Source organism: Pseudomonas sp. AN-1, from assembly GCF_034057115.1.
Lineage (GTDB): Bacteria > Pseudomonadota > Gammaproteobacteria > Pseudomonadales > Pseudomonadaceae > Geopseudomonas.
In genome coordinates this window covers 2978907-3033590 of the sequence record NZ_CP139195.1, presented here as the reverse complement: position 1 = coordinate 3033590, position 54684 = coordinate 2978907, and the positions used below count along the sequence as shown (strand labels likewise).

Here is a 54684-nt window from a genome sequence, read left to right as displayed (position 1 = left end):
CAGCGCAGGGCGGCCGGCAGCTCGACCGCCGCCTCGCCGTGGCGCGGGCGGGCGACTTCGGCGAAGGCGTCGAATGCCTCGCTGCGCACCTTGCTGGCGCGCGCGCCGTGCAGCAGGCGGCCGTGGAAGTACAGGTGCACGCCGGGGGCGACGCCCTCGGCCAGCACGGCGAGGGCGCCGAACAGGTTGTCCCAGGCGTCGCTGCCGGGCACTCCGGCCGGCTGCATCGAGCCGGTCAGCACCACCGGAACCCCGAGGCCGAGCAGCAGGAACGACAGCGCCGCGGCGCTGTAGGCCAGGGTGTCGGTGCCGTGCAGCAGCAGCACGGCGTCGCAGCCGTCCTCCGTCACCGCGCCGACGATGGCGTCGCGCATCGCCAGCCAGTGGTCCTGGCTCATGTTGGCGCTGTCGATCGGCGGCGAGAGCTCGCGGAACACCCAGGCCGGCGCCGGGCGCTCGGGGTGGGCGGCCTGCTCGGCGCGCAGGCGCGCCTCGAAGCCGTCGGCCGGCACCAGGCCGTCCGCGCTCGTCTGCATGCCGATGGTGCCGCCGGTGTACAGCACCAGCAGCTTGTGGGGGGCGTTCATGGCTCGGGCTCCTGGACGCACGTCAACGAAAAAGGCCGGCATTGTCGCAGCCGGAGCGGGTGGGTGGCAGCTAGCCATTGGCCGCGGCCGTCCCGGCCCGGGTCTACTGGCACAGCTGCGGCTGCCGGGTGCAGGCGCTCCAGCCTTCGCTGCGCATCTGGTCGAGGGCGCGCTGCAGGCGCTGCACCACCTCGTCGGGGGTGTCCCTGTGCAGGGCCAGGTACAGCGGATCGGTCTGCAGGCGCAGCACCTCGTGCAGGCCGCTGGCGCCGGCCAAGCGGGCGTGGTGCTGCCACACCGGCGCCGAGGTGGCCCACAGGTCGATCTGCCCGCGCTGCAGCTTGCCGATGTTGTCCTGGTCGTTCAGCGCGGCGCTGGCGGCGATGCCGCGGCGCTCCAGCAGCTGGCTGACCGCGGCGCTCTTGTAGGCGCCGATGCGGTAGGCGCGCGCCTGCTCGAGGTCGCTGAGGGCGAACTCGCGGCCGGGCGCGGCGACCAGCACGCTGTGGTACTCGGCGATCGGCCCGACCCATTTGAACTGCGCCTCGCGCTCGGGCAGGCGGGCGGTGGAGAACAGCCCGCTGCCGGGATTTTCCAGGGTGTGGCGGTAGACGCGGTCCCAGGGGAAGCGCAGGGTCAGGCTGTAGGCGATGCCGGCGCGGGCGAACAGTTCGCGCACCAGCGCGGCGCTGAGGCCCTGCACCTGGTCGTCGCGGGCGAAGTTGCGGCCGTCGGCGGCCATGTTGAACGGCGGGAAGTTCTCGGTCAGCAGGTGCACGCGGTAGTCGGCGGGCAGCGCGGCGCGGGTGACGCCGGGCACCAGCAGGAGGGCGAGCAGCAGCAGCCGGCCCAGGGTGTCGGACATGGTGGATTCTCCGGGCTGCGGGGGAGGGGTGCAGGCGCCGCCGGTCGAGGCCGACAAAGGCACCGACGGCGCCTGCAGGGGGTACGGCCGGCGGAGGACTCCGCCGGCCGCAGCACTCAGGCGCGGCTGGCGGCGCCGCCCTTGGCCGGGCTGGCCGCGGCGGCCTTGGCGGCTTCGCCGGCCTGCGGCCAGGCGGCCGGGTCGAGGTCGAGGTCGGCGAACTGGCTGCGGTCGAGCTGCGGCTGCTCGATGCCGTCGTCGATCTGCTGGTCGTAGTCGCGCATCAGGCGCAGCACGGTCTTGTACAGCAGGGCCAGGGCCACCAGGTTGACCAGCGCCAGCAGGCCCATGGTCACGTCGGCGAAGGCGAACACGGTGGACAGGTCCTGCACCGAGCCCCACAGCACCAGGGCGATCACCAGGGCGCGGTAGACCTTGACCAGCGCCGGCTTCTGGCTGAAGAAGCCGAGGGCGTTCTCGCCGAGGTAGTAGTTGTAGACCAGGGTGGTGAACACGAACAGCAGCAGCGCCAGGCTGACGAAGATGCGGCCCCACTCGCCGACCAGGGCGGCCAGGGCAGTCTGGGTCAGCACCACGCCGGCCATCTCGGTGCCCGGCTGGTAGACGCCGGAGAGCAGGATGATCAGCGCGGTGCTGGTGCACACCAGGATGGTGTCGATGAACACGCTGAGCGACTGCACGATGCCCTGGGCGGCCGGGTGCGGCACCTCGGCCACCGCGGCGACGTTGGGCGCGCTACCGAGGCCCGCCTCGTTGGAGAACAGGCCCCGCTTGACGCCCATCAGGATCGCCGCGCCGACGCTGCCGGCGAAGGCTTCCTCGAGGCCGAAGGCGCTCTTGACGATCAGCGCCAGGGTGGCCGGCACTTCGCTGATGTTGCTGCCGACCACGAACAGCGCCATGCCGATGTAGGACACCGCCATGATCGGCACCAGCACGTCGGCCATGCTGGCGATGCGCTTGATGCCGCCGAAGACGATCAGCGCCATGATCGCGGCGAGCACCACGCCGCTGGCGATGGTCGGCACGCCGAAGGCGTCCTGCAGCGAGCTGGCGACGGTGAAGGACTGCAGGGCGTTGAAGCCGAAGCCGAAGGTCACCAGCAGCAGCACCGAGAACAGCACCGCCATCCAGCGCTGGCCGAGGCCGTGGAGGATGTAGTAGGCCGGGCCGCCGCGGTAGGTGCCGTCGGCGTTGCGGCGCTTGTACAGCTGGGCCAGCGAGCACTCGAAGTAGCTGGTGGCCATGCCGAGCAGCGCCACTACCCACATCCAGAACACCGCGCCCGGGCCGCCGAGCATGATGGCCACCGCCACGCCGGCGATGTTGCCGGCGCCGACGCGGCCGGCGACCGACAGCATCAGCGCCTGGAACGAGCTGAGCTGGCCTTCCTTGCGCTTGGTGGCGCTGGCGAAGATCTTGAACATGTCGCCGAAGTAGCGCAGCTGCACCACCGACGAGCGCAGGGTGAAGAACAGGCCGAGACCGACCAGGGTGACGATGAGGACCTTGCTCCAGAGCAGGTCGTTGAGGAGATCGAGCATGTGGGGGTGCCTCTCTTGTTGTTCTAGTCAGAGTGTTGCCGGGTGTTGCTGTTGCCCGCCGCGAAGGGGCTATGGTTGGCCAACTCCGCTGGTCAGACAATTTCGCGGGTAGCGGCGAGTTGGCGCGACCTGATGCTATATTCGCGTCAGTCGCACCATGGGAGCAGCGCCATGTCCGAACACCTCGGCCACAACCTCAAGCTGCTCTGCAGCCACTACCGTTCCATCGCCGAGGTCTGCCGCAAGCTGGGCCTCAACCGCGCCCAGTTCAACAAGTACCTCGGCGGGCAGAGCCGCCCGACCCCCTACAACCTCAAGCGCATCTGCGACTTCTTCGGTGTCGAGGAATACGAGCTGGGCCTGCCGGCCGACCAGTTCGCCCGCCTGATCGGCGCGCGTACCGACGGCCCTGCGCAGTCCGTGCAGGATCCCCTGCTCGAGCTGCTGCAGCCGTTGCGCGAGCACGCCACCAGCCTGGCGCGCTACTGCGGTTACTACTTCGAATACGCCAACTGCATGTCGGTCCCCGGGCAGATCCTGCTGTCGCTGGTGCACCTGCGCGAGGAGCGCGGCAACTTCCTGTTCGAGCGCCAGGAACGCCAGGAGCGGGCCGCCGGCGGCAGCGCCGAGGACTGGGTGCGCTGTCGCTACCTGGGCGCCGCCTTCTACCTGCAGGACCGCCTGTTCCTCATCGACTACGAGTCGCTGACCGGCAACGAGATGAGCCAGACCATCCTCATCCCCAGCTTCAAGAGCCGCATCAGCCGCCTCAACGGCCTGAAGACCGGCGTCTCCAGCGGCGACCGCCGCACCCCGGCCTGCACCCGGGTGGTGTGGGACTACCTCGGCAGCGAGATCAACCGCGTCGCCGCCTACCGCCAGGTGATGCTGTACAGCCCGGACGACCCGCGCATCGACGCCAACATCCGCGAGCGCCTGTCCGGTGCGCACATCCGCGACGGCCTGTTCGAGATCGAGTGAGCCGCGGCCGGCACGGGCGATGGAAAAAAAGCCCCCGGAAAGGCTCCGGGGGTGGAGGGAAGAAAAAAGGGACGAGCCATGAGCGTCCCAAGGACACCGGGATGGGACCTCTCCATGCCGGTTGTCGGGTGGCGCGCATCGCGCGCCGCAAGGATGTCAGGCGCCGCCGGCGCGTTCTGTTGTGCCGACAAAAAGGACACCGGCGGCGCCTGGAACAGGATGGCGATCAGCCCTTCAGCGGCACCAGGCGCGGGGCGATCATGTTCTCCGGGCGCAGGATGTCGGCCAGCATCTCCTCGTCGAGCAGACCTTCCTCGCGTACCAGTTCCAGCACGCCGCGGCCGCTGTCCAGCGCCAGCTTGGCGATGCGCGTGGCGTTCTCGTAGCCGATGTACGGGTTGAGCGCGGTGACCAGGCCGATGCTGTGCTCGACCAGGTGCTGGCAGTGCGCGGCGTTGGCGGTGATGCCGACGATGCAGTGCTCGCGCAGCATGTCCATGGCGCGCTGCAGCAGGCGCATCGAGTCGAACATCTTGTAGGCGATCAGCGGCTCCATCACGTTGAGCTGCAGCTGGCCGGCCTCGGCGGCGAGGGTCACCGCCAGGTCGTTGCCGATCACCTCGAAGGCGACCTGGTTGACCGCCTCGGGGATCACCGGGTTGACCTTGCCCGGCATGATCGAACTGCCCGGCTGGCGCGGCGGCAGGTTGATCTCGTTGATGCCGGTGCGCGGGCCGCTGGACAGCAGGCGCAGGTCGTTGCAGATCTTCGACAGCTTGACCGCGGTGCGCTTGAGCATGGCCGACAGCAGCACGAAGGCGCCCATGTCCGAGCTGGCCTCGATCAGGTCGGCGGCCGCCACCAGCGGCTGGCCGCTGATCGCGGCGAGGCGGGTGACCGCCAGCTTCTGGTAGCGCGGGTCGGCGTTGATGCCGGTGCCGATGGCGGTGCCGCCGAGGTTGACCTCGGTGAGCATCTCCGGCACCAGGCGCTTGAGGCGGTCGAGGTCCTCGCCGAGGGTGGTGGCGAAGCCGCGGAACTCCTGGCCGAGGGTCATCGGCACGGCGTCCTGCAGCTGGGTGCGGCCCATCTTGATGATCCCGGCGAACTCCTCGCCCTTGGCGGCGAACGCCTGGATCAGGCTGTCCAGGCTGGCCAGCAGGGTGTTGTGGCCGAGCAGCAGGCCGAGGCGGATGGCGGTCGGGTAGGCGTCGTTGGTCGACTGCGCCATGTTCACGTCGTTGTTCGGGTGCAGCGCCTTGTAGTCGCCCTTCGGCCGGCCCATGACCTCCAGCGCCAGGTTGGCGATCACCTCGTTGGCGTTCATGTTGGTCGAGGTGCCGGCGCCGCCCTGGATCACGTCGACCACGAACTGGTCGTGGTGCTCGCCGCGGATCAGCTGCGCGCAGGCCTTGCTGATCGCTGCATGCTTGTCGCCGTCGAGGTGTCCCAGCTGGTGGTTGGCGTCGGCCGCCGCCTGCTTGACCATCGCCAGGGCGATCACCAGCTTCGGGTAGTGCGCCAGCGGCACCCCGGACAGGCGGAAGTTCTGCACCGCGCGCAGGGTCTGGATGCCGTAGTAGGCATCGGCGGGGACTTCGAGGGTGCCGAGCAGGTCTTTTTCGATACGGAAGGATGCAGCAGCGGACATGATGGCGTGAGGTTCCGAAGGATGGCGGTGAGCACCGCGACGCCCATAGGTTAGGGGCTGTGGCGGAGCGGCGGCCAATGCTGTTGCTTGCTGGGTCATGCCGAATCGGCATAATGAAGCTGTAACGGCGGCTTGACGCCGGCGATCCGACTGCGGCCGACGGAGGCGCGATGAACCTGGAAACCAAGTGGCTGGAAGACTTCGTCGCCCTGGCCGCCACCCGCAGCTTCTCCCAGGCGGCGCTCAAGCGCTTCGTCACCCAGCCGGCGTTCAGCCGGCGCATCCGCGCCCTGGAGGAGGCCCTCGGCCTGACCCTGGTCAACCGCGCGCGCACCCCGGTGGAACTGACCGAGGCCGGCCAGCTGTTCCTGGTCACCGCACGCAACGTGGTCGGCCAGCTCGGCGAGGCGGTGCGCCACCTGCACGACCTGGAGGGCGAGCAGGGCGACATGCTGCAGTTCGCCGCCGCCCACTCGCTGACCCTCGGCTTCTTCCCGACCTGGATCGCCGGCCTGCGCCGCGCCGGCCTGACGATCAAGAGCCGGCTGGTCGCCACCAACGTCGGCGAGGCGATGCACGCCCTGCGCGACGGCACCTGCGACCTGATCCTCGCCTACTACGACCCGGAAGCCTCGCTGCAGCTCGACCCCGAGCTGTTCCCCTCGCTGCACCTGGGCGCCACCGCCATGCTGCCGGTGTGCGCGGTGGACGAGGCCGGCCGCCCGCTGTTCGACCTCGACGGCGGGCAGAGCGTGCCGCTGCTGGCCTACACCGCCGGCGCCTTCCTCGGCCGCTCGGTCAACCTGCTGCTGCGCCAGCGCGGCCTGCGCTCGACCACCGTGTACGAGACGGCGATGGCCGACAGCCTGAAGAGTATGGCCCTGCAGGGCCTCGGCGTGGCCTGGGTGCCGCGCCTGTCGGTGGAGCACGAACTGGCGCGCGGCGAGCTGGCGGTGTGCGGCGGCGAGCAGTGGCAGGTGCCGCTGGAGATCCGCCTGTACCGCTGCGCGCTGCTGCACAAGCCGGCGGTGAGGCGGTTGTGGAAGGTGCTGGAGGAGGGCGCCGGTGTTCTTGCCGGCGCCGGGAGCGATGCCGGCCCGGTCCGGCAGGGCGGGTAACTCGCGCAGCGATTGCCCGCCGCTGGGATCGGTAGAAAAAATCGCGCCGTTGGTTACCCTATTTGCTTCGTTATATACATCAGGAAGAGGTTCGACAGGAATGTCATTCAAGAAATTATTGCTTGTTTCTGTTTCGCTGCTGGTGGCTTTTTTCGCCTATGCGAATCTGAAGGTGATCCGATATCAGGATTTTTCCGGCAATGTTGTGGACGAGCTTCCCACGGAAAAAGCGTGCCTGGTGCTTGGAACTTCAAAATATCTGAAGAGTGGTGGCGAGAACCTGTTCTACAAGTTCAGGATCGAGGCGGCCAAGCAGGTGTATGCGGCAGGCAAATGCTCCAGGATCGTGGTTTCTGGAGACAATCGGCATCATGACTACAACGAGCCGGAGGATATGCGGCAGAGCCTGGTGGAGCAGGGGGTGCCGATAGCGGATATCTACTGTGACTATGCCGGGGGCAGAACCCTGGACTCGGTAGTGAGATTCAGGCATGTCTTTGGCCAGGCTTCAGGCATCGTGATTTCTCAGGAGTTCCACAATGCGAGGGCCATCTACATAGGCAAGGCCAATGGTGTCAATCTCACAGGCTTCAATGCCGGGGAAGTTGGTGCTTATAGCGGATTGCGTACCAAGGTGCGAGAGGTTTTTTCAAGAGTCAGGGCGGTAGTTGATGTAGAGGTCCTGCATTCGGAGCCGAGACATTATGGGGAGCCGATAAAACTATGAGTGCACTTCCCATGTTCCATATGGGCTTTCCCACAGGTGGCAAGTGAGGCCGCTCCCTACCCCCCCAACCCCCGCATCGACGACCGCAGCTTGTACCTGTCCCCCGGATGGATCAGCCGCGCGTAGCTGATCAGGTTCTCCCCCGACCAGGTGCGGCGGATCACCGAGAGGCAGGGCGCGGTGGTGTCGATGCCCAGCGCGTCGGCGGTGGGCTGGTCGACCAGCACCGCCTCGACCACGTGCTCGACGTCGGAGATCGGGCAGGCGGCGACCAGCACCTCGTTGGGGGTGTGCCGGGAGAAATCGGTGGTCAGGTAATCGGGCACCCAGCGCGGGTTGACGAAGCGTTCCTCGAGCTGGATCGGCAGTTCGTCCTCGCGGTGCACGAGGACGGTGTGGAATACCTGGCTGCCCAGGCGCACGCCCAGGCGCAGGGCCACCTCGTCGTCGGCGGCGATGGCCTCGCAGCGCAGCACGTCGTTGGAGTAGCGGTGGCCGCGGCCGCGCACCTCGGCGGCGATGTTGAGCACTTCCTGCAGCGAGGACTCGGCCTTGCGGTCGGTGACGAAGGTGCCGAGGCCGGCCTGGCGTACCAGGTAGCCCTTCTGCACCAGGTCGCGGATCGCCTTGTTGGCGGTCATCCGGCTGACGCCGAAGTCGCGGGCCAGCTGTTCCTCGGGGGGTATCTGGTGGTGCGCCGGGTAGGCGCCGCTGTCGATCCGCTCGAGCAGGAAGTCCTCGATCTGCTTGTAGCGCGGTGTGCTGGTCACGGCTGATTCCTTCATGTTCGCGGCTGGCGGGATGATACCCGGCTCGTCGGGGCAATCGCAGGGGGCCGGAAAGCCGTAGGGGCGAATTCATTCGCCTGACGGGGTCGCGCCGGCGAATGAATTCGCCCCTACAGGGTCATGCGTTGACCCGGGCGAGCGTGCCCTCCCTTACAGCACCATCGCCGCCACCCAGCCGAAGGCCAGCAGCGGCAGGTTGAAGTGCAGGAAGGTCGGCACCACGGTGTCCCAGATGTGGTCGTGCTGGCCGTCGGCGTTGAGGCCGGCGGTCGGGCCGAGGGTGGAGTCGGAGGCCGGCGATCCGGCATCGCCCAGCGCGGCGGCGGTGCCGACCAGCGCGACGATGGCCAGCGGCGAGAAGCCGAAGCCCAGCGCCAGCGGCACGTAGATCGCGGTGATGATCGGCACGGTGGAGAACGACGAGCCGATGCCCATGGTGATGAACAGCCCCACCAGCAGCATGACCAGCGCGGCCATGGCGCGGTTGTCGCCGATCAGCTGCACCGAGTCCTCGACCATCTGCGGGATGCCGCCGGTGGCCTTCATCACCGCGGCGAAGCCGGCGGCGGCGATCATGATGAAGCCGACCTGGGCCATCAGGCGCATGCCCTGGACCACCACGTCGTCCTGCTCGCGCCAGGCGATCACCCCGCTCAGCGAGATCACCGCGAAGCCGACCAGGCCGCCGAAGATCATCGAGTCGGTCCACAGCTGCACCACCAGCGCCAGCAGCAGGGCCAGGCCGATCATCCCCACCTGGCGGCGACTCAGCGAGCCGCTGGCGTGTTCCACCGGCTCGCCGCTGGCCGCGACGCTCTGGTAGCTGCGCTTGCGGCGGTAGCTGAAGGCGGCGATGGCCAGGCCGGCGACCATGCCCAGCGCCGGCAGCAGCATGGCCTGCGGGGCGATGTCGCGGGTGACGCTGAAGCCCTGGGCGGCGCCGGCCTGGTTGATGTTGGCGATCAGGATGTCGTTGAGGAAGATCGCGCCGAAGCCCACCGGCACCGCCATGTACAGGGTGGTGATGGCGAAGGTGATGGCGCAGGCCACCAGGCGGCGGTCGAGGTGCATGCGGTTCATCACGTACAGCAGCGGCGGCACCAGCAGCGGGATGAAGGCGATGTGCACCGGGATCAGCGTCTCGGCCAGGGCGCCGGCGACGATCAGCGCGGCGAGGATGCCCCACTTGATCAGCACCAGGTTGCCGCTGGCCTGCTCGCCGTGGCCCAGATGGGCGACCACGCGCGCCGACAGGCGCTGGGCGATGCCGGTGCGCGACAGCGCCACGGCGAAGGCGCCGAGGGCGGCGTAGGCCAGCGCCACCGGGGCGCCGCCACCCAGGCCGTCACCGAAGGCGGCGACGATCCTGTCCATCGGCATGCCGGCGGCCAGGCCGCCGACCACCGCGGCGATGATCAGGGCGAACACCACCGAGACGCGCAGCATGGCCAGCACGACCATCACCAGCACGGCCAGAACGATTGCATTCATGTCGTTTTCCACTCGCTAGTTGTTGTTGTCGGGGAAAAGCAGGACGCAGCGGCCCGTACCCGCGGCGCAGGGCCGCGGGCAGGGCACGTTGGCGTCGGTCAGCCCAGGGAGGGCAGCAACCCGGCTGGCATCAGCGCGTTGAGGCCGCGCGCGGCGAGCAGCGCGCTGGCCGCCTCGATGTCCGGGGCGAAGAAGCGGTCTTCCTGGTAGTAGGGCACCCGGTCGCGCAGCAGGCTGCGCGCCTGTTCCAGCTTCGCCGAGGTCTTCAGGCCGGTGCGGAAGTCGAGGCCCTGGCAGGCGCCCAGCCATTCGATGGCGAGGATGCCGCGCACGTTGTCGGCCATGCTCCACAGGCGCTTGCCGGCGTTCGGCGCCATGGACACGTGGTCCTCCTGGTTGGCCGAGGTCGGTAGGCTGTCGACGCTGTGCGGGTGGGCGAGGGCCTTGTTGTCGCTGGCCAGCGCCGCGGCGGTGACCTGGGCGATCATAAAGCCGGAATTCACCCCACCATTGGCGACCAGGAATGGCGGCAGCTGCGACATGTGCATGTCCATCATCAGCGAGATGCGCCGCTCGGACAGCGAGCCGATCTCGGCGATGGCCAGCGCCAGGTTGTCGGCGGCCATGGCCACCGGCTCGGCGTGGAAGTTGCCGCCGGAGATCACGTCGCCCTCGGCGGCGAACACCAGCGGGTTGTCCGACACCGCGTTGGCCTCGATCTGCAGCACCTCGGCGGCCTGGCGCAGCTGGGTCAGGCAGGCGCCCATCACCTGCGGCTGGCAGCGCAGCGAGTAGGGGTCCTGGACCTTGTCGCATTTTTCATGAGAGCGAGCCACTTCGCTGCTGGCGCCGAGCAGGTCGCGGTAGGCGCTGGCCACGTCGATCTGCCCGCGCTGGCCGCGGGCGGCGTGGATGCGCGCATCGAACGGGGCGCGCGAGCCGAGCATGGCCTCGACGCTGAGGCCGCCGCAGACGGTGGCGGCGGCGAACAGGTCCTCGCCCTCGAACAGGCCACGCAGGGCGTAGGCGGTGGAGGCCTGGGTGCCGTTGAGCAGGGCCAGGCCCTCCTTGGCGGCCAGGGTCAGCGGCTCGAGGCCGGCCACCGCCAGTGCCTCGCGGCCGTCGATCCACTGGCCCTGGTAGCGCGCGCGGCTCTCGCCGAGCAGCACCAGCGACATGTGCGCCAGCGGGGCGAGGTCGCCGGAGGCGCCCACCGAGCCCTTCAGCGGGATGTGCGGGTAGACCTCGGCGTTGATCAGGGAGACCAGCGCGTCGATCACCTTGCGGCGGATGCCGGAGAAGCCGCGGGCCAGGCTGTTGACCTTGAGCAGCATGATCAGGCGGACCATGGCGTCGTCCAGCGGCTCGCCGACGCCGGCGGCGTGCGACAGCACCAGCGAGCGCTGCAGCTTCTCGAGGTCGGCCGGGGCGATGCGGGTCGAAGCCAGCAGGCCGAAGCCGGTGTTGATGCCGTAGGCGGTGCGGCCCTCGGCGATGATGCTCTCGACGCAGGCCACGCTGGCGTCGATGGCGGCGTGGCAGCTGTTATCGAGGGTGACGCGCAGCGGCTGCTGGTAGGCGGCGCGCAGCTGGGCCAGGGTCAGCTGGCCGGGGACGAGATGCAGGTTGTGGGTCATGGCTCAGGCTCCCTTGACCGGATTGATCATCGGCAGGTCGAGACCCTGCTCATGGGCGCAGTCGATGGCGATCTGGTAGCCGGCATCGGCGTGGCGCATCACCCCGGTGCCCGGGTCGTTGCGCAGCACGCGGCCGAGGCGGGCGTGGGCGCCCGGGCTGCCGTCGGCGACGATCACCACCCCGGAGTGTTGCGAATAACCCATGCCCACGCCACCGCCGTGGTGCAGCGACACCCAGGTGGCGCCGCCCGCGGTATTCAGCAGGGCGTTGAGCAGCGGCCAGTCGGACACGGCGTCGGAGCCGTCGAGCATGGCCTCGGTCTCGCGGTTGGGGCTGGCCACCGAGCCGGAATCCAGGTGGTCGCGGCCGATGACGATCGGCGCCTTCAGCTCGCCGTTGGCGACCATCTGGTTGAACGCCTGGGCGAGGCGCGCGCGGTCCTTGAGGCCGACCCAGCAGATGCGTGCCGGCAGGCCCTGGAAGCTGATGCGCTCGCGGGCCATGTCCAGCCAGCGGTGCAGGTGCGGGTTGTCCGGGATCAGTTCCTTGACCTTGGCGTCGGTCTTGTAGATGTCCTCCGGATCGCCGGACAGCGCCACCCAGCGGAACGGGCCGATGCCCTGGCAGAACAGCGGGCGGATGTAGGCCGGGACGAAGCCGGGGAAGTCGAAGGCGTTCTTGACGCCCTCTTCCAGGGCCATCTGGCGGATGTTGTTGCCGTAGTCGAAGGTCGGCACGCCCATCTTCTGGAAGTCGAGCATGGCCTGCACGTGCACGGCCATCGAGCGCTTGGCGGCCTTGGCCACCGCTTCCGGCTCGACCTTGCCGCGCGCCACGTACTCGTCCCAGCTCATGCCCAGCGGCAGGTAGCCGTGCAGCGGGTCGTGGGCGCTGGTCTGGTCGGTGACCAGGTCCGGGCGCACGCCGCGGCGCACCAGCTCGGGGAGGATCTCGGCGGCGTTGCCGCACAGGGCGATGGACACCGCCTTGCCGGCGCTGGTGTAGCGGTCGATGCGCGCCAGGGCATCGTCGAGATCGGTGGCCTGCTCGTCGACGTAGCGGGTGCGCAGGCGGAAGTCGATGCGCGACTGCTGGCACTCGATGTTCAGCGAGCAGGCGCCGGCCAGGCTCGCGGCCAGCGGCTGGGCGCCGCCCATACCGCCCAATCCGGCAGTCAATACCCAGCGGCCGGTCAGGTCGCCGTTGTAGTGCTGGCGGCCGGCCTCGACGAAGGTTTCGTAGGTGCCCTGGACGATGCCCTGGCTGCCGATGTAGATCCAGCTGCCGGCGGTCATCTGCCCGTACATGGCCAGGCCCTTGCGGTCCAGCTCGTTGAAGTGCTCCCAGGTGGCCCAGTGCGGCACCAGGTTGGAGTTGGCCAGCAGCACGCGCGGGGCGTCCTTGTGGGTCTCGAACACGCCGACCGGCTTGCCGGACTGGATCAGCAGGGTCTGGTTGTCCTCCAGACGCTCGAGCACCTCGACGATCTTGTCGTAGCACTGCCAGTTGCGCGCGGCGCGGCCGATGCCGCCGTAGACCACCAGATCCTCAGGTTTTTCCGCCACGTCCGGGTGCAGGTTGTTCATCAGCATGCGCAGCGGCGCTTCGGTCAGCCAGCTCTTGCAACGCAGGGTGGTGCCGGTCGGTGCGGCGATCTTGCGGCTCGGGTCGTGGCGCGGATCGATGGTGCTCATCGGGGTTCCTCTTTCGCTTGTTGTTGTCATGGGTTCAGCCGTGCAGGGACAGCCGGTGGATCAGGCGCGCCGCCACCCGGGCGGTGCGGTTGTCCTGGTCGTGCTCGGGATTCAGTTCGGCCAGCTCGGCGAGCAGCAGCTTGCCGCTGGCCTGCAGGCGCTCGATCAGGGGTTCGAGCAGGGCGATGGACACGCCGTGGGCGGCCGGCGCGCTGACGCCGGGACCTTCCCAGGCCGGCAGCACGTCGAGGTCGACGGTCAGGTACACGGCGTCGGCATCGGCGATGAAGGCGTCCAGCTCGGCGCCGATGCTTTCCAGGGTGCTTTCGCAGATCTCGAAGTCCTCACGCACCAGCACGCCCAGCTCGCTGGCACGCTGGAACAGCGCGCGGGTGTTGGCGGCGCGGCTGACGCCGAGGCAGGCATAGCGGAACGGCCAGCCGCGCGCGGCGCAGGCCTCGGCGATCTGCGCGAAGGGCGTGCCGGAGGAGTGCACGTGGGCCGGGTCGCGCAGGTCGAAGTGGGCGTCGAAGTTGACGATGGCCAGCCGCGGTGCGCGGCCGAGCTTCTCCGCCAGATGCGCGGCGACGCCCTGCCAGCTGCCGTAGGCCACTTCGTGGCCGCCGCCGAGGACCACCGGCAGGTGGCCGGCGCCGAGCAGTTCGGCGACGCTGGCGCCGAGGCGCTGCTGAGCGGCATCCAGATCGCCATCGGCGCAGCAGATGTCGCCGGCGTCGTAGGCCGGGCCGCGGCGGTGCCAGGCCAGGTTGGCGAGCATCTTGCGGATCGCCTGCGGGGCGCCGGCGGCGCCGACCCGGCCGTGGTTGCGACGCACGCCCTCGTCGCAGGCGAAGCCGAGCAGGGCCAGACCCGGCTGGCTGTCCGCGCCCAGCGGTTGGATGCGCTGGTGCCAGCGCGGGCTGTCGGCCTCGGGGTCGACGCGGCCGCTCCAGGCGTCCATGTTCTGGCGATCAACGTTCATTGGTTACGGCTCCTTTTGGACCGCTGAGGGCTCCATTGAAGATGCGCTGGCGCAGGCGACCGGCCTGCACCGCATAGGCCAGCTCGGCGGCGCGCTCGACGTCCCACAGGCACAGGTCGGCGGGCAGGCCGACGGCGATGCGGCCGAGCTGCGTCTGGCCGAGGGCGCGGGCGCCGTGGGCGGTCATCCCGGCCAGCGCCTCGCGCGGGGTAAGGCGGAACAGGCTGCAGGCCAGGTTGAGCAGCAGGGTGGGCAGGAACAGCGGCGAAGTGCCGGGGTTGGCGTCGCTGGCCAGGGCCATCGGCACGCCGTACTGGCGCAGCAGCTCGATCGGCGGGCGCTGGGTCTCGCCGAGCACCAGGAAGGCGCCGGGCAGCAGGGTGGCGACGGTGCCGGCCTCGGCCATGGCGGCGACGCCGGCTTCGTCGAGGTATTCGATATGGTCGGCGGACAGGCCGTGGTGGCGCGCCACCAGCGCGCTGGCGCCCTGGTTGGACAGTTGCTCGGCATGCGCCTTGACCGGAAGGTTGTGGCGTTCGGCGGCGGCGAATACCCGCTCGCACTGTGCCGGGCTGAAGGCGATGTTCTCGCAGAACACGTCCACCGCATCGGCCAGGCCCTCGGCGGCGGCCGCCGGGATCATCTCTGCACAGATCAGCTCGATATAGGCATCGCTGTTGCCGGCGTACTCGGGCGGCAGGGCGTGGGCGCCGAGCAGGCTGGTCAGCACCCGCACCGGCAACTCTGCGCCCAGACGGCGGGCGACGCGCAGCAGCTTCAGCTCGTCCTCGACCGACAGGCCGTAGCCGGACTTGATCTCCACGGTGGTCACGCCGTCGGCGATCAGCGCTTCGAGGCGCTGACGGGCCAGGGCGAACAGCTCGTCCTCGCTGGCCGCGCGGGTGGCGCGCACGGTGCCGAGGATGCCGCCGCCGGCGCGGGTGATCTCCGCGTAGCTGGCGCCTTCCAGGCGCTGTTCGAACTCGCCGGCGCGGTTGCCGGCGTACACCAGGTGGGTGTGGCAGTCGACCAACCCGGGGGTCAGCAGCCCGCCGCGACCGGCCAGAGTGGCGCCGGCGACGCGCGCCTCGTCCAGCTCGGCCATCGGGCAGAGCAGGGCGACGCGGCCGTTCTCGACCAGCACGGCCATCGGCTCGGGCAGCTCCTGCAGGCCGTCGAAGACGCTGACGTCGCGCCACAGCAGGCGGGGGGTGGAGGTTGCGGGCATGGGCTGGATGACCTTCGGTTGGCGTTATTTGTATATACAATAGGGGCGAGGACGAAGGTCGTCAACAGTTGCGACTGCCGTTGGTCCGGCCAGGGGCTGCCGGGCGTGGCGAGAAAGTCGTGCAAAGGCTGGTGTGGCAAGGGTTGCAGGCGCAGGAAGGCTTCTGGTCCGGCGGGCCGGCGGGGGGCGGAAAAAGCCGGGCGGGCGGCGGTGCGCGGTGGCGGTGCTTGCGACTCCGGCATTTATGTATATACATTTGCCGCCGGCCGATGGGGCCCGCCCGTACAGAGGAGCACAGCAGCATGCGCAAGATCAGCCTAGCCGCCGCGCCGCGCCGGCCGTGGAAGAACGGCGGCGGCGAAACCCGCGAGCTGGCCGTGGCGCCGCCCGGCGCCGGCCTCGACGACTTCGACTGGCGCATCAGCTGCGCGCAGGTGGCCAGCGGCGGACCGTTCTCGGCCTTTGCCGGCGTCGACCGCAGCCTGCTGGTGCTGGAGGGCGCCGGTCTGCGCCTGGACTTCGCCTGTGGCGCGCCCGTGGAGCTGGGCAAGGATTGCGCGCCGCTGCAGTTCGCCGGCGAGCAGGCGGTGAGCGCCGCGCTGCTCGCCGGTCCGGTCGGCGATTTCAACGTGATGACCCGCCGCGCGCGCTGGCGCCACCGCCTGCAGGTGCTGACCCTGCACGGCCGCCAGTTTCTGCGCCGCGAAGCCGAACTGGAGCTGTTCTACTGCGCCGCCGGCCGCCTCGACGGCTGGCTGGCCGACGCCCGGCCGTTCGCCCTGGCCGCCGGCGAGGGGCTGTTGTTCGGTGCGAGCGCAGCAGCGAGCGCAGCAGCAGATGCCGCAGCGGACGCAGCTATGCTCGCAACCGGGGGCACCGCTGTGCCCGCCGACGCTGGCGGCCTGCTGCTGTTCGAGGCTTCGGCGCCGACCCGCCTGCTGCGGGTGCAGCTGTGGCGGCGCTGAGCGCAGGGGCTGCCGGCGCGGCCGCCCTGACGGGTGGTCGCGGCCCGGGCTTGCCGTGCTACCATTTTGTACAAATACTGTACCTGCAGTTTTTCTTGTACAAATAGATGCGAGGTGAGCGCCATGAACCTGCACGACCTGTCCACCCACGCCCTGGCCGGGCGCATCGACAGCCTCGACCTGATCTCCCTGGAAGGCGGCATCTACGTGCTGGAGGCGCAGATGGATGGCCGCCCGCACAGCCTGGTCGACGCGCAGGGTCGCGTCTGCCACCTGCGTTCGGTGGAGCACGCCCGCGACCTGCTGCAGGAGGTGCCGCTGCTGCCCTTCCACCTGGTGCACCAGTCGCCCTACGACGAGATGTGCGGCCTCGCCGAGGGGCGCCGCGAACCGCTGCGCGTGCCGATCGGCATGCGTTCGCACTGGTGATGTCGCGGGGCCGCGGCGGGCGCCTCAGGGCTCGGGCGGCTCGTGCTGGTCGAGGGCTTCCTGCAGGGCGGCATGCAGGCGCGCATGCAGGCGCACGAACCAGCGCCACAGCAGGGCGAGCAGGGCCACGGCGAGCAGGCCGATGATCAGCAGCCACTCGGTCGGCGGCAGGATGCTCGAGCTGAGGGTGGCGAGCAGCGGCAGGAAGCTGCCGAGGGTCAGCAGCGGGATCAGCTCGGAGAGCACCCGGCGCACCCGGCGGGAGCGGCTGCCGCGCGTGCCCAGCTCGGCGAGCAGCAGCGACAGGGCCTTGAGGCGGTGGTAGGCGGCGATCAGCAGCGGCAGCGAGAGCAGCAGGGCGGCGCCCCAGATCAGCGCCTTGTGCAGGGGCAGCGGCAGCTGCTGGCGGCCGAGCCAGGCGCCGATGGGCTCGGCGAAGTAGCCGGCGCCGAGGAAGATCGCCGCCACCAGCGCCAGGTTGATCACCGCGTGCAGCACGCTGCGGCGGATCAGGCTGGCCAGCAGGGCGTGCTGGCCGGGCAGGCGCAGGTTGCGCAGCCAGATGCCGTAGGCGCCGAACACCCGCGCCACGCCGGGCGGCATGGCCCTGGCGAGGCGCTGGGCCAGCGGGTCGGCGGCGCGGATCAGGTAGGGCGTGGTCAGGGTGGTGATCGCCGACACCGCCACCGCCACCGGATAGAGGAAGTCGCTGGTGACGCCGAGCTGCACGCCGAGGGCGGCGATGATGAAGGAGAACTCGCCGATCTGCGACAGGCCCATGCCGACGCGCAGCGAGGTGCGTCCGTCGTTGCCGGTGACGAAGGCGCCGATGCTGCAGCTGAGGATCTTGCCGAGCACCACGGCGAGGCTGATCACGGCGATCGGCCAGGCATGCTCGCGCAGCACCGCCGGGTCGATCAGCAGGCCGATGGCGACGAAGAAGATCGCGCTGAACAGGTAGCGCACCGGCTCGACCAGTCGCTCGATCTGCGCCAGCTGGCGCGACTCGGCCATGACCGCGCCGATCAGGAAGGCGCCGAGCACCAGGCTGTAGCCGAGCTTGGTGACCAGCAGGCAGAAGCCGAAGCACAGGCCGAGCACGGCGACCAGCAGGGTCTCGTCGCTGCCGAAGCGCGCCACGTAGGCGAGGACGCGCGGCACCAGCAGCAGGCCGACCAGCAGCGACACCAGGATGAACAGCAGCAGCTTGGCGAGGGTGGCGAACACTTCGCCGGCGGCCACGCTGCCGCTGGCGGCGATGCCGGAGAGCAGGGCGACGATGGCGATGCCGAGGATGTCCTCGACGATCAGCACGCCGAAGATCAGCTGGGCGAAGCGCTCGTGCTTCATCTTCAGGTCGCCCAGGGCCTTGACGATGATGGTGGTCGAGGAGATCGCCAGGATCGCGCCGAGGAACAGCGCATCCATCGCGCTCCAGGCGAACAGGCGGCCGATCTGGTAGCCGAGCCAGACCATCAGCACGATCTCGAAGAAGGCGGCGAGGATGGCGGTGGGGCCGACGCGCAGCAGCTTGCGCAGGCTGAACTCGAGGCCGAGGCCGAACATCAGGAAGATCACCCCCAGCTCGGCGAGGATGCGGATGCTCCGTTCGTCGCTGATCAGGGCGAACGGCGGGGTGTGCGGGCCGATCAGGAAGCCCGCGACTATGTAGCCGAGCACCACCGGCTGCCTGAGGCGGTGGAAGAGTACCGTCACCAGTCCGGCCGCCAGCATCAGCACGGCGAGGTCCTGGATGAAGGCGATGGCATGCATGGCCGGCTCCTCGGGAGCGGCCCCGCCGGCCGCCCCCGTTCGATGATAGGCGGGTCTGCCCGTCAACAGAACCTTTGCGATATACTCCGCAGCTTTCTTTGGCCGAGCACGCTGTCCGGCCCGCATTTGTCATTCGCAGACAAGCCACGCGCGGTTGCCCGGCGTGGCTTGTTGGTTTTTGTCGCGCCAGGCTGGCGCAGAACTAGAGGCACGACGATGAGCGCACTGGTAGGCGTGATCATGGGCTCCAAATCCGACTGGAGCACCCTCAGCCACACCGTCGACATGCTGGACAAGCTGGGCATCCCCCACGAGGTGAGGGTGGTGTCCGCCCACCGCACACCGGACCTGCTGTTCCAGTATGCCGAACAAGCCGAAGGCCGCGGCCTGGAAGTGATCATCGCCGGTGCCGGCGGTGCCGCCCACCTGCCGGGCATGTGCGCGGCCAAGACCCACCTGCCGGTGCTCGGCGTGCCGGTGCAGTCGTCGATGCTGTCCGGCGTCGACTCGCTGCTGTCCATCGTGCAGATGCCCGGCGGCGTGCCGGTCGCCACCTTGGCCATCGGCAAGGCCGGCGCGGTCAACGCCGCGCTGCTCGCCGCCAGCATCCTCGGCGGCAAGCACCCGCAGTTCCACGAGGCGCTCAAGGCCTTCCGCGCCCAGCAGACCGAGTCGGTACTGGAAAACCCGGACCCCCGCGAAATCTGAGGCAAGCACCCATGAAGATCGGCGTAATCGGTGGCGGCCAGCTGGGCCGCATGCTGGCTCTGGCGGGTACCCCGCTGGGGATGAACTTTGCCTTCCTCGACCCGGCGCCGGACGCCTGCGCCGCCGCCCTCGGCGAGCACCTGCGCGCCGACTACGACGACAAGGATCACCTGCGCCGCCTCGCCGACGAGGTCGACCTGGTGACCTTCGAGTTCGAGAGCGTGCCGGCCGAGACGGTGGCCTTCCTCGCCCACTTCGTGCCGGTGTACCCGAGCGCCGAGTCCCTGCGCATCGCCCGCGACCGCTGGTTCGAGAAGTCGATGTTCAAGGACCTCGGCATCCCCACCCCGGAGTTCGCCGACATCCAGTCGCAGGCCGACCTGGACGCCGCGGCGGCCGCCATCGGCCTGCCGGCGGTGCTCAAGACCCGCACCCTGGGCTACGACGGCAAGGGCCAGAAGGTCCTGCGTTCGCCGGCCGACGTCGCCGGCGCCTTCGCCGAGCTGGGCAGCGTGCCGTGCATCCTCGAGGGCTTCGTGCCCTTCACCGGCGAGGTGTCGCTGGTGGCGGTGCGCGGCCGCGACGGCGAGACACGCTTCTACCCGCTGGTGCACAACACCCACGTCGACGGCATCCTGCGCCTGTCGGTGGCCAGCAGCGCGCACCCGCTGCAGGCGCTGGCCGAGGACTACGTCGGCCGCGTGCTGGAGAAGCTCGACTACGTCGGCGTGCTGGCCTTCGAGTTCTTCGAGGTCGACGGCGGCCTCAAGGCCAACGAGATCGCCCCGCGCGTGCACAACTCCGGGCACTGGACCATCGAAGGCGCCGAGTGCAGCCAGTTCGAGAACCACCTGCGCGCCGTCGCCGGCCTGCCGCTGGGCTCGACCGCCAAGGTCGGCGAGAGCGCCATGCTCAATTTCATCGGCGAAGTGCCGCCGGTGGACCAGGTGGTGGCCGTCGCCGACTGCCATCTGCACCACTACGGCAAGGCCTTCAAGGCCGGGCGCAAGGTCGGCCACGCCACCCTGCGCTGTGCCGACCGCGCCACCCTCGACGCGCGCATCAAGGACGTCGAGGCGCTGATCGAGGGCTGAGGCCTTCGTCCTGCGTAGGGTGGGTCAGGCCGCAGGCCGTAACCCACCAACCGGCCGCCAGGCCGGCAAGCGGGATGCCTGGCGGCATCCTTGGTGGGTTACGCCGCTGTGCGGCTAACCCACCCTACACTTCCACGATTCCGGCAACGAGCGCTCGCGCAGGCTAGGCTGAAGGCAACTTCACTCCCTGCGGAGACTCTGCCATGGGCATCCTCGGCACCATCCTCATCGGCCTGCTGGTCGGTGTGGTCGCGCGCTTTCTCAAGCCCGGGCACCAGCCGATGGGCTGGGTCATGACCATCCTGCTCGGCATCGGTGGCTCGGTCATCGCCACCTACGGCGGCCAGGCGCTGGGCATCTACCGCGCCGGCCAGGCGGCCGGCTTCGCCGGCGCGGTGGTGGGCGCGGTCATCTTGCTGGTAGTGTTCGGCTATCTGAAGAAATCCTGAGGCGCCCGTGCGGCGCCGCGAGACCCGCATGCGCCTGCTGTCCGCCCTCTGCCTGACCCTGATCGCCACCCTGAGCCACGCGGCCGAGCCGCCGGAAACCGACTGGCTGGAGCTGCTGCCGCCCGAGGACCTGGCGGCGCTGGAGGCGATGCCGGAGATCGACCACCAGGGCGCCGAGGGCGACAGCCCGTTCTACGGCCAGGGCGGCCTCAGGCAGCAGGCCGATCTGCCGGCGGTGATGTACTCGACGCGCACCGTGGCGGCCTTCGACGGCCGCGAGGTGCGCCTCGGCGGCTATCCGGTGCCGCTGGAGAGCGATGCCGACGGCCGCTTCCACACCTTCTTCCTGGTGCCCTATCCCGGCGCCTGCATCCACGTGCCGCCGCCGCCGCCGAACCAGATCGTGCTGGTGCGCTACCCCGAGGGGATGGCGCTGGACGACATCTACGCGCCGCTGTGGGTCAGCGGCACCCTGCGCATCGAGAAGGTCGGCAACCAGCTGGCCGACGCCGCCTACGCCCTCGACGCCGAGGGCGTGCGGCTGGTCGAGGAGGCCGACCTCTAGCTCTGCCCGGCCAGGCGCAGCTGCTGGATGCGCTGCTGCTTGTAGGAGCGCGCCGCCGCCGGGACCGGCGTGCTCTTGCCGGTCTCCAGCCACTGGCGCACGCGGCTGGCGTCGCCGATGTGGGAGCGCTTGCCGAAGGTACCGAGCAGCACCATGGCCACCGGACGCTGCCCCACGTGGGCGAGCATCGCCAGGCAGTGGCCGGCCTCGTTGATGAAGCCGGTCTTGGTCACCTCGATGTTCCAGGCCGGGTTGCGCACCAGCGGGTTGGTGTTGAAGAAGCTCTGCGCGTAGTTCGGCTTCTGGAAGTGCGCGTCGCGGTTGGGGGTGGTGCTCAGCTCGCGGATCAGCGCGTACTGCCGCGCGGCCTTGAGCAGGCGTACCAGGTCGCGGGCGGTGGAGACGTTGCGCTCGGACAGGCCGGTGGGCTCGACAAAATGGGTGCGGCTCATGCCCAGCGCCCGGGCCTTGGCGTTCATCGCCGCGACGAAGCGCGCGTGGCCGCCCGGGTAGTTGTGCGCCAGGGCCGCGGCGGCACGGTTCTCCGAGGACATCAGCGCCAGGCGCAGCATCTCCTTGCGGCTGATCCGGCTGTTGACCCGCACCCGCGAGTACACGCCGCGCAGCTCGCGGGTGTCGTGGATGGCCACCGGAATCACCTCGTCGAGGGGCTGGCGGGCATCCAGGGTGACGATGGCGGTCATCAGCTTGCTGATCGAGGCGATCGGTACCACCGCATCCGGGTGGCTGGCGAACAGGACCTGGTCGGTGCTCAGGTCGACCACCATGGCGCTGCTGGAGGCCAGCTCCAGGCGGGCCGGGTCGCGTACCGCCCGGCCCGGCTCGGCGGCGAGCAGGGGCTGGGCGAGGCCGGTGAATGAGAGCAGCAGACCGAGAATGAGGGTGCGGAATTTCGGGCGCATGGCGGAGGACTTCGCAAGCAGGGGGAGGAACGGCGCGGCGGGCGCCACGGGGGGCAAGTATAGTTGGCCGATGGGTATTGCGGTGGTGGCCGACGCGCGTTGTCGCACGTTTTTGCCCCGCATTGACTTTTCCCGACCGGCCCGCCAACCATGTGCGAAATAAGCAACGAGGTGTTCAAGATGAATTCCAGCGGAATCGCCGAACACGCGGTGGAAGCCCTCAGCGCCCGCGAGCGCCAGCGCTTCCTCGAGCGCAATCCCCAATCCGTGGCGCTCGCCGCGCGTGCGCGCCACTCGCTGTTCGGCGGCGTGCCGATGCACTGGATGAGCGACTGGTCGACGCCGGTGCCGCTGTTCGTCGAGCGCGCCCGCGGCGCGCGCTTCTTCGACGTCGACGGCCACGAGTACCTCGACTTCTGCCTGGGCGACACCGGCAGCATGTTCGGCCACTCGCCGGCGCCGGTCGCCGCGGCGCTGGCCGAGCAGGCCGGCAACGGCCTGACCACCATGCTGCCCGGCGAGGATGCGGTGGTCTGCGGCGAGCTGCTCGCCGAGCGCTTCGGCCTGCCCTACTGGCAGGTGGCGACCACCGCCACCGACGCCAACCGCTTCGTGCTGCGCTGGGCGCGGGCGATCACCGGGCGCAAGGTGATCCTGGTGTTCGACGGCTGCTATCACGGCACCGTCGACGAGGCCATGGTGCGCGCCAAGGGCGGCCACACCGTGCACCGTCCGGGGCTGATCGGCCAGGCGCGCAACCTGACCCAGCACAGCCGCGTGGTGCCGTTCAACGATCTCGCCGCGCTGGAAGCGGCGCTGGCCCCCGGCGACGTCGCCGCGGTGCTGTGCGAGCCGGCGCTGACCAACATCGGCATGGTGCTGCCGCAGCCGGGCTTCATGGCGCGCCTGCGCGAGCTGACCCGCCAGGCCGGCACCCTGCTGATCGTCGACGAGACCCACACCATCTCCACCGGTCCCGGCGGCTGCACCCGCGCCTGGAGCCTCGAGCCGGACTTCCTCACCCTCGGCAAGCCGGTGGCCGGCGGGGTGCCCTGCTCGGTGTACGGCTGCAGCGCGGAGATGGCCCGGGCGATGCAGCTGGCCCGCCAGCACGCCAGCGAGCTGAGCCACGGCCACGGCCACAGCGGCATGGGCACCACCCTGTCGGCCAACGCCCTGGCCATGCACTGCATGCGCGCCAACCTGGAGCAGGTGATGACCCCGGCGGCCTACGAGCACATGCTCTGGCTGGCGGCGCGCCTGGCCGAGGGCTTCCGTGGGCTGATCGAACGGCACCGGCTGCCCTGGTCGGTGACCGGGCTGGGCGCGCGCTGCGAGTTCCAGTTCTGCGCCGCACCGCCGCAGACCGGCGCCGAGGCCGAGGCGGCGTTCCACGACAGCCTGCAGATGGCCCTGCACCTGTACCTGATCAACCGCGGCATCCTGATCACCCCGTTCCACAACATGACCCTGTGCTGCCCGGAGACCACCGCCGGCGACGTCGACCGGCTGCTCGCCACCCTCGACGAGGGGCTGAGCGAGCTGCTGGCCATGCCCGGCGCGCGGGAGTCCTGAGCCGTGGCCCTGTATCCTTCCGGCATCGCGCCCGGGCGCGGCTGACCTCCGGCGCGGCCCATGGCCGCCCGTAGGGTGCGCCGCGCGCACCGCCACGCCCCGGGTGCGCACGGCGCACCCTACGCACCGCCGCCATACAAGGACTCCCCCATGCGCTTCGCCGAACTCGCGGAAGCCGACGCCTTCCTCGCCGCCCACCCCGACGTCAACGCCATCGAGCTGTTCATCATCGACCCCTGCGGCGTGCCGCGCGGCAAGCTGCTGCGCCGCGAGGAGCTGCGCGCCATCTACCAGAACGGCCGGCCGCTGCCGAGCAGCATCCTCGGCCTGACCATCCGCGGCGAGGATGTCGACGCCACCGGCCTGGTCTGGGAGGTCGCCGACGCCGACTGCTGGGCCTGGCCGCTGCCCGGCAGCCTCAGGCTGCAGACCTGGCGCGCCCAGCCGACCGCCCAGGTGCAGGTGTCCATGCACCCCGAGCAGGGCCGCCCGGCCAGCGTCGCCGACCCGCGCCACGTGCTGGCGCGGCAGATCGCCCGGCTCCAGGCCGACGGCTACCACCCGGTGATGGCCGCCGAGCTGGAGTTCTACCTGCTCGACCAGGCCCGCGACGCCGCCGGCCGCCCGCAGCCGGCGCGCCAGGCCAATGGCGTGCGCCCGCAGGCGCCGCAGGTCTACGGCGTGCTCGAGCTGGAGCAACTGGCGTCGTTCCTCGACGACCTCTACGCCGCCTGCGCCGCCCAGGGCCTGCCGGCGCGCACGGCGATCTCCGAGTACGCCCCGGGGCAGGTGGAGATCACCCTCGAGCACCGCGCGGACGCCCTGCAGGCGATGGACGAGGCGGTGCGCTACAAGCGCCTGGTCAGGGGCGTGGCCCACAAGCACGGCTTCCAGGCCTGCTTCATGGCCAAGCCGTTCGGCGAGCTGGCCGGCAGCGGCCTGCACATGCACGTCAGCCTGGCCGACGAAGACGGCAACAACCTGTTCGCCAGCGAGGATCCGACGGGAACGCCGCTGCTGCGCCAGGCCATCGGCGGCCTGCTGGACACTCTCGAGGACGGCCTGGCGGTGTTCTGCCCCAACGCCAACTCGTTCCGCCGCTTCCAGGCCAACAGCTACGCGCCGCTGGCCAGGAGCTGGGGGGTGAACAACCGCACCGTGTCGCTGCGCGTGCCGGGCGGGCCGGCGGCCAGCCGCCACGTCGAGCACCGCATCTGCGGCGCCGACGCCAACCCGTATCTGGCCGCCGCGCTGCTGCTGGCCGGCATCCACCGCGGCCTGCGCGAAGGGCTCGACCCCGGCGCGCCGATCGAGGGCAACGGCTACGAGCAGGCGCGCGAGACCCTGCCCACCGACTGGCTGACCGCCCTGCGCAGCCTGGAGCGCTCGGCCTGGGCGCGCGAGGCGCTCGGCGAGGACTTCCATCGCGTCTACCTGGCGATCAAGCAGGAGGAATACCGCCAGTTCATGGGCGAGGTCGGCGAGCAGGACTGGCGCTGGTACCTGGGCCACGCCTGAGGCGTCGGTGCAGGATTGTTGCGCCGACGGAAAATGTCCTTGCCGTCAGTCGGGGCGATCGTCGACCATGGTCGCCCCTCGTACCTGGCAAAATGCGTCGAACGCGACATTTCGCCGCAGGTCGCGGCACGATGACCGGCGGATCGCCGCGCGACCGTTCGGAGCTGCGCAAAGCCGCGCCGCGTGCGGGTTCGGCGGGTTTCGGCGCAGGGCGAAATTGCTCCACACAGAAGGGGTGCATTCGACTAAAGTAGCGTCCTCTTCACCCGTAATAGAGCCTGGAACACCCATGCAATCCGGCAATTCGCAGCTGACCATGACCGTCCTGATGACTCCGGACAAGGCCAACTTCTCCGGCAACGTGCACGGCGGCACGCTGCTCAAATACCTCGACGAAGTCGCCTATGCCTGCGCCAGCCGCTACGCCGGTCGCTACGTGGTGACCCTGTCGGTGGACCAGGTGATCTTCCGCCAGCCGATCCACGTCGGCGAGCTGGTCACCTTCCTCGCCTCGGTCAACTACACCGGCAGCACCTCGATGGAAATCGGCATCAAGGTGGTCACCGAGGACATCCGCAACCAGACGGTGCGCCACACCAACAGCTGCTTCTTCACCATGGTGGCGGTCGACGGTCACGGCAAGACCGTGCCGGTGCCGCCGCTCAATCCGCAGACCGCCGAGCAGAAGCGCCGCTTCGCCCAGGCCGAACAGCGCCGCGCGATCCGCCGCGAGCTGGAAGAGCGCTACAAGGCGCTGATGAACCACGACTGAGGGTCGTCCATGCCGCACCGCCACCCGCTTCGCCCGCAGTCCGCCCGGAGGCGCGCATGCTGACGCTCGGCGAACTGGCGGTGCTGCTGCTGGTGGGCGGCGTCTGTGCCTGGCTGTGGCACGCCCACGGCGTTCACGAGCACGCCCTGCGCCTGGTGCGCCAGGCCTGCCTGCGCGAGGACGTGCTGCTGCTCGACGACAACGTGGCGTTCCGCCGCCTGCGCCTGCTGCGCGACCGCAGCGGCCGCCTGCGCCTGGCCCGCGAGTACGCCTTCGAGTTCACCGTCACCGGCGAGCAGCGCCACCCGGGACGGCTGCTGCTGCTCGGTCGCACCCCGGCGCAGATCGAGCTGGCGCCGCACCCCTTCCGCGAGCCGGCGACCGACGACGACCACGACGCCGAGCGGGTGGTCAACCTCGACGACTGGCGCCGCCGCCAGCGCTGAGTCCGCCGCTCAGTCGGCGCTCGCCAGCAGGAAGGCGCGCACCCGCTGCGCCGTCTCCTGCGCATCCTCCTGCATGAAGCAGTGGCCGCCGGCCACCCGCTGCGCGCTGACCCGGTGGTTGAGCGCGCACCAGCGCGCCACGCCCTGGGCGACGAAGGGGTAGGTATCCGCACCCTGCAGCACCAGGGTCGGCGTGCTCACCCTGGCCAGCGCGCGCCACAGGCCGCGCGGGTAGGAGGCGAAGATCTCCGCCTCGCGGCTCGGCCGGCACTTGAGCGCCACCCCGCCCTCGACGCTGCGCAGTGCGTGCTCGACGTAGGCGTGCAGCGCCGCGTCGCTCCAGCCGCGGAAGATCCCCCGGCCATGCAGGCCCGCCCGGGCCGCGGCGCGGTCCGGCCAGCGCTCGCGGCGGCCGCGCGCCTGGCGCACCAGCGCGCGGCGCTCGTGCAGGCCGAGCAGCTCGGACAGCGCCATCACCCCGATCATCGCCGGCGGAAACAGCACCGGGTCGAGCAGCACCGCGCGCTGGAACAGCGCCGGCTCGCCGGCGAGGATCAGGCCGCTCAGCACGCCGCCGAAGCTGTGCCCGCAGGCCAGGCGCGGCACCGCGCCGAAGCGGCCGAGGCCGGCGCGCAAGGCTTCCACCGCCAGCTCGGCGCTGCGGTTCCAGCCGTGGAAGCGTCCGCCGTGGTCGCTGTCGCCGTGGCCTTGGGCGTCGCACAGCCAGAGGTCGAAGTCGCGCGCCAGCAGGGCCAGCAGCGGCTCGTAGGCGCGGCAGCAGAAGCCGTTGCCGTGCAGGAAGTGCAGCAGCGGCTTGCCCGAGGGCTCGCTGTGCCAGCCGCGCAGGGTGAAGCCGGCCGAGCTGAGGTGGGACCAGGGATGCAGGTGCATGGCGAAGCTCCGGTCAGGCCAGCGTCGCCAGCAGCAGCGGCAGGCTGACGGCGGCGAGCAGGGTCTGCAGGGTGATGATGCCGGCCATCAGGTGGCCGTCGCCGCCGAGCTGGCGGGTCAGCGTGTAGGCGGTGGGCGCGGTGGGCAGGGCGAAGAACAGCACCAGCAGGCTGCTCTCCAGCGCCGGCAGGGCCAGCAGCTGCGCCACGGCGAAGGCCAGCAGCGGCATCAGCAGCAGGCGCGCGGCGCAGTTGCCGAGCAGCGCCGGCGCCTCGCCGCGCAGCTCCTGCGGGCGCAGCGCGGCGCCGACGCAGAGCAGGCCGAGCGGCAGGCTGGCGGCGGCGAGCAGGCCGAGCAGGCGCTCCGTGCCGCCGGGCAGGCCGATGCCGCCCAGGTTGAGCAGGGCGCCGCCCAGACAGGCGAGGATCAGCGGGTTCCGGGTGATCGGCAGCAGCAGGCTGCGCGCGCTGACGCCGCGCTCGGCGCTCAGCGCCCACACCGACAGCACGTTCACCGCCGGCACCATCAGCGCCAGCATCAGCGCCGCCAGGGTCAGTCCTTCCGCGCCGTACAGGCTGCCCACCGTGGCCAGGCCCAGGTAGGTGTTGAAGCGCAGTGTGCCCTGGACGATGGCTCCGAAGCGCGCCGCCGGCCAGCCGCGCCAGCGGCGCAGGGCGAGCAGGCCGAGCCAGCCGGCGGCCAGGCCGAGCAGCACCGCCAGCGCCAGGCGCGGCAGCGCCGGGTTGTCCAGCGGCGCGCGGGCCAGGCTGCCGAGCAGCAGGGCGGGGAACAGCACGAAGTAGTTGAGGCGCTCGGCGCCGGGCCAGAAGGCCTCGCCGGGGAAGTCGGCACGGCGCAGCAGGTGGCCGGCGACGATCAGGGCGAACAGCGGCCAGAGGGCGAGCAGCAGGGGCGACATGGCAGCTCCGTTGCAGGGCGGCGCACGCCGCAGGTCCGACGGGAGGAGTCGGCAGTCTAGCGGCAAACGCCGCCGTCAGGGCAGCTGCAGGCCGCCGCCGGCCCTGTGCAGCGCGCGCAGCTGCGCGCCGATCTGGCGCACGTTGGCCTCGCCGTCGTCCAGTTCGCGGCGCCGCTCGCTGCCGAGCAGGGCCAGCAGCTGCGCGTCGAGCCGGTCGCTGAGCTGGCGCAGCTCGGCCTGGCGCGCCCCGCTTTCCTGCTCCAGGCGCTGCCACTCGCCGGGCTGCGGCAGGCCGTAGCCGCCGTCGAGCAGCTCGGCCGGGCGGCTGAGGAAGCCGCTGCCGGCCAGCAGCCGCTCGAGGGTGCGGTCGGCGGCGGCGTTGCTCTGCCCGCGGGCGCGGCGGCCGAGGTAGGCCTGCTTGAGGTCGTCCTGGGCCAGCTGCAGCTGGCGGCGCCGCGCGGCCTGTTCGAGCAGCAGCAGGGCGGCGCTGGCGCGCAGGTCGGCGCCGGCGAAGTGGCGGCGGCGCTCGCCGGCCGGCAGCGCCAGCCAGTCCTCCACCGTGGCCTGCGGCAGGGCCAGGCGCGCGCGGGCGACGGCGAACATCGCCTGGTAGCGCTCGCGGAAGGAGTCGAAGCGGTAGCCCAGGCGCAGCGCCTCGCGCGGATCGGCGAGCACGCTGCGCTCAAGCAGACCGCGCGCCTCGAGCAGTTCGAGCAGGCCGCTCGGCGTGATGCTGTCGAGGTCGGTCAGGCGCGGGTCGGCGCTGCCGCTCCTGAGCAGCTTGAGGGTCTCCACCGCGCAGTTGTTGCTGAGGAACCAGTAGTCGCCGTCGTGGCTCCAGTGCAGCTCGGCGGCGCGCTCGGCCAGCGTGCGGATCTGCACGCGGGTCAGCCCGAGCGGCAGCGAGGCGAGGCTGCGCAGTTCGGTCTTGGTGTATTCGTCGATCACCTGGCCGAGCGGCAGGACGAACAGCCGCGAGGGATAGGCGCCGGTCAGGCCGTCCCAGCTGGACAGCTGCACGTCGCCGACGAAGGCGCGGAACGACAGCACCAGGTGCCGGTCGAGGTCGAGCCGGCAGTCCGGGCCGCGCGGCCGGCCGGGGGCGCATACCACCAGGCGCAGCATGCTGTGGCCCCAGCGGCTGACCCAGTTGTCGTTGGCCTCGGCGAACAGGTAGTCGACCGCGTAGATGCGCTCGGGGTCGAGGCGTGCCAGCGGCTGGCGGGCGAAGTCGCTGCCGGCGTTGAGGTAGGCCAGCTCGCCGGCGCAGTCGGCTGCCGGCGGCGCCCAGGCGAAGTGGCTGCGCAGGTGGCGGTACAGACCCGGTCGCCGGCAGGCGTACTGCGGGTCGAGGAGGAAGTACTCCATGTTCACCGCGACGAACTCGCGCGGGTTGCTCAGCTCGTAGGCGTCGGGGCTGCGCAGCTCCTGCGGGTTGTCGGCCTCGCGCGCGCCGCGGCGGCCGACGCGCTGCGCCCAGCCGGCCAGGTCGAGCAGGTGCGGGTCGTCGGAGAGGGTGAAGCGTCGCTCGCTCTGCCCGCGGCACTCGCCCGGCAGGCCGACCGCGCCCTCGCTCGCCGCCTGCTGCCGGCAGCGGCGGATCAGCCGCACCTCGTCGGCCGGCCAGGCGCGCGCGCGGTCGTAGAGGTGGGTCAGCTCGTGGAGCAGGGTGGCCAGCAGTTCGCGGCGCAGGGTGCCGTGCGGGCGGCCGGTCGCCGTGCGCGCGGCGCTGCCGTCGGCCAGCGCCGGCAGCAGGCGGGCGTTGAGCTCGAAGGCGTCGAGGCGGCTCAGGCGGCCGTACGCCGCGGCCGGCAGCGCGTCGCTCCAGCGCACCGCGACGCGGCGGTCGAGCTGCTGGCGCAGGCGCGGCGGCAGGGCGGCCAGCGCCTCGTCGAGCAGCGCCTGGCTGGCCTGGCGCTCGGCGGCGGACAGGCCGGCGCCCTGCAGTTCGAGGCGCAGGCCGGCCGGTGCGGCGGCGTGGGCGGGCGGCGCCAGGCAGCCCAGCAGCAGGACGAGGCCGCCCAGCAGCGCCCGCCAGCTCCTCACAGGGCGAGCAGGGCCTGAGCCAGTTCGGCGTCGCTGGCTGCCTGGGCCTCGGGCACGCGCGCGCGCAGCAGTTGCAGGGCGGCCTCCAGGCGGGCGCCGCGGATCGCGCCTTCGCTGGCGACGAAGCTGGCGGCGTCGTCGCGGGCGGCCTGCACCACCTTCATGTCGCGCACCGAGGTGGTGGTGTCGGAGGTGAAGTCGAGGCTGCGTTCGAGGGCGCGCACCAGGATGTTGCTGGTGGCGACCAGGGTCTGGGCCTGGGCGCTGCCGGCGGCGAGCAGGACGAGGGTGGCGGCGAGCAGGGTGCTTCGCATCGGGGGTACTCCGGTGGTTCTGGACGAGGCGCGTACTGTATTGATTCGCAGGGCCGCATGCCAGCCGCGCGCTGCCGCGCTGCGACCGGCGTGGCATCTGCGTGGCGGGTCGCGGCCCGGAAACGACTGCGCCGCCCGAAGGCGGCGCAGTTATGCGGCGGTCAGCCGATCAGGCGATCAGAGCAGGCCGCAGTGACCCGGCTGGCGCAGCATGTGGCCGGTCTGCTGCATGTTGATGTGCCAGGAGAAGGCCTCGGCGAGGATGTGCGGGGTCTGGCCGCCGACGGTGGCGCAGGCGCGGTCGAAGTAGTCCTGCATGGCCGGGCGGAAGTCCGGGTGCACGCAGTTGTCGATGATCACCTGGGCGCGCTCGCGCGGGGCCAGGCCGCGCAGGTCGGCCAGGCCCTGCTCGGTGACGATGATGTCGACGTCGTGCTCGTTGTGGTCGACGTGCGGGATCATCGGCACGGCGGAGGAGATGGCGCCGCCCTTGGCGATGGACTTGGTGACGAAGATGGCCAGGTGGGCGTTGCGGGTGAAGTCGCCCGAGCCGCCGAGGCCGTTCATCATGTGGGTGCCGTTGACGTGGGTGGAGTTGACGTTGCCGTAGATGTCGAACTCCAGCGCGGTGTTGATGCCGATGATGCCGATGCGACGGACGATCTCCGGATGGTTGGAGATTTCCTGCGGGCGCAGCACCAGCTTGTCCTTGTACTTGTCGAGGTTGGCCAGCACGTGGTGGCACATCTTCTCGGACAGGGTGAAGGAGCAGCCGGAGGCGGCGACCAGCTTGCCGGCGTCGAACAGCTCGAAGGTGGAGTCCTGCAGCACCTCGGAGTACATGGTCAGGCCGCTGAAGTTGGACTTCAGCAGACCGCTCATCACGGCGTTGGCGATGGTGCCGACGCCGGCCTGCAGCGGCAGCAGGCTGGGGCTCAGGTTGCCGCGCTCGACTTCCTTCTCGAAGAAGGCGATCAGGTGGTCGGCGATGGCCTGGGTCTCGTCGTCGGACGGCAGGACGCTGGAGTAGGAGTCTTCCTGGTCGGTGATGACGATGGCGGCGATCTTCGCCGGGTCGCAGGGGATGTACGGGGTGCCGATGCGATCCTGGCCGTTGACCAGCGGGATCGGGCCGCGCTCCGGGCGCTTGGCCGGCAGGTAGATGTCGTGCAGGCCTTCCAGGGCGGCCGGGTGGGCCAGGTTCAGCTCGACGATCACCACGTCGGCTTCGGTGAAGCTGGCGGAGTTGCCCACCGAGGTGGTCGGCACGATGCCGCCGTTCTCGGTGATGGCGCAGGCCTCGATGATGGCCACGTCGACCTTCGGCAGGCTGCCGGCACGCAGCTGCTCGGCGGTGTCGGACAGGTGCTGGTCGATGAACATCACCTCGCCCTTGTTGATCGCCTTGCGCAGGCCGGCGTCGGACTGGAACGGCATGCGGCGGGCCAGCAGACCGGATTCGGCCATCAGCTTGTCCATGTCGTTGCCCAGGCTGGCGCCGGTGATCAGGGTGATCTTCAGCTCTTCGTGGCGGGCGCGCTCGGCCATGGCGATCGGCAGCTTCTTGGCTTCGCCGGCGCGGGTGAAGCCGCTCATGCCGACGGTGTTGCCGTTCTTGACCAGCTTGGCCGCTTCTTCGGCGGTGGTGATTTTGTCGGTCAGGGACTGCAGGCGAATACGATCAGGGTACAGGGACATTGAGCGGTTCCTTTGGATACGGCCTATGGCGAACACAGTGCGCCGAGTCTAAGGATTCGCTATCGTCACGCCTTTAATACTAAGGTCGTAATGCGCTGGACGGTTTTTGCAAGGCATCGCGACCTTTTGCCGCAGAAACAACCACTTCCGCGTGGCGGAAGTGGTTGTTTCACCGTGCATTTCGTCGGGTTACTCGACGGCCTTGACCATGTCCTCGACCACCTTCTTGGCGTCGCCGAACACCATCATGGTCTTGTCCATGTAGAACAGCTCGTTGTCGAGACCGGCGTAGCCGCTGGCCATCGAGCGCTTGTTGACGATCACGGTGCGCGCCTTGTACGCGTCGAGGATCGGCATGCCGGCGATCGGCGACTTCGGATCGGTCTTCGCCGCCGGGTTGACCACGTCGTTGGCGCCGAGCACCAGCACCACGTCGGCCTGGCCGAACTCGGGGTTGATGTCCTCCATTTCGTGCACCTGCTCGTAGGGCACCTCGGCCTCGGCCAGCAGCACGTTCATGTGCCCCGGCATCCGCCCGGCGACCGGGTGGATCGCGTACTTCACGGTCACGCCGCGGTGGGTCAGCTTCTCGGTCAGCTCCATCAGCGCGTGCTGGGCACGGGCCACCGCCAGGCCGTAGCCGGGGACGATGATCACGCTGTCGGCGTTGCCCAGCAGGAACGCGGCATCGTCGGCCGAGCCGCTCTTCACCGGGCGCTGCTCCTGGGAGCCGGCCACGGCAGCGCCGGCTTCGGCGCCGAAGCCGCCGAGGATCACGTTGAAGAACGAGCGGTTCATCGCCTTGCACATGATGTAGGAGAGGATCGCGCCGCTCGAACCGACCAGCGAACCGGCGACGATCAGCATCGAGTTGTTCAGCGAGAAGCCGATGCCGGCCGCCGCCCAGCCCGAGTAGCTGTTGAGCATCGACACCACCACCGGCATGTCGGCGCCGCCGATCGGGATGATGATCAGCACGCCGATCACGAAGGCCAGCGCCACCAGCACGGCGAAGGCGGTCAGGTCACCGCTGAAGGTGAAGGCCAGGCCCAGACCGAGGATGGCGAGGCCCATGGCCAGGTTCAGCCAGTGCTGGCCGGCGAAGGTCACCGGGGCGCCCTGGAACAGGCGGAACTTGTACTTGCCGGACAGCTTGCCGAAGGCGATCACTGAACCGGAGAAGGTGATGGCGCCGATGGCCGCGCCGAGGAACAGCTCCAGGCGGTTGCCGGCCGGGATGGCGTCGCCTAGCGCAGCGACTATGCCCAGCGACTGCGGCTCGACCACGGCGGCCACGGCGATGAACACCGCGGCCAGGCCGATCATGCTGTGCATGAAGGCGACCAGCTCGGGCATCTTGGTCATCTCGACGCGCTTGGCCATGATGGTGCCGGCGGTGCCGCCGAGCAGCAGGCCGAGGACCACGTAGCCGATGCCGGCGCCTTCGCCCATCTGCGCGCCGAGCTTGTAGATCAGGCCGACGGTGGTGAGCACGGCGATGGCCATGCCGACCATGCCGAACAGGTTGCCCCGGCGCGAGCTGGTCGGGTGCGAGAGGCCCTTGAGCGCCTGGATGAAGCACACGGACGCCACGAGGTAGAGGGCGGTGATCAGGTTCATGCTCATCTCAGTGCGCCTCCGCCTTGGCCGGCTTGTCTTTCTTCTTGAACATTTCCAGCATGCGCCGGGTGACCAGGAAGCCACCGAACACGTTGACCGCGGCCAGCGCCACGGCCAGGGTGCCCATGGTCTTGCCCAGGCCGGTTTCGGTCAGCGCGGCGGCCAGCATGGCGCCGACGATGACGATGGCGGAGATGGCGTTGGTCACCGCCATCAGCGGGGTGTGCAGCGCGGGAGTGACGTTCCATACCACGTGGTAGCCGACGTAGATCGCCAGCACGAAGATGATCAGGTTGTAGAGACCGTCGGAGATCGGGTCCATGGTTGTTGTCCTTGTAATCTGGGGAGCAATCAGGCGGCGTTGCGACGGACCAGCTGGCCGCCCTCGCACATCAGGCAGGCGGCGACGATGTCGTCTTCGCGGTTGAGCTGGAACTTGCCTTCGCCGTCGATGACCAGCTTGAGGAAGTCCAGCAGGTTGCGCGCGTACAGGGCCGAGGCGTCGGCCGGCACCAGCGCCGGCAGGTTGCTGTGGCCGACGATGGTCACGCCGTGGCGCATCACCACCTGGTCGGCGACGGTCAGCGGGCAGTTGCCGCCCTGCGCCGCGGCCAGGTCGATGACCACCGAGCCGGGCTTCATCGCCGCCACGGTGTCCTCGTGCAGCAGGATCGGCGCCGGACGGCCGGGGATCAGCGCGGTGGTGATGACGATGTCGGCCTGTTTGGCCTTCTCGTGCACCGCCCTGGCCTGGCGCTCCATCCAGGATTTGGGCATCGGCCGCGCGTAGCCGCCGACGCCCTGGGCGCATTCGCGCTCCTCGTCGGTCTCGAACGGCACGTCGACGAACTTGGCGCCGAGGGACTCGATCTGCTCCTTCACCGCCGGCCGCACGTCCGAGGCCTCGATCACCGCGCCGAGGCGCTTGGCGGTGGCGATCGCCTGCAGGCCGGCGACGCCGGCGCCGAGCACCAGCACGCGGGCGGCCTTCACCGTGCCGGCGGCGGTCATCAGCATCGGCATGAAGCGCGGGTAGTGGTTGGCGGCGAGCATCACCGCCTTGTAGCCGGCGATGTTGGCCTGCGACGACAGCACGTCGAGGCTCTGCGCGCGCGAGGTGCGCGGCGCCGCCTCGAGGGCGAAGGCGGTGATGCCGCGCTCGGTCATGCGCGCCAGGTTGGCGTTGTCGAACGGGTTGAGCATGCCGACCAGCACGGCGCCGGGCTGCATCAGTTGCAGCTCGTCGGCGTCGGGCGCGGCGACCTTGAGCACCAGGCCGGCGCCGAGGGCCTCGGCGGCCGAGCCGATGCGCGCGCCGGCGGCGACATAGGCGTCGTCCGGGACGCTGGCGGCAACGCCGGCTCCCGACTGGACGACGACCTGGTGGCCCTGGGCGACGAGTTTCTTGACCGTTTCCGGCGTGGCGGCCACGCGGGTTTCCCCGGCGTGGGTTTCGAGCGGTATACCGATTTGCATGAGCAAATCTCTCCATTGGCAAGCGAAATTGTTGTTGTTCGTTGCTCCCGCAGGACGCCAGATCCGCTGGCTAGAGGGGTCGACGCGCGCTGCGCGGACCTCTGGCGGGGCTATATGGCGCCGGATTGTGCCGGGGTGGCGGTTGTCGTTCAACTGTTTTGGAGTGAGTTGAGACGAAAATTGCAAGTCGACTTTGGCCGAAATGATGGGTTTTTCAGCCGAAGGTAGTAGGCGGGCGGACGGTTTGCTTTACAGTTTATATTGATATATATTGTTTTTCGGCTAACTGTATGGAGCCGCCATGCCCCTCGCCGCGACCGATTTCGCCCGCCTGCGCGCCAATGCCGATGCCGCCAGCCAGCTGCTCAAGGTGCTGGCCAACCCGGATCGCCTGCTGCTGCTGTGCCAGCTGGCCGAAGGCGAGCGCAATGTCGGCGAGCTGCAGGATGCGCTGGGCATCGTCCAGCCGACCCTGTCGCAGCAGCTCGGCGTGCTGCGCCGCGAGGGGCTGGTGGCCACCCGCCGCGACGGCAAGCAGATCCACTACCGCATCGCCAGTCCCGCCGCCCTGGCGCTGATCCACACCCTGTACCTGCAGTTCTGCTCGGAGGAACGACAATGACCATCGACTGGGCCCACTTCACCCCCTGGAGCGCCCTCGCCGGCGGCATCCTGCTCGGCCTGGCGACCGGCCTGTTCGTGCTGGCCAACGGCCGCATCGCCGGGATCAGCGGCCTGCTCGGCAGCCTGCTCAACCCGAAGGCCAGCGGCCGGCTGGACAGCCTGCTGTTCGTCGCCGGCCTGCTGCTCGCCCCCTGGCTGTGGCAGGCGTTCGCCGCGCTGCCGGCCATCGAGATGCAGGCCGGCGTGCCGGGTCTGCTGCTGGCCGGCCTGCTGGTCGGCTTCGGCGCGCGGCTGGGCTCCGGCTGCACCAGTGGCCACGGCATCTGCGGGCTGTCGCGGCTGTCGCCGCGCTCGCTGATCGCCACCCTGTGCTTCATGGGCACCGGCTTCGCCACCGTCTTCGTCGTCCGCCACCTGATCGGAGCCTGAGCATGAACCGTCTGACCGCCTTCCTCGCCGGCCTGCTGTTCGGCCTCGGCCTGCTGCTGGCCGGCATGGCCAGTCCGGCCAAGGTGCTGGCCTTCCTCGACCTGGCCGGCAGCTGGGATCCGTCGCTGGCCTTCGTCATGGGCGGCGGCATCGCTGCCGCGCTGATCCCCTTCACCCTGGCGCGCCGCCGCCAGCAGTCGCTGACCGGCTGCCCGATGCAGTTGCCGAGCAAGCGCGAGCCGGACCGCCAGCTGGTGATCGGCAGCCTGATCTTCGGCATCGGCTGGGGCATCGCCGGCATCTGCCCGGGGCCGGCGGTGGTGGTGCTGGGCAGCGGCAACGCCGCCATCCTGCCGTTCGTCATCGCCATGCTGGCGGGCATGGGCCTGTATCGCTGGTACGAAAGTCGCCGGGTGTGAACCCGGCGGGGCTGCCTGTTGCCCCCGCAGCGGCTACTCTAGAGCCTCTGCCGGCCCGGGGCCGGCTCTTCGTGATCATGCTGCAAGGAAAGGGAGAACACCGATGATGAACAAACTGATGGCCTGCACCGCCGGTCTGCTGCTGGCGGGGACCGCCAGCCTGGCCGTGGCCCAGGTCAGCCCGGAAGACCAGATCGAGTTCCGCAAGGCCGGCTACAGCTTCATGTCGTGGAACATGGGCAAGATCAAGGCGCAGGTCGTCGAGGGCTCGGTGCCCTACGACCAGGCGCAGGTCGCCGCCGCCGCCAACGCCATCGCCGGCATCGCCAACTCGGGCATGGGTGCGCTGTACGGTCCGGGCACCGAGCAGTCGGTGGGCGCGCAGAAGACCCGCGTCAAGCCGGAGTTCTTCACCCAGAAGGAGGAGGTCGCCAAGGTGGCCATCGCCTTCAACCAGGCCGCCAACAACCTGGCCAAGGTCGCCGCCGGCGGCGACAAGGCTGCCATCGCCCAGGCTTTCGGCGAGGTGGGCAAGAGCTGCAAGGGCTGCCACGACAAGTTCCGCATGGACGAATGACCGACGCACGGCTGACATGAAAAGGGCGACCCGCGGGTCGCCCTTTTCGTTACCAGGCCGGAGTGCTCTGCGCCGGTGGCGGCGGAGGCGTCGGAATCCAGCTGCCGTTGGCAGCCCAGATCGCGCCGCCGGCGAAGGCCAGGGCGACCACCAGCGCCGGCAGGCTGCCGCCGCTGGCCGGCTTGACCGGCCGCGCGGCCGGCACCCGGCGCTTGCCGTGGAGCATGGCCTCGACCAGGTTCTCGCCGCGCACCAGGCGGTAGAACAGCAGCGCCGCCAGATGCAGGACGATCAGCGCGACCACCAGCCACAGGCCCTGGCGGTGCAGGCCGGTCAGCCTGCTGCTGGTGGCGCTGTCGACCAGGCGGTACAGCGGGCCGGTGAAGGCGATGTCGTCGTTGGCCACCAGGCCGCTGGCGACCTGGAAGCCGAGGGCGGCGAGCATGGCCAGCACCGACAGCCAGCCCAGCGGGTTGTGGCCGCCGCCGTGCCACTCGCCGCGCAGGTAGGCCGGCAGGCTCTGCGGCAGGTGCAGCACCTGGCCGAAGCGCACGTAGGTGGAGCCGAGCACGCCCCAGGCCAGGCGGAAGGCCAGCAGGCCGGCGATGAGCAGGCCCAGGCGGCCGTGCCAGACCATCCAGTTGCCGCCGACCCAGCCGGTGGCGAGGGCGGCGGCGACGGACAGCGCCAGACTCCAGTGGAAGACGCGGGTGGGCAGGTCCCAGATGCGGATATGCAGGGTCATCAGCGGTTCCTTGCTGGTGAAAGAAAGCGGCGCCCGCTGGGCGCCGCCGGATGCTGCTTCAGACTACCTCAGACTGCACGAGTTCAGGTCGCGGCGCGGCGCCGACGGCTCTGCAGCAGCCAGACCAGGCCGAACAGGGCGAAGCCCGGCAGCCAGATCAGCTCCTTGGGCCAGCGCTGGGTGGGCGCGCGCACGTCGAGGATCTGCTGGTCGAACTCCAGGCCGAGGTCGGCGGCCGGGCTGCCGAAGGCGACGTTGTCGATCAGGGTCTTGCCGTCCTGCTCGTAGAGCTGGATGCCCAGCTTGCCGAGGCGTTCCTCGCCACTGGCACCGTCCGGCACCGGCAGCAGCACGGTGAAGACGCGCGGGTCGCCGATCGCGTCCTCGCCCTGGATGCGCAGGCGCAGGCTGCTGTCCGCCTCGACCTCGCCGAGCGCGCTGGCCAGCTGGGCCGGCGGCACCTCGCGGTAGGGGTCGTGCAGCATGTCCATCCAGAAGCCCGGGCGGAACAGGCTGAAGGCGACCAAGAGGAGCAGCAGGCTCTCGTACCAGCGGCTCTTCACCAGGAAGAAGCCCATGGTGGCGGCGGCGAAGACCAGCATGGCCACGGTGGCGACGATGAAGATCAGCACGCCGTGCCAGAAGCCGACGTCGATCAGCAGCAGGTCGGTGTTGAAGATGAACAGGAACGGCAGCGCCGCGGTGCGCAGGCTGTAGAAGAACGCCACCAGGCCGGTCTTGATCGGATCGCCCTTGGACACCGCGGCGGCGGCGAACGAGGCGAGGCCCACCGGCGGGGTGACGTCGGCCATGATGCCGAAGTAGAAGACGAACAGGTGCACGGCGATCAGCGGCACGATCAGACCGTTCTGCTGGCCGAGGGTGACGATCACCGGCGCCAGCAGGCTGGACACCACGATGTAGTTGGCGGTGGTCGGCAGGCCCATGCCGAGGATCAGGCTGAACACCCCGGTGAGCAGCAGCATCAACAGCAGGTTGCCCATCGACAGCAGCTCGACCAGGTCGGCGAGCACCAGGCCGACGCCGGTCTGCGACACCGCGCCGACGATGATGCCGGCGGCGGCGGTGGCGATGCCGATGCCGATCATGTTGCGCGCGCCGGCGATCAGGCCCTCGCGCAGGTCGACGCAGCCGTCGATGAAGCTGCCGTGGGTCTTGCCGCCGTCACCGCGCAGCCAGCCGAGCAGCGGGCGCTGGGTGAGCAGGATGACCATCAGCATCACGCTGCCCCAGAACGCCGACAGGCCGGGCGACAGGCGCTCGATCATCAGGCACCAGACCAGCACCACCACCGGCAGCAGGAAGTGCAGGCCGGAAAGCAGCACGGCGCGGGTCTCGGGCAGCACCTCCAGCGGCTTGTCCGGGTCCTCGGCGGGCAGCGGCGGGTTGCTGGCGGCGATCTTCAGCAGGCCCAGGTAGGCCACCGCAAGCAGCAGGCTGATGCCCGGCAGGGCGTAGTCGCCGAGCGCCGGCTTGAGCCAGCCGAGGCCGTAGTAGACCGCCAGCGACAGGCCGGAGATCAGCGCGACGCCGAAGGCGAAACCGGTCAGGCGGCGCAGCCAGGGTTTCGGCTGGCGCGCGCCGATCGGCTGCATGCCGAGCTTCAGCGCCTCGAGGTGGACGATGTAGAACAGCGCGATGTAGGAGATCGCCGCCGGCAGGAAGGCGTGCTTGATGATCTCCACGTAGGGCATACCGACGTACTCGACCATCAGGAAGGCGGCGGCGCCCATCACCGGCGGCATGATCTGGCCGTTGACCGAGGAGGCCACTTCCACCGCGCCGGCCTTCTCCTTGGAGAAGCCGACCTTCTTCATCATCGGGATGGTGAAGGTGCCGGTGGTGACCACGTTGGCGATCGACGAGCCGGAGATCACCCCGGTCAGCGCCGAGGACACCACCGCCGCCTTGGCCGGGCCGCCGCGCAGATGGCCGAGCAGGCTGAAGGCCAGCTGGATGAAGTAGTGGCCGGCGCCGGCGCGCTCGAGCAGGGCGCCGAACAGCACGAAGAGGAACACGAAGCTGGTCGACACGCCGAGGGCGATGCCGAACACGCCTTCGGTGGTGATCCACTGGTGGTTGGCCAGCGCGGTGAAGCTCACCCCGCGGTGCGCCAGCAGGTCCGGCATCCACGGGCCGGCGACGCTGTAGACCAGGAACAGCAGGGCGATCACCGCCAGCGCCGGGCCGAGGGCGCGGCGGGTGGCCTCCAGCAGCAGCGGAATGCCGACGCAGGCGGTGACCAGGTCGAGGGTGGTCAGGTTGCCTGGGCGCTGCGCCAGTTGCTCGTAGGCGATGAACAGGTAGGCGGCGCTGGCCGCCGCCGCCAGGCCCATGGCCAGGTCGGTGAGCGGCACGCGGTCGCGCGGCGAGCGGCGGAACGCCGGGTAGACGAGGAAGGCCAGCAGCAGGGCGAAGGCCAGGTGGATGGAGCGGGTTTCGGTGTCGTTGAACACGCCGATACCGAACACGAACGGCAGCGGCGAGGCGATCCACAGCTGGAACAGCGACCAGGCCAGGGCCAGGCCGGTGATCACCGCGGCCATCGCGCCCGGCGGGGTGCGCGCACCGACGTCCTGGGCGATCAGCTCCTCGGTGGAGAGTTGCTTGTCATGCATGGGATGAACCTGCAGCGGAAAACGGATAACGCCGGAACCCGCGGCCTCGCGGCACGCGGGTTCCGGGTGGAAGCGGCATGGCGGGCGCTACTAGCAGAGTAGCAGCGCCCGGCAAAGGGAATGGTGGCGAGGAGCCGGTTCACGATCTCGCGAGCTAGCGCCAGGCAAGGCGAAATCGGCTGAGGACGCGGAGTTTACGAACTGTAAATGAGCAGTCCGAAGCCGATTTCAACGCAGCATGGCCGACGCGCAGCAGATCGTGGACGGTTCCTTACAGCCAGCCGCGCTCCTTGTAGTACCGCGCGGCGCCCTCGTGCAGCGGGGCGGACAGGCCGACCTTGATCATGTCCTCGGCCTTGAGGCCCTGGAACGCCGGGTGCAGGCGCTGGAAGCGCTCGAGGTTGTCGAACACCGACTTGACCAGCTGGTAGACCACCTCGGGATCGGTCTTGGCGCTGGTGGACAGCACCGCCTTACCGCCGATCGACGGGGTCGCGGCGTCGTTGCCCTTGTACAGGCCACCGGGGATCTCGGCCTTGGTGTAGTAGCTCTTCTCGGCCAGCAGCTTGTCGATGTCCGGGCCGGTGACCGGCACCAGTACCGCGTCGACCGTGGTGGTGGCTTCCTGGATCGCGCCGTTGGGGTGGCCGACGAAGTAGGTCATGGCGTCGATGTTGTTGTCGCTCAGCGCGGCGGCCTGCTCGGCCGGCTTGAGCTCGGCGGCGAGGGCGAAGGCCGACTTGTCCCAGCCCTTCACGCGCAGGATCTCGTCGAGGGTGTCGCGCTGGCCGGAGCCGGGGTTGCCGATGTTGACGCGCTTGCCCTTGAGGTCGTCGAAGCCGGCGATCCTGGCGTCGCGGCGGGCGAGGATGGTGAACACCTCGCTCTGCAGGGAGAACACCGCGCGGATGTCCTCCATCGGGCCTTCGGCCTGGAACGGCGCTTCGCCCTTCATCGCCTTGTACTGGTGATCGGACTGCATGATGCCGAAGTTGAATTCGCCGCTGCGGATGCCGTTGACGTTGGCCACGCCGCCGCCGCTGGCCGGGGCGTTGCACTTGATCTGGTGCTCGGCCGCGCCGCGGTTGAGGAACCGGCAGATCGACTGGCCGGCCACGTAGTAGACGCCGGTCTGGCCGCCGGTGCCGATGGTGACGAACTTGTCCTGTGCCTGAACGGTCCCGCCCAGAGAGAGGCCTGCCAGGGTTGCGGACAGGGCCCATGCCAAGGTTTTGCCTTTCATGGAGGTGCTTCCTTCTTCTGTTTGTTGGATCTGCCGGCGTGCTTGTGGATCGGCGGCAGACCGGCAAGTTTACCTGCAAACGCGAGCGCTTCCGCCGAACGCGGCGGAAAACCCTGCGCAGAGTGTAGAAGGTCGCGGCGCTCCGGGAGGCTACAGCGCCAGCAGCAGCGCGGCGCTGTGCAGGTCGGGCTGGCCGTCGTGGCGCTCGGGGCGGTACTTCATCTGGAAGGCGGCGAGCACGTTGCGGGTGGCCTCGTCCAGCTGGCCATGCTGCGGCACCGCGTAGCCGATGCGTTCGAGCTGGTGCTGGAACCAGGCCACCTCGGGCACCCGGCCGTCCAGCTGGCGCAGCTTCCCCTGCACCACGGCGGCCTCGGGCCAGGGGATCAGTCCGGCGGCGGCGAGCTGGCGCCAGGGGAACAGCGGGCCGGGGTCGACCTTGCGCTGCGGAGCGATGTCGCTGTGGCCGACGATGTTGACCGGCGCCACGCCGTGGCGGGCCTGGATGTCCCTGAGCAGGGCGATCAGGCGGTCGATCTGCGCCTGCGGGTAGGGATGCCAGGTGCGCCCGTCCGGGCCATCGGTATAGCCGGGGTTGACGATCTCGATGCCGATCGAGCTGGCGTTGAGCCAGGTGCGCCCGCGCCACTGGCTGTCGCCGGCGTGCCAGGCGCGGCGGCTCTCGTCGACCATGCGGTAGATCTTCCTGCCGTCGGCCGGCAGCAGGTAGTGGGCGCTGACGCCGCCGTGGCTGAGGGTCTTCAGCGAGCGCGGCAGGTCGCTGGAGGTGTAGTGGATGACGATGAATTCGACCCGGCTGCTGTGGTCGACCGAGCGCTGGCTGTCGTCGAAGCGCAGGCCGCCGGCGCAGCCGGCGAGCAGCAGGGTGAGGGCGAGGGGGAGCAGGATCTTCATGGCGCGGTGCCGGGTGCGGTGGAGCGGATGCCCAGCATAGCCTGCCGGCGCGCCGGGGCGGACGCTCGAGATGTGAGCGGGTTTATCCGGGCGCCACCACCAGCGGCTGCTGGCGCAGGCCGGCGGGCAGGCGGATGTCCACCGCCACCGGCAGGTGGTCGGAGATCGGCGCATCCAGCACGGCCATGCGCTCCAGGGTCAGCTGCGGGCTGAGCAGGATGTGGTCGATGCAGCGCTGCGGCTGCCAGCTGGGGTAGGTGGCGCAGGTCTGCGGGGCGACCAGGCCGAGGCCGCGCAGCGGCGAGTGCTCGAGCAGTTCGGCGGCGTGGGTGTTCATGTCGCCCATCAGCACGCAGTGGCGGTAGCCGTGGATCAGTTCGCGGATGTAGGCCAGCTGGCGGGTGCGCACGCGCGCGCCGAGGGCCAGGTGCATCATCACCACCGCCAGCGCCTCCGACCCTTCGCCGAAGCGCAGCAGGATGGCGCCGCGGCCGGGCGGGCCAGGCAGCGGGTGGTCCTCCAGCTGCTGCGGGCGCAGGCGGCTGAGCAGGCCGTTGCTGTGCTGGGCCAGCGCGCCGAGGTTGCGGTTGAGCTGCTGGTACCAGTAGGGGAAGTTGCCGAGCTGGGCGAGGTGCTCGACCTGGTTGACGTAGTCGGAGCGCAGGCTGCCGCCGTCGACCTCCTGCAGGGCGACCAGGTCGAAGTCGCCGAGCAGCGCACCGATCTGCTGCAGGTTGACCGCCCGCTCGCGGTGCGGCAGCAGGTGCTGCCAGCTGCGGGTCAGGTAGTGATGGTAGCGGCGGGTGCTGATGCCGACCTGGATGTTGAAGCTGAGCAGGCGCAGGGTTTCGCCGACAGCGACTTCGCCGGCCTGCGGATTGTGTCGCGCGGCCCGGATGCCGGGCGCGCGCGGGGTGGTCCAGCGCCTGAGCATGGCCGCCGCCGTTACTGGGCGGGGGCTTGCTGGGTCGCGCGTTCCTTGGCGATCAGGTGGTCGGCGACCTGGAGGGCGCCGTTCGGGCCGCCGGCGGTGCCGAGGTCGAAGCGGTACTTGCCGTTGACCACCAGCACCGGCACGCCGGTGATCTGGTAGGCCATGGCCAGCTTCTTGGCCTTCTCCATCTGGCCCTTCACGGCGAAGGAGTTGAAGGTCTTGAGGAAGGCGTCCTTGTCCACGCCCTGGCCGGCGAGGAACTCGGCCATCTCCTCCGGGGTGGCGAGCTTCTTGCCTTCGCGGTGGATGGCGGCGAACACCGCGTCGTGCACCTTGGCCTCGACGCCCATGGCCTCGAGGGTCAGGAACATCTGGCCGTGGACGTTCCACAGGCCGCCGAACAGCGCCGGGATGCGCACGAAGTTGACGTCTTCCGGCAGCTTCTCGGCCCACGGCTGGATGGTCGGCTCGAGCTGGTAGCAGTGCGGGCAGCCGTACCAGAACAGCTCGACCACCTCGATCTTGCCGGGCTGGGCGACCGGCACCGGGCTGCTCAGCTGGACGTACTGCTTGCCGGCCTGGATCTCCTCGGCTGAAACGGTGGCGCCGAACAGGCTGAGGCCGGCCAGAACGGCCGAGAGAATCAGGTTACGCATGCTTGACTCCTGGACAGGATGACGTGGGGCGGCTGGCGGTTGGACACCGGCGGCCGCTGGCGAATTCCACGCGATTGTAGGCGAGACGGGCAAAAAAAAGGGCGGCCATGGCCGCCCTTTTTATGTTGCAGGCTACTGCGGGATCGCTCAGTGCAGACCCTGGATGTAGCTGGACACCGCTTCGATGTCCTTGTTGCTCAGCTTGGCGGCGATGGAGCGCATGATCATGGCGTCGCCGTCGTTGGTGCGGTTGCCTTCGCGGAAGTCGGTCAGCTGCTTGGTCACGTACTGGGCGTGCTGGCCGTTGAGCTGCGGGAAGCCGGCCAGGTCGTTGCCGCGGCCGTCCGGAGCGTGGCAGCCGGTGCAGGCCGGCATGCCCAGTTCCAGGTTGCCGCCGCGGAACAGCGCTTCGCCGCGCGCCACCAGCTTGGGATCGGCCTGGCCGATGCTGCCCTTCTGGCTGGAGAAGTAGGCGGCGATGTCGGCCAGATCCTGGTCGCTCAGGTTGTTGAGCAGGCCGGTCATCTCGATCACGGTACGCTTACCACCCTTGATGTCCTGCATCTGCTTGAGCAGATAGCGCTCGCCCTGGCCAGCCAGTTTCGGGAAATTGGGCGCTGCGCTGTTGCCGTCCGGGCCGTGGCAGGCGCCGCAGACGGCTGCCTTGGTCTGTCCAGCGGTGGCATCGCCGGCGGCATGGGCCACACCGGTCACGCCCAGGGTCAACAGCAGACTCACGAGTAGTTTGTTCATCAGCTAATCCAGCTACGGCTAAAGGTAAGGGGGGTATCGGGATTACTTGGAGGCACTCATCCACTCGATGACGGCCTTGTAGTCCTCGGCGGTGCAGTCCATGCACATGCCGCGCGGCGGCATGGCATTGAAGCCGTTGGTGACGCTTGCGACCAGTGCATCCATACCCTTGGCCAGACGCGGTTCCCAGGCGGCCTTGTCGCCCTTCAGCGGTGCCATGGGCAGTGCGCCGTTGTGGCAGGCGGCACAGGCACGATTGAACACCGCTTCCGGATCCTGGGCGGCCTGCGCGGAGGCGGCGGCAGCAACGAGCGACACAGCAAGCAACAGTTTCTTCATGGTCGACCTCTTCTACATCAGGGGAAAACGGCCCGTCGCTCTGCCGGCGGGGTCCGTCCGCGTGGACACTGAACTTGGGAATAAAGCGCACACAAAATCCGTGGCATTATATACAGGCGACGTCAAAACGGAAACGGAACCGCCGTCAGCGACACTTTGTCGCAGCACCTACCAGCCCCAGCCTGCAACGCGTTGTTGCGCAGGCGCAGAACAGGCCCTCGCCATGTCCGTCAAGAATCCCATCCTCGGTCTGTGTCAGCAGGCCGCCTTCATCAAGAGCGCCGCCCAGGTCGACCAGTGTCCGCCGGACGAGGGCTTCGAGGTGGCCTTCGCCGGGCGCTCCAACGCCGGCAAGTCCAGCGCGCTGAACACCCTGACCCATGCCCGCCTGGCGCGCACCTCGAAGACCCCGGGGCGTACCCAGCTGATCAACTTCTTCCGCCTCGACGACCAGCGCCGCCTGGTCGACCTGCCCGGCTACGGCTACGCCAAGGTGCCGATCCCGCTCAAGCAGCACTGGCAGCGCCACCTCGAGGCCTACCTGGGCAGCCGCCACAGCCTGGTCGGCGTGGTGCTGCTCATGGACATCCGCCATCCGCTCACCGAGTTCGACCTGCTGATGCTCGACTGGGCCAAGGCCAGCTGCCTGCCCATGCACATCCTGCTGACCAAGGCCGACAAGCTGACCTTCGGCGCGGCGAAGAACACCCTGCTCAAGGTGCAGAAGGAGATCCGCCAGGGCTGGGGCGAGGTGGCCAGCGTGCAGCTGTTCTCCGCGCCCAAGCGCCAGGGCATCGAGGATGCGCAGGCCGTGCTGGCCGGCTGGATGGGCCTGCTGGAGGAAGACGAGGCGGTCGCCGAGCAGGCCTGAGGTTTCGCGCAGGCAAAAAAAACCGACCTTCCGTTGGGGGGATGGAAGGTCGGTCATCGAGCCCGGCTGCCAGGGCGGGGCAGGCGGGCGTTCTGCCAACACAGGGTTCTGCAAGGAAACCCATGAGGGGTCTGCCAACCACTCAGAACAATTGACCGCGGCCTGCGCGACAAAGTTCAGCCGTTGGTCGGCTCGGCTCAGTGGGCCTCGTCCCAGTTGCTGCCCACCCCGGCCTCGACCAGCAGCGGCACATCCAGCTGCGCGGCGCCGCTCATGCGCGGCAGCAGGCCGGCCTCGAGTTCCTCCACCTGGTCCTCGCGCACTTCCAGCACCAGTTCGTCGTGCACCTGGAGGATCATCCGCGCATCCAGCCCGGACTCCTGCAGCCAGGCGTCCACCGCCACCATGGCGCGCTTGATGATGTCCGCCGCGGTGCCCTGCATCGGCGCGTTGATCGCCGTGCGCTCGGCGGCCTTGCGCATGGCGCCGTTCTTCGAGTGGATCTCCGGCAGGTACAGGCGGCGGCCGAACAGGGTCTCGACGTAGCCCTGCGCCGCGGCCTGCTCGCGGGTGCGTTCCATATAGGCCAGCACGCCGGGATAGCGGGCGAAGTAGCGGTCGATGTAGGCCTGCGCCTGCTTGCGCTCGACGCCGATCTGTTTGGCCAGGCCGAAGGCGCTCATGCCGTAGATCAGGCCGAAGTTGATCGCCTTGGCGCTGCGCCGCTGCTCGGAGCTGACCTGCTCCAGCTCGACGCCGAACACCTCGGCGGCGGTGGCGCGGTGCACGTCGCGGCCGTGGCGGAAGGCGTCCAGCAGGCCCGCGTCCTGGGCCAGGTGGGCCATGATGCGCAGCTCGATCTGCGAGTAGTCGGCGGCCACCAGCCGGTAGCCCGGCGCGGCGACGAAGGCCTGGCGGATGCGCCGCCCTTCGGCGGTGCGGATCGGGATGTTCTGCAGGTTCGGGTCGCTGGAGGACAGCCGGCCGGTGGCGGTCACCGCCTGGTGGTAGCTGGTGTGGATGCGCCCGGTGCGCGGGTTGATCTGCTCGGGCAGCTTGTCGGTGTAGGTGCTCTTCAGCTTGCTGACGCTGCGGTAGTCCATCAGCACCTGCGGCAGTTCGAAACCCTGCTCGGCCAGCTCGGCGAGCACGCTCTCGGCGGTGGAGGCCTGGCCCTTGGCGGTCTTCGACAGCACCGGCAGGCCGAGCTTGTCGTAGAGGATGGCGCCGAGCTGCTTGGGCGAGGCGAGGTTGAATTCCTCGCCGGCCAGCTCGAAGGCCTGACGCTGCAGCTGCTGCATCTTCTCGCCCAGCTCGACGCTCTGCTGGCCGAGCAGCTTGGCGTCGACCAGCGCGCCGTGGCGCTCGATGCGCGCCAGCACCGGCACCAGCGGCATCTCGATCTCGGTCAGCACCTTCGCCAGCGCCGGCACGGCTTCCAGCTTCTGCCACAGGGTCTGGTGCAGGCGCAGGGTGACGTCGGCGTCCTCGGCGGCGTAGGGGCCGGCCTGCTCGAGGGCGATCTGGTCGAAGGTCAGCTGCTTGGCGCCCTTGCCGGCGATGTCCTCGAACTTCACCGTGCTCTGGCCGAGGTACTTGAGCGCCAGGCTGTCCATGTCGTGGCGGGTGGCGGTGGAGTCCAGCACGTAGGACTCCAGCATGGTGTCGAAGGCCACGCCGCGCACCTCGATGCCGCAGCGGGCGAGGATGTTGATGTCGTACTTGGCGTGCTGGCCGACCTTGGCCCTGGCCGGGTCTTCCAGCAGCGGCTTGAGCGCGGCCAGCACCGTGTCGCGGTCCAGCTGCGCGGGTACGCCCATGTAGCTGTGGGTCAGCGGCACGTAGGCCGCCTCAAAGGCGCTGACCGCGAAGGAAATGCCGACCAGCTCGGCCTGCTGGGCGTCGAGGCCGGTGGTCTCGGTGTCGAAGGCGAACAGCTCGGCCGCCTCGAGCTTTTCCAGCCAGGCGTCGAACTGCGCCTGTTCCAGCACGATCTCGTAGCGGGTCTCGGGCGCAGCCGCGGCTTCTGTGGCAGTGGCAGTCGCCGCGCCGCCTTCGGCGGGAGCGCCGGACGCCGGAGTGCCGGCCACCGGAGTGCCGGCCACCGGTACGCCGGCGGCCTTCGCCTCGCGCAGCAGCTCGTCCAGCCAGCTCCTGAACTCCAGGGTGCGGTACAGCTCGATCAGTGCCGGGCGGTCGGCTTCGCCCGGGTGCAGGTCGTCGAGGGCGACGTCCAGCGCCACGTCGGTCTTGATGGTCGCCAGCCGGTAGGACAGGTAGGCCATCTCGCGGTGCTCCTCGAGCTTGGCCGGCAGCGACTTGGCGCCGCGGATCGGCAGCGCCGGCACCTGCTCGAGGCTGGAATAGATCAGGTCGAGGCCGCCGCCGAGGCCCTGCAGCAGGCCCAGCGCGGTCTTCTCGCCGACCCCGGGCACGCCGGGGATGTTGTCGACCTTGTCGCCCATCAGCGCCAGGTAGTCGATGATCAGCTCCGGGCCGATGCCGAACTTGGCCACCACGCCGTCGCGGTCGAGATAGGTCGGCGGGTTGGTCATGGTGTTGACCAGGCTGATGTGGCCGTCGACCAGCTGGGCCATGTCCTTGTCGCCGGTGGAGATCAGCACCGGGCGGTCGGCGGCGGCGCTGGAGCGCGCCAGGGTGCCGATCACGTCGTCGGCTTCCACCCCCTCGATGCACAGCAGCGGCAGGCCGAGGGCGCGCACGCAGGCGTGCAGCGGCTCGATCTGCACGCGCAGGTCGTCGGGCATCGGCGGGCGATGCGACTTGTAGTGCTCGAACAGCTCGTCGCGGAAGGTCGGGCCCTTGGCGTCGAACACCACGGCGAACGGGCTGTCCGGGTACTGGCGGCGCAGCGACAGCAGCATGTTCAGCACGCCCTTGACCGCCCCGGTGGGCAGGCCGGCGGAGGTGTGCAGCGGCGGCAGGGCGTGGAAGGCGCGGTACAGGTAGGAGGAACCGTCCACCAGGACGAGAGGGGCTAGACTCATGGGGAAATCGACTCTTCGGCGATGCGACCGGGTAAGATGGCTGTATCGATGACTGCAAAGGGACAAGGTTACCACCATGTGCGCAATCAACCGTCTGCTGCTCGTTGGCCTGCTGGCCGCCGCCCCGCTGGCCGCCGTTGCCCAGGACGAGGCGCCGAGCGGCGAACCGGACGTGACCATCCGCCAGGAAGGCGACAAGACCATCCAGGAATACCGCATCAACGGCTTCCTCTACGCCATCAAGGTCACCCCCAAGGTCGGCAAGCCGTACTTCCTGGTGCGCGCCGACGGCGACAGCAACTTCATCCGCTCGGACAACCCGGACATGCTGATCCCGCAGTGGGAGATCTTCCGCTGGTAAGCCGCTGAGTCCCGATCGAGGAGGCCCCATGTCCGTCTTCACCCCGCTTGAGCGTCACGAGCTGGAAGCCTTCCTCGCTCCCTACGGGCTGGGCCGCCTGCTGGCGTTCCAGGGCATCGCCGCCGGCACCGAGAACAGCAACTTCTTCGTCAGCCTGGAGCGCGGCGAGTACGTGCTGACCCTGGTCGAGCGCGGCCCGCGCGAGGGCCTGGGCTTCAGCGTCGCCCTGCTCGACGTGCTGCACGGCGCCGGCCTGCCGGTGCCCTTCGCCCTGCGCACCGCCGACGGCACCGCCATCGGCGAACTGGCCGGCCTGCCGGCGCTGCTGCAGCCGCGCCTGCCCGGCCACCACGTCGGCCTGCCCAATGCGCACCAGTGCCGGGCGGTCGGCGAGCTGCTGGCGCGCCTGCACCTGGCCACCCGCGACGCGATCATCGAGCGGCCGAGCGACCGCGGTCTCGACTGGATGCTCGCCGAGGGGCCGCTGCAGGCCCTGCGCCTGGACGACGACGCCCGCCAGTTGCTCAAGGGCGCGCTGGAGGAGCTGGGCCGTCTGCGGCAGCGCCTGGAGGCGCTGCCGGCGGCCAACCTGCACGGCGACCTGTTCCACGACAACGTGCTGTTCGACGGCAACCACCTGTCCGGAGTGATCGACTTCCACAACGCCTGCTCCGGGCCGATGCTCTACGACCTGGCGATCGCCGCCAACGACTGGTGCGTGGAGCCGTGCGGCGAGTTCGACCACCATCGCCTCAATGCCCTGCTCGCCGGCTACGCCGCGCTGCGCCCGTTCGGCGCCGCCGAGGCCGAGCTGTGGCCGGCCATGCTGCGCGTGGCCTGCGTGCGCTTCTGGCTGTCGCGGCTGATCGCCGCCGAGGCCTTCGCCGGCCAGCCCGACGTGCTGGTCAAGGATCCCGAGGAGTTCCGCCGTCTGTTGCAGGCGCGCCAGCGGGTCGAGCCGGGGCAGGGACTGCCGTTCGCCCTGTGACGGGCGGGGCCGCTCAGCCGAGATAGGTCGTCCGCCACTGCTGCAGCCGTGCATGCAGCTGCTGGTGGCGGCCGGTGCCCATGACCTTTTCCTCGTGCGCGGCGAAGGCCTGCTGCAGCGCCGCCAGGACCGGCTCGTCGAGCAGGCGTTCGGTCATGGAGAACAGTGCGGCATTCTCCTTGCCGATGTGCGCGCGCAGGTGGCCGGCGTAGGCCGTGGCGGCGGCGGCGAAGTCTGCGCCCGGCCGCCGGCTGCAGGCCTGCGCCATGGCCTGGACCAGGGCGCGGCCCTGGATGTGCTCGGCGTGCAGTTCGTCGATGAAGCCGCCGTGCTCGGCGAGGCCGCCCGCGATCAGCGCGGGGAACAGCAGGGCCTCCTCCTTGCCGTGGTGGCACTGGTCGACGAAGGCGCGCAGGAAATCGAGGAACTCGCCGGCATCCTCGGCCGGCAGCTGGCCCTGCGCGGCCCGTTCGGCCATGCGCTCGAGGACCGGCAGGGCTTCGAGGATGGCGTCGTGCTCGTGCCGGAGTTCGGCGATGACCTGGCTCATGGGGGCTGCTCCGCGGCGGACGGGTCTACTGGGCAGTCTAGGAGCCGGGGGCGGCTTGTCCAGCCGCGAGGGGGGCAGCGCCGGCCACGCCGTTCGGCAGGGGCCGGCGCCGGTGCTTCAGAGCAGCGCCTTGAGGTCGTGCAGGCGGCGCTTGACGGTGGTGCTCAGCTTGCTGAATTCGCCGTGCAGCAGTTCGTGGGCCTCGTCCTGCTTGCCGGCCTGGCTGAGGGTCACCACGCTGGAGGCGGTGTAGTGGAACATCTTGTGGGTGGCCTTGAGGTCCTGGAAGGTCATGTACTGGCCGAGGTGCGCCTCGCCGTCGCCGTAGATCCACTTGCCGAGGTCGCAGCGCTCGTCGCAGCACACCACCTCGGGGCGCAGGTCCTCCTGCGACTTGCCGGTCAGGTAGGTTTCCAGACGCAGCTTCCAGTTGTCGTGGGCCATCACGGCGACGTCGATGTTGAGCGTCTCCGCCGCCTTGATCAGCGCGGCCTGCGCCTCCTGCTTGGCCTTCTCGGTTTCCTTGGAGTGGCTGTCCATCTTGAAGAAGTCGAAGAAGCTCATGGCGGTTGTCCTTTTCCTGGGCGCGCCGCAGCCGGAGGGCGCGACGGGCGGGCTTCCTGGGCGGGCGCTGCCCGGTGGGTGGTGGTGGTGCGTCTGGCATCCATCCTGACACCGCGCGGAGGCCGGGCATTGACCGGGATCAGCCGCGCTCCGGGAATGCTTGGCAGAAGCGGGCGGCGGACAAGGGGGGAAGGGAAAGGATGGGGGCGCCGCGCACAGGCGGCGCCCGGGGGTCACATCTGCGACTGCAGATAGTTCTCCAGGCCGAGCTTGTCGATCAGGCCGAGCTGGATCTCCAGCCAGTAGGCGTGGTCTTCCTCGGTGTCGTGCAGCTGCTTCTCGAGGATCTCGCGGGTGACGTAGTCCTGGTGCTGCTCGCACAGGGCGATGCCCTTGGCCAGCGCGGCGCGCACCTCGTACTCCAGCGCCAGGTCGGTCTTGAGCATCTCCGGCACGGTCCTGCCGACCCGCACGGCGTCGGGGGTCATGTCCGGCACGCCCTCGAGGAACAGGATGCGCTGCAGCAGGGCGTCGGCGTGCTCGGTTTCCTCGACCATCTCGTGGTCGAGCCGCTCGTAGAGCCTGGTGAAGCCCCAGTCCTGGTACATGCGCGAGTGCACGAAGTACTGGTCGCGGGCGGCCAGCTCGCCCTTGAGCAGGGTCTTCAGGTAGTCGATGACGGCGGTGTGACCTTTCATGGCGGGGCATCCTGGAGCGTGAAGGAGCCTATGTTCGCCCCGTGGCGGCAGGGGATCAACCGAATATAGCCGCTGCGGGCGGGCCTGCGCGCGCGTGCCGCGCCATCCGTCAGGAAGCGGCGCGCTCCTCTTCGGCGGACTTCTGCGCTGCGCCCACCGCGCGGCCCAGCGCCGCATGCCGCGGCAGCAGCCACAGGCACCAGGCGAACAGCAGGGCGCCGGCACCGGCCAGGGTGGCGGGGGCGCCGAGGCGGGTGGCGAGCAGGCCGGCGCACAGCCCGCCGAGCGCCTCGAAGCCGAAGCGGCAGGCGATGTAGAAGGACACCACGCGGCCGCGCAGCGCGTCCGGGGCCAGGCCCTGGATGAGGATGTTGGTGCCGACGTTGGCGCAGGTCAGGCCGAAGCCCAGCACGGCCATGGCGGCCAGCGCCAGCGGCAGGACGGTGCTGGCGGCGAACACCAGCAGGGCGCAGGCGCTCAGCGCGCTGGCGGCGAGGATCAACTGCACCTGACCGGCGGTGGAACGGCGGCTGGCGAGCAGCAGCGAGCCGAGCAGGGCGCCGCCGCCGGCGGCGCCCCACAGCCAGCCGAGGGTGGCGGCGTCGCCGGCGAACACGTCCTTGGCGAACACCGGCAGCAGCACCGCGTAGCAGGAGGCGGCGAAGTTGACCACCATCACGCCGAGCATCAGCTGGCGCACCGTGGCCTGGCCGAGCACGTAGTCGAGGCCCTGGCGGAACACCGCACCCATCGAGCCGCGTGCCGGCGGCGGGGCGTCGATGCGCATGCGCAGCAGGCCGATCAGCAGGGCGAGGAAGGACAGCGCGTTGAGGGCGAAGCACAGCGCCTCGCCGGTCAGACCGAGCAGCAGGCCGGCCAGCGGCGGGCCGAGGAAGCGCGAGGCGTTGACCAGCATGGCGTTGAGCGCCAGGGCGTTGGGCAGGTCGTCGCGGTCGCCGACGAAGCTGCTCATCAGCGCCTGGCGCAGCGGCGTGTCGAAGGCGCCGAGCACGCCGAGCAGCGCGGCCATCGCCACCAGCAGCGCCGGGCCGATCCATTCCAGTGCGGTCAGCGCGGCGAGCAGAGCGGCCTGCACGGCGAGCGCCGCCTGGCTGGCGATCAGCAGGCGGCGCTTGTCGCGGCGGTCGATCCAGGCGCCGATCAGCGGGCCGAGCAGCAGCTGCGGCAGCAGGCTGAGGAAGCTGGTCAGGCCGAGCAGGGCGGCCGAGCCGGTCAGCCGGTAGACCAGCCAGGCCAGTGCCACCTGCTGGATCCAGTTGCCGAGGATCGACACCAGGTGGCCGGTGAAGTACAGGCGGTAGTTGCGGTGGCGCAGGGCGCGCACGGCATGGGGCCAGCGCATGGCGCCGGCGGCGGGGGAACTGCTCACGGGAAGGAATCGCAACCGGATGTGTCGGCGCCACAGCTTAGCGGCGCCGGCGGGTTTTGTCCCCCGGATCGCCCGGCAGGCCCGCCAGGGCGCGCTGCAGAGCGGCGCCGTCGCGCCGGCGGCGATTGCGAGCGGGCGGAGTCTCAGTCGATACTCCGCGCAACGCCCCAGGGAGGGGCCGGACAACGACACCGAGAACCTGCCATGAGCGAGCCTGCACCCCCCGCCAGCCCTTGCGCGCCGGCCCCGTCGCCGCCGCCGTCCGCGGCGCAGCGCATCGAGGAGCTGGGCGGCGATCCGACCTTCATGACCTCGCTGGCGCGCGGCCTGGCGGTGATCGACGCCTTCCACGAGCGCAAGCGCCAGCTGACCATCGCGCAGATCAGCCACCGCACCGGCATCCCGCGCGCCGCGGTGCGCCGCTGCCTGCTCACCCTGGCCCGGCTCGGCTACGTCGGCAGCGACGACGGGCGCACCTACGCGCT

The 54684-nt window shown here is 69.9% G+C and carries 54 protein-coding genes (2 of these 54 running past the window's edge); 21 read left to right on the top strand and 33 right to left on the bottom strand.

Annotated elements, in window-relative coordinates:
- From SK095_RS14215 to SK095_RS14205, 3 genes are all read right to left on the bottom strand, one after another.
- Positions 1-587: the 5' portion of an asparaginase gene (locus tag SK095_RS14215; RefSeq protein WP_320546648.1), read on the bottom strand. 406 nt of this gene lie to the left of the window's left edge; 587 of the gene's 993 nt are visible here — the first part of the coding sequence; its start codon is at positions 585-587; the stop codon falls past the left edge of the window.
- A 103-nt stretch (positions 588-690) separates the two neighbouring features.
- Positions 691-1452 (bottom strand): ABC transporter substrate-binding protein, encoded by a 762-nt coding sequence (locus SK095_RS14210; RefSeq protein ID WP_320546647.1) that lies wholly within the window; start codon positions 1450-1452, stop codon positions 691-693.
- A 116-nt stretch (positions 1453-1568) separates the two neighbouring features.
- Positions 1569-3017, bottom strand: a complete 1449-nt coding sequence (locus tag SK095_RS14205) for an alanine/glycine:cation symporter family protein (protein ID WP_320546646.1) — start codon at positions 3015-3017, stop codon at positions 1569-1571.
- Positions 3018-3188: 171 nt separating this feature from the next.
- Between SK095_RS14205 and SK095_RS14200 the strand changes: the two genes are divergently transcribed.
- Complete coding sequence (locus tag SK095_RS14200) at positions 3189-3998, top strand: helix-turn-helix transcriptional regulator (RefSeq protein WP_320546645.1); 810 nt, start codon at positions 3189-3191, stop codon at positions 3996-3998.
- 226 nt (positions 3999-4224) lie between these two features.
- Here the strand turns inward: SK095_RS14200 and SK095_RS14195 are convergent, their stop codons facing one another.
- Positions 4225-5649, bottom strand: a complete 1425-nt coding sequence (locus SK095_RS14195) for an aspartate ammonia-lyase (RefSeq protein WP_320546644.1) — start codon at positions 5647-5649, stop codon at positions 4225-4227.
- Between the two features lie 170 nt (positions 5650-5819).
- Here SK095_RS14195 and SK095_RS14190 point away from each other — a divergent pair, with 170 nt between their 5' ends.
- Both SK095_RS14190 and SK095_RS14185 read left to right on the top strand, forming a co-directional pair.
- On the top strand, positions 5820-6767 hold the full coding sequence (locus SK095_RS14190) for a LysR substrate-binding domain-containing protein (RefSeq protein ID WP_320546643.1): 948 nt from the start codon (positions 5820-5822) through the stop codon (positions 6765-6767).
- Between the two features lie 100 nt (positions 6768-6867).
- On the top strand, positions 6868-7494 hold the full coding sequence (locus SK095_RS14185) for a vancomycin high temperature exclusion protein (protein ID WP_320546642.1): 627 nt from the start codon (positions 6868-6870) through the stop codon (positions 7492-7494).
- A 56-nt stretch (positions 7495-7550) separates the two neighbouring features.
- On the opposite strand, the gene hutC is transcribed toward SK095_RS14185, so the two are convergent.
- The 6 genes from hutC to hutI all read right to left on the bottom strand — a co-directional run bounded on the left by hutC (position 7551) and on the right by hutI (position 15315).
- On the bottom strand, positions 7551-8279 hold the full coding sequence (hutC, locus tag SK095_RS14180; protein ID WP_320546641.1) for a histidine utilization repressor: 729 nt from the start codon (positions 8277-8279) through the stop codon (positions 7551-7553).
- Positions 8280-8432: 153 nt separating this feature from the next.
- Entirely contained in the window at positions 8433-9773 is a 1341-nt protein-coding gene (locus SK095_RS14175; RefSeq protein ID WP_320546640.1) for a Na+/H+ antiporter family protein, read from the bottom strand.
- A gap of 98 nt (positions 9774-9871) precedes the next feature.
- Positions 9872-11410 (bottom strand): histidine ammonia-lyase, encoded by a 1539-nt coding sequence (gene hutH, locus SK095_RS14170; protein ID WP_320546639.1) that lies wholly within the window; start codon positions 11408-11410, stop codon positions 9872-9874.
- Positions 11411-11413: 3 nt separating this feature from the next.
- A complete protein-coding gene (gene hutU, locus SK095_RS14165) occupies positions 11414-13105 on the bottom strand; it encodes a urocanate hydratase (protein WP_320546638.1) in 1692 nt (563 codons plus the stop codon).
- A gap of 34 nt (positions 13106-13139) precedes the next feature.
- Positions 13140-14087 carry a formimidoylglutamase gene (gene hutG / locus SK095_RS14160; protein ID WP_320546637.1) on the bottom strand — a complete coding sequence of 316 codons (948 nt, stop codon included), beginning with the start codon at positions 14085-14087 and terminating at the stop codon, positions 13140-13142.
- Complete coding sequence (gene hutI / locus SK095_RS14155) at positions 14077-15315, bottom strand: imidazolonepropionase (protein ID WP_320546636.1); 1239 nt, start codon at positions 15313-15315, stop codon at positions 14077-14079. The genes hutG and hutI overlap by 11 nt, the downstream gene beginning before the upstream one ends.
- Positions 15316-15617: 302 nt before the next feature.
- Between hutI and SK095_RS14150 the strand changes: the two genes are divergently transcribed.
- Both SK095_RS14150 and SK095_RS14145 read left to right on the top strand, forming a co-directional pair.
- Entirely contained in the window at positions 15618-16280 is a 663-nt protein-coding gene (locus SK095_RS14150; RefSeq protein ID WP_320546635.1) for a HutD family protein, read from the top strand.
- A 123-nt stretch (positions 16281-16403) separates the two neighbouring features.
- Positions 16404-16709, top strand: a complete 306-nt coding sequence (locus SK095_RS14145; protein WP_320546634.1) for a DUF6482 family protein — start codon at positions 16404-16406, stop codon at positions 16707-16709.
- A 24-nt stretch (positions 16710-16733) separates the two neighbouring features.
- Here SK095_RS14145 and SK095_RS14140 read toward each other — a convergent pair whose 3' ends face one another.
- Positions 16734-18482, bottom strand: a complete 1749-nt coding sequence (locus tag SK095_RS14140; RefSeq protein WP_320546633.1) for a cation:proton antiporter — start codon at positions 18480-18482, stop codon at positions 16734-16736.
- A gap of 216 nt (positions 18483-18698) precedes the next feature.
- Here SK095_RS14140 and purE point away from each other — a divergent pair, with 216 nt between their 5' ends.
- The 4 genes from purE (at position 18699) to SK095_RS14120 (ending at position 21298) form a co-directional block, all read left to right on the top strand.
- Positions 18699-19190 carry a 5-(carboxyamino)imidazole ribonucleotide mutase gene (purE, locus tag SK095_RS14135; RefSeq protein WP_320546632.1) on the top strand — a complete coding sequence of 164 codons (492 nt, stop codon included), beginning with the start codon at positions 18699-18701 and terminating at the stop codon, positions 19188-19190.
- A gap of 11 nt (positions 19191-19201) precedes the next feature.
- Positions 19202-20284, top strand: coding sequence for a 5-(carboxyamino)imidazole ribonucleotide synthase (locus SK095_RS14130; RefSeq protein WP_320546631.1), 1083 nt, complete (start codon positions 19202-19204; stop codon positions 20282-20284).
- A gap of 203 nt (positions 20285-20487) precedes the next feature.
- Positions 20488-20733: a GlsB/YeaQ/YmgE family stress response membrane protein gene (locus tag SK095_RS14125; protein ID WP_320546630.1), complete on the top strand. Its 246-nt coding sequence runs from the start codon at positions 20488-20490 to the stop codon at positions 20731-20733.
- Between the two features lie 28 nt (positions 20734-20761).
- Positions 20762-21298, top strand: coding sequence for a DUF3299 domain-containing protein (locus SK095_RS14120; RefSeq protein WP_201485518.1), 537 nt, complete (start codon positions 20762-20764; stop codon positions 21296-21298).
- Here SK095_RS14120 and pbpG read toward each other — a convergent pair.
- The gene (pbpG, locus tag SK095_RS14115; protein ID WP_136490636.1) at positions 21295-22221 is read right to left on the bottom strand and encodes a D-alanyl-D-alanine endopeptidase; all 927 of its coding nucleotides are present in this window, start codon (positions 22219-22221) and stop codon (positions 21295-21297) included. The genes SK095_RS14120 and pbpG overlap by 4 nt on opposite strands.
- Before the next feature lie 180 nt (positions 22222-22401).
- Between pbpG and SK095_RS14110 the strand changes: the two genes are divergently transcribed.
- The 4 genes from SK095_RS14110 (at position 22402) to SK095_RS14095 (ending at position 26532) form a co-directional block, all read left to right on the top strand.
- A complete protein-coding gene (locus SK095_RS14110) occupies positions 22402-23796 on the top strand; it encodes an aspartate aminotransferase family protein (protein ID WP_320546629.1) in 1395 nt (464 codons plus the stop codon).
- 150 nt (positions 23797-23946) lie between these two features.
- On the top strand, positions 23947-25314 hold the full coding sequence (locus SK095_RS14105; RefSeq protein WP_320546628.1) for a glutamine synthetase family protein: 1368 nt from the start codon (positions 23947-23949) through the stop codon (positions 25312-25314).
- A 289-nt stretch (positions 25315-25603) separates the two neighbouring features.
- Positions 25604-26086 carry an acyl-CoA thioesterase gene (locus SK095_RS14100; RefSeq protein WP_136490633.1) on the top strand — a complete coding sequence of 161 codons (483 nt, stop codon included), beginning with the start codon at positions 25604-25606 and terminating at the stop codon, positions 26084-26086.
- A 56-nt stretch (positions 26087-26142) separates the two neighbouring features.
- Positions 26143-26532 (top strand): DUF3301 domain-containing protein, encoded by a 390-nt coding sequence (locus SK095_RS14095; protein WP_136490632.1) that lies wholly within the window; start codon positions 26143-26145, stop codon positions 26530-26532.
- Positions 26533-26541: 9 nt separating this feature from the next.
- On the opposite strand, the gene SK095_RS14090 is transcribed toward SK095_RS14095, so the two are convergent.
- The 8 genes from SK095_RS14090 to SK095_RS14055 form a co-directional block, all read right to left on the bottom strand.
- Positions 26542-27423, bottom strand: a complete 882-nt coding sequence (locus SK095_RS14090) for an alpha/beta fold hydrolase (protein WP_201485522.1) — start codon at positions 27421-27423, stop codon at positions 26542-26544.
- 13 nt (positions 27424-27436) lie between these two features.
- Positions 27437-28342 carry an AEC family transporter gene (locus SK095_RS14085; RefSeq protein WP_201485523.1) on the bottom strand — a complete coding sequence of 302 codons (906 nt, stop codon included), beginning with the start codon at positions 28340-28342 and terminating at the stop codon, positions 27437-27439.
- Positions 28343-28417: 75 nt separating this feature from the next.
- Positions 28418-30370 carry a DUF4105 domain-containing protein gene (locus SK095_RS14080; RefSeq protein ID WP_414153891.1) on the bottom strand — a complete coding sequence of 651 codons (1953 nt, stop codon included), beginning with the start codon at positions 30368-30370 and terminating at the stop codon, positions 28418-28420.
- Positions 30371-30384: 14 nt separating this feature from the next.
- Positions 30385-30702 (bottom strand): DUF2388 domain-containing protein, encoded by a 318-nt coding sequence (locus SK095_RS14075; RefSeq protein ID WP_320546627.1) that lies wholly within the window; start codon positions 30700-30702, stop codon positions 30385-30387.
- Positions 30703-30879: 177 nt separating this feature from the next.
- A complete protein-coding gene (locus tag SK095_RS14070; RefSeq protein ID WP_136488437.1) occupies positions 30880-32394 on the bottom strand; it encodes an acetyl-CoA hydrolase/transferase family protein in 1515 nt (504 codons plus the stop codon).
- Positions 32395-32589: 195 nt separating this feature from the next.
- A complete protein-coding gene (locus tag SK095_RS14065; protein WP_320546626.1) occupies positions 32590-34026 on the bottom strand; it encodes an NAD(P)(+) transhydrogenase (Re/Si-specific) subunit beta in 1437 nt (478 codons plus the stop codon).
- Between the two features lies 1 nt (position 34027).
- Complete coding sequence (locus tag SK095_RS14060) at positions 34028-34342, bottom strand: NAD(P) transhydrogenase subunit alpha (RefSeq protein WP_041506114.1); 315 nt, start codon at positions 34340-34342, stop codon at positions 34028-34030.
- Between the two features lie 29 nt (positions 34343-34371).
- A complete protein-coding gene (locus tag SK095_RS14055) occupies positions 34372-35496 on the bottom strand; it encodes a Re/Si-specific NAD(P)(+) transhydrogenase subunit alpha (RefSeq protein ID WP_320546625.1) in 1125 nt (374 codons plus the stop codon).
- Positions 35497-35797: 301 nt separating this feature from the next.
- On the opposite strand from SK095_RS14055, the gene SK095_RS14050 reads away from it, so the two are divergent.
- The 4 genes from SK095_RS14050 to SK095_RS14035 all read left to right on the top strand — a co-directional run bounded on the left by SK095_RS14050 (position 35798) and on the right by SK095_RS14035 (position 37545).
- Positions 35798-36118, top strand: coding sequence for an ArsR/SmtB family transcription factor (locus tag SK095_RS14050; protein WP_201485527.1), 321 nt, complete (start codon positions 35798-35800; stop codon positions 36116-36118).
- Entirely contained in the window at positions 36115-36549 is a 435-nt protein-coding gene (locus SK095_RS14045) for a YeeE/YedE family protein (RefSeq protein ID WP_320546624.1), read from the top strand. The genes SK095_RS14050 and SK095_RS14045 overlap by 4 nt, the downstream gene beginning before the upstream one ends.
- A 2-nt stretch (positions 36550-36551) precedes the next feature.
- Complete coding sequence (locus SK095_RS14040) at positions 36552-36968, top strand: YeeE/YedE family protein (protein ID WP_320546623.1); 417 nt, start codon at positions 36552-36554, stop codon at positions 36966-36968.
- A gap of 106 nt (positions 36969-37074) precedes the next feature.
- Complete coding sequence (locus SK095_RS14035) at positions 37075-37545, top strand: c-type cytochrome (protein WP_136490340.1); 471 nt, start codon at positions 37075-37077, stop codon at positions 37543-37545.
- Positions 37546-37594: 49 nt separating this feature from the next.
- Here the strand turns inward: SK095_RS14035 and SK095_RS14030 are convergent, their stop codons facing one another.
- From SK095_RS14030 to SK095_RS13995, 8 genes are all read right to left on the bottom strand, one after another.
- The gene (locus tag SK095_RS14030; protein WP_320546622.1) at positions 37595-38290 is read right to left on the bottom strand and encodes a cytochrome b/b6 domain-containing protein; all 696 of its coding nucleotides are present in this window, start codon (positions 38288-38290) and stop codon (positions 37595-37597) included.
- Between the two features lie 83 nt (positions 38291-38373).
- Positions 38374-40929, bottom strand: coding sequence for a TRAP transporter permease (locus SK095_RS14025; RefSeq protein ID WP_320546621.1), 2556 nt, complete (start codon positions 40927-40929; stop codon positions 38374-38376).
- Positions 40930-41200: 271 nt separating this feature from the next.
- Positions 41201-42172 carry a TAXI family TRAP transporter solute-binding subunit gene (locus SK095_RS14020; RefSeq protein WP_201485532.1) on the bottom strand — a complete coding sequence of 324 codons (972 nt, stop codon included), beginning with the start codon at positions 42170-42172 and terminating at the stop codon, positions 41201-41203.
- A 150-nt stretch (positions 42173-42322) separates the two neighbouring features.
- The gene (locus SK095_RS14015; protein ID WP_201485533.1) at positions 42323-43087 is read right to left on the bottom strand and encodes an N-acetylmuramoyl-L-alanine amidase; all 765 of its coding nucleotides are present in this window, start codon (positions 43085-43087) and stop codon (positions 42323-42325) included.
- An 82-nt stretch (positions 43088-43169) separates the two neighbouring features.
- Positions 43170-44021 carry an endonuclease/exonuclease/phosphatase family protein gene (locus SK095_RS14010; RefSeq protein ID WP_201485534.1) on the bottom strand — a complete coding sequence of 284 codons (852 nt, stop codon included), beginning with the start codon at positions 44019-44021 and terminating at the stop codon, positions 43170-43172.
- A gap of 11 nt (positions 44022-44032) precedes the next feature.
- Positions 44033-44677 carry a thiol:disulfide interchange protein DsbA/DsbL gene (locus SK095_RS14005; protein WP_136490318.1) on the bottom strand — a complete coding sequence of 215 codons (645 nt, stop codon included), beginning with the start codon at positions 44675-44677 and terminating at the stop codon, positions 44033-44035.
- Between the two features lie 147 nt (positions 44678-44824).
- Complete coding sequence (locus SK095_RS14000; RefSeq protein WP_136490319.1) at positions 44825-45430, bottom strand: c-type cytochrome; 606 nt, start codon at positions 45428-45430, stop codon at positions 44825-44827.
- 42 nt (positions 45431-45472) lie between these two features.
- Positions 45473-45769 (bottom strand): c-type cytochrome, encoded by a 297-nt coding sequence (locus tag SK095_RS13995; protein ID WP_136490320.1) that lies wholly within the window; start codon positions 45767-45769, stop codon positions 45473-45475.
- A 223-nt stretch (positions 45770-45992) separates the two neighbouring features.
- On the opposite strand from SK095_RS13995, the gene yihA reads away from it, so the two are divergent.
- Positions 45993-46640, top strand: a complete 648-nt coding sequence (gene yihA / locus SK095_RS13990; RefSeq protein WP_136490321.1) for a ribosome biogenesis GTP-binding protein YihA/YsxC — start codon at positions 45993-45995, stop codon at positions 46638-46640.
- Positions 46641-46837: 197 nt separating this feature from the next.
- Here the strand turns inward: yihA and polA are convergent, their stop codons facing one another.
- Entirely contained in the window at positions 46838-49648 is a 2811-nt protein-coding gene (polA, locus tag SK095_RS13985) for a DNA polymerase I (protein ID WP_201485537.1), read from the bottom strand.
- Positions 49649-49724: 76 nt separating this feature from the next.
- Between polA and SK095_RS13980 the strand changes: the two genes are divergently transcribed.
- Positions 49725-50009, top strand: a complete 285-nt coding sequence (locus SK095_RS13980) for a DUF2782 domain-containing protein (protein WP_320546620.1) — start codon at positions 49725-49727, stop codon at positions 50007-50009.
- A gap of 28 nt (positions 50010-50037) precedes the next feature.
- Positions 50038-50997: a homoserine kinase gene (locus SK095_RS13975; protein ID WP_136490324.1), complete on the top strand. Its 960-nt coding sequence runs from the start codon at positions 50038-50040 to the stop codon at positions 50995-50997.
- A gap of 13 nt (positions 50998-51010) precedes the next feature.
- Here SK095_RS13975 and SK095_RS13970 read toward each other — a convergent pair whose 3' ends face one another.
- From SK095_RS13970 to SK095_RS13955, 4 genes are all read right to left on the bottom strand, one after another.
- Positions 51011-51547, bottom strand: coding sequence for a hemerythrin domain-containing protein (locus SK095_RS13970; RefSeq protein ID WP_136490325.1), 537 nt, complete (start codon positions 51545-51547; stop codon positions 51011-51013).
- Between the two features lie 117 nt (positions 51548-51664).
- Positions 51665-52111 (bottom strand): CZB domain-containing protein, encoded by a 447-nt coding sequence (locus SK095_RS13965; RefSeq protein WP_136490326.1) that lies wholly within the window; start codon positions 52109-52111, stop codon positions 51665-51667.
- A 233-nt stretch (positions 52112-52344) separates the two neighbouring features.
- Positions 52345-52809 (bottom strand): bacterioferritin, encoded by a 465-nt coding sequence (gene bfr, locus SK095_RS13960; RefSeq protein WP_136490327.1) that lies wholly within the window; start codon positions 52807-52809, stop codon positions 52345-52347.
- 109 nt (positions 52810-52918) lie between these two features.
- Positions 52919-54172 (bottom strand): MFS transporter, encoded by a 1254-nt coding sequence (locus tag SK095_RS13955; RefSeq protein WP_136490341.1) that lies wholly within the window; start codon positions 54170-54172, stop codon positions 52919-52921.
- A gap of 231 nt (positions 54173-54403) precedes the next feature.
- Between SK095_RS13955 and SK095_RS13950 the strand changes: the two genes are divergently transcribed.
- Positions 54404-54684 carry the 5' portion of an IclR family transcriptional regulator C-terminal domain-containing protein gene (locus SK095_RS13950; protein WP_136490328.1) on the top strand. 568 nt of this gene lie beyond the right edge of the window, so the window shows 281 of its 849 coding nt (coding positions 1-281); the start codon lies at positions 54404-54406; its stop codon lies off the right edge, out of view.

Bases quoted from the DNA above. Each gene is read 5' to 3' on its own strand.
- SK095_RS13980 (WP_320546620.1), top strand. From the start codon at position 49,725: ATGTGCGCAATCAACCGTCTGCTGCTCGTTGGCCTGCTGGCCGCCGCC.
- SK095_RS14055 (WP_320546625.1), bottom strand. From the start codon at position 35,496: ATGCAAATCGGTATACCGCTCGAAACCCACGCCGGGGAAACCCGCGTG.
- SK095_RS14095 (WP_136490632.1), top strand. From the start codon at position 26,143: ATGCTGACGCTCGGCGAACTGGCGGTGCTGCTGCTGGTGGGCGGCGTC.
- SK095_RS14130 (WP_320546631.1), top strand. From the start codon at position 19,202: ATGAAGATCGGCGTAATCGGTGGCGGCCAGCTGGGCCGCATGCTGGCT.
- hutI (WP_320546636.1), bottom strand. From the start codon at position 15,315: ATGCCCGCAACCTCCACCCCCCGCCTGCTGTGGCGCGACGTCAGCGTC.
- SK095_RS14025 (WP_320546621.1), bottom strand. From the start codon at position 40,929: ATGCATGACAAGCAACTCTCCACCGAGGAGCTGATCGCCCAGGACGTC.
- SK095_RS14075 (WP_320546627.1), bottom strand. From the start codon at position 30,702: ATGCGAAGCACCCTGCTCGCCGCCACCCTCGTCCTGCTCGCCGCCGGC.
- SK095_RS14015 (WP_201485533.1), bottom strand. From the start codon at position 43,087: ATGAAGATCCTGCTCCCCCTCGCCCTCACCCTGCTGCTCGCCGGCTGC.
- SK095_RS14000 (WP_136490319.1), bottom strand. From the start codon at position 45,430: ATGAACAAACTACTCGTGAGTCTGCTGTTGACCCTGGGCGTGACCGGT.
- SK095_RS14065 (WP_320546626.1), bottom strand. From the start codon at position 34,026: ATGAGCATGAACCTGATCACCGCCCTCTACCTCGTGGCGTCCGTGTGC.
- SK095_RS14050 (WP_201485527.1), top strand. From the start codon at position 35,798: ATGCCCCTCGCCGCGACCGATTTCGCCCGCCTGCGCGCCAATGCCGAT.
- SK095_RS14100 (WP_136490633.1), top strand. From the start codon at position 25,604: ATGCAATCCGGCAATTCGCAGCTGACCATGACCGTCCTGATGACTCCG.
- SK095_RS14210 (WP_320546647.1), bottom strand. From the start codon at position 1,452: ATGTCCGACACCCTGGGCCGGCTGCTGCTGCTCGCCCTCCTGCTGGTG.
- pbpG (WP_136490636.1), bottom strand. From the start codon at position 22,221: ATGCGCCCGAAATTCCGCACCCTCATTCTCGGTCTGCTGCTCTCATTC.
- hutH (WP_320546639.1), bottom strand. From the start codon at position 11,410: ATGACCCACAACCTGCATCTCGTCCCCGGCCAGCTGACCCTGGCCCAG.
- SK095_RS14020 (WP_201485532.1), bottom strand. From the start codon at position 42,172: ATGAAAGGCAAAACCTTGGCATGGGCCCTGTCCGCAACCCTGGCAGGC.
- SK095_RS14035 (WP_136490340.1), top strand. From the start codon at position 37,075: ATGAACAAACTGATGGCCTGCACCGCCGGTCTGCTGCTGGCGGGGACC.
- SK095_RS14175 (WP_320546640.1), bottom strand. From the start codon at position 9,773: ATGAATGCAATCGTTCTGGCCGTGCTGGTGATGGTCGTGCTGGCCATG.
- SK095_RS14140 (WP_320546633.1), bottom strand. From the start codon at position 18,482: ATGCATGCCATCGCCTTCATCCAGGACCTCGCCGTGCTGATGCTGGCG.
- SK095_RS13995 (WP_136490320.1), bottom strand. From the start codon at position 45,769: ATGAAGAAACTGTTGCTTGCTGTGTCGCTCGTTGCTGCCGCCGCCTCC.
- SK095_RS14200 (WP_320546645.1), top strand. From the start codon at position 3,189: ATGTCCGAACACCTCGGCCACAACCTCAAGCTGCTCTGCAGCCACTAC.
- SK095_RS14110 (WP_320546629.1), top strand. From the start codon at position 22,402: ATGAATTCCAGCGGAATCGCCGAACACGCGGTGGAAGCCCTCAGCGCC.
- SK095_RS14040 (WP_320546623.1), top strand. From the start codon at position 36,552: ATGAACCGTCTGACCGCCTTCCTCGCCGGCCTGCTGTTCGGCCTCGGC.
- SK095_RS14090 (WP_201485522.1), bottom strand. From the start codon at position 27,423: ATGCACCTGCATCCCTGGTCCCACCTCAGCTCGGCCGGCTTCACCCTG.
- SK095_RS13955 (WP_136490341.1), bottom strand. From the start codon at position 54,172: ATGCGCTGGCCCCATGCCGTGCGCGCCCTGCGCCACCGCAACTACCGC.
- SK095_RS14205 (WP_320546646.1), bottom strand. From the start codon at position 3,017: ATGCTCGATCTCCTCAACGACCTGCTCTGGAGCAAGGTCCTCATCGTC.
- yihA (WP_136490321.1), top strand. From the start codon at position 45,993: ATGTCCGTCAAGAATCCCATCCTCGGTCTGTGTCAGCAGGCCGCCTTC.
- SK095_RS14030 (WP_320546622.1), bottom strand. From the start codon at position 38,290: ATGACCCTGCATATCCGCATCTGGGACCTGCCCACCCGCGTCTTCCAC.
- SK095_RS14045 (WP_320546624.1), top strand. From the start codon at position 36,115: ATGACCATCGACTGGGCCCACTTCACCCCCTGGAGCGCCCTCGCCGGC.
- SK095_RS14005 (WP_136490318.1), bottom strand. From the start codon at position 44,677: ATGCGTAACCTGATTCTCTCGGCCGTTCTGGCCGGCCTCAGCCTGTTC.
- SK095_RS14145 (WP_320546634.1), top strand. From the start codon at position 16,404: ATGAACCTGCACGACCTGTCCACCCACGCCCTGGCCGGGCGCATCGAC.
- SK095_RS14195 (WP_320546644.1), bottom strand. From the start codon at position 5,649: ATGTCCGCTGCTGCATCCTTCCGTATCGAAAAAGACCTGCTCGGCACC.
- SK095_RS14060 (WP_041506114.1), bottom strand. From the start codon at position 34,342: ATGGACCCGATCTCCGACGGTCTCTACAACCTGATCATCTTCGTGCTG.
- polA (WP_201485537.1), bottom strand. From the start codon at position 49,648: ATGAGTCTAGCCCCTCTCGTCCTGGTGGACGGTTCCTCCTACCTGTAC.
- SK095_RS14010 (WP_201485534.1), bottom strand. From the start codon at position 44,021: ATGCTCAGGCGCTGGACCACCCCGCGCGCGCCCGGCATCCGGGCCGCG.
- SK095_RS14185 (WP_320546642.1), top strand. From the start codon at position 6,868: ATGTCATTCAAGAAATTATTGCTTGTTTCTGTTTCGCTGCTGGTGGCT.
- bfr (WP_136490327.1), bottom strand. From the start codon at position 52,809: ATGAAAGGTCACACCGCCGTCATCGACTACCTGAAGACCCTGCTCAAG.
- hutG (WP_320546637.1), bottom strand. From the start codon at position 14,087: ATGAACGTTGATCGCCAGAACATGGACGCCTGGAGCGGCCGCGTCGAC.
- SK095_RS14120 (WP_201485518.1), top strand. From the start codon at position 20,762: ATGCGCCTGCTGTCCGCCCTCTGCCTGACCCTGATCGCCACCCTGAGC.
- SK095_RS14190 (WP_320546643.1), top strand. From the start codon at position 5,820: ATGAACCTGGAAACCAAGTGGCTGGAAGACTTCGTCGCCCTGGCCGCC.
- SK095_RS14105 (WP_320546628.1), top strand. From the start codon at position 23,947: ATGCGCTTCGCCGAACTCGCGGAAGCCGACGCCTTCCTCGCCGCCCAC.
- SK095_RS13970 (WP_136490325.1), bottom strand. From the start codon at position 51,547: ATGAGCCAGGTCATCGCCGAACTCCGGCACGAGCACGACGCCATCCTC.
- SK095_RS14085 (WP_201485523.1), bottom strand. From the start codon at position 28,342: ATGTCGCCCCTGCTGCTCGCCCTCTGGCCGCTGTTCGCCCTGATCGTC.
- hutU (WP_320546638.1), bottom strand. From the start codon at position 13,105: ATGAGCACCATCGATCCGCGCCACGACCCGAGCCGCAAGATCGCCGCA.
- SK095_RS13975 (WP_136490324.1), top strand. From the start codon at position 50,038: ATGTCCGTCTTCACCCCGCTTGAGCGTCACGAGCTGGAAGCCTTCCTC.
- SK095_RS14125 (WP_320546630.1), top strand. From the start codon at position 20,488: ATGGGCATCCTCGGCACCATCCTCATCGGCCTGCTGGTCGGTGTGGTC.
- hutC (WP_320546641.1), bottom strand. From the start codon at position 8,279: ATGAAGGAATCAGCCGTGACCAGCACACCGCGCTACAAGCAGATCGAG.
- SK095_RS14150 (WP_320546635.1), top strand. From the start codon at position 15,618: ATGCGCAAGATCAGCCTAGCCGCCGCGCCGCGCCGGCCGTGGAAGAAC.
- purE (WP_320546632.1), top strand. From the start codon at position 18,699: ATGAGCGCACTGGTAGGCGTGATCATGGGCTCCAAATCCGACTGGAGC.
- SK095_RS13965 (WP_136490326.1), bottom strand. From the start codon at position 52,111: ATGAGCTTCTTCGACTTCTTCAAGATGGACAGCCACTCCAAGGAAACC.